At 72.8% G+C, this 40736-nt stretch carries 37 protein-coding genes; 21 read left to right on the top strand and 16 right to left on the bottom strand.

Translation table 11 applies throughout. The features are described from left to right. On the bottom strand, window positions 1-1836 hold a 1836-nt coding region (locus tag DJ70_RS02910), incomplete at its 3' end, for a bifunctional folylpolyglutamate synthase/dihydrofolate synthase (protein WP_094529961.1). Window positions 1837-1942: 106 nt separating this feature from the next. On the opposite strand from DJ70_RS02910, the gene DJ70_RS02905 reads away from it, so the two are divergent. Together DJ70_RS02905 and glmS are read left to right on the top strand one after the other, a co-directional pair. After that, the gene (locus DJ70_RS02905) at window positions 1943-3121 is read left to right on the top strand and encodes a sugar phosphate nucleotidyltransferase (protein WP_094529959.1); all 1179 of its coding nucleotides are present in this window, start codon (window positions 1943-1945) and stop codon (window positions 3119-3121) included. 1 nt (window position 3122) lies between these two features. Then, window positions 3123-4946, top strand: a complete 1824-nt coding sequence (gene glmS, locus DJ70_RS02900) for a glutamine--fructose-6-phosphate transaminase (isomerizing) (protein WP_094529957.1) — start codon at window positions 3123-3125, stop codon at window positions 4944-4946. Window positions 4947-4978: 32 nt separating this feature from the next. On the opposite strand, the gene DJ70_RS02895 is transcribed toward glmS, so the two are convergent. Continuing rightward, window positions 4979-7348, bottom strand: coding sequence for a hypothetical protein (locus DJ70_RS02895; protein ID WP_094529955.1), 2370 nt, complete (start codon window positions 7346-7348; stop codon window positions 4979-4981). Window positions 7349-7464: 116 nt separating this feature from the next. On the opposite strand from DJ70_RS02895, the gene DJ70_RS02890 reads away from it, so the two are divergent. After that, window positions 7465-8670 (top strand): GAF domain-containing sensor histidine kinase, encoded by a 1206-nt coding sequence (locus tag DJ70_RS02890; RefSeq protein ID WP_394338445.1) that lies wholly within the window; start codon window positions 7465-7467, stop codon window positions 8668-8670. A gap of 383 nt (window positions 8671-9053) precedes the next feature. On the opposite strand, the gene DJ70_RS02885 is transcribed toward DJ70_RS02890, so the two are convergent. From DJ70_RS02885 to DJ70_RS02875, 3 genes are read right to left on the bottom strand one after another with little or no spacing between them, the layout of a single operon-like run. Beyond that, a complete protein-coding gene (locus DJ70_RS02885; protein WP_094529969.1) occupies window positions 9054-11222 on the bottom strand; it encodes a glycosyltransferase family 2 protein in 2169 nt (722 codons plus the stop codon). Next, window positions 11222-12433 carry a HEAT repeat domain-containing protein gene (locus tag DJ70_RS02880; protein WP_179233934.1) on the bottom strand — a complete coding sequence of 404 codons (1212 nt, stop codon included), beginning with the start codon at window positions 12431-12433 and terminating at the stop codon, window positions 11222-11224. The genes DJ70_RS02885 and DJ70_RS02880 overlap by 1 nt, the downstream gene beginning before the upstream one ends. Before the next feature lies 1 nt (window position 12434). Then, window positions 12435-12815, bottom strand: coding sequence for a response regulator transcription factor (locus tag DJ70_RS02875; protein WP_094529954.1), 381 nt, complete (start codon window positions 12813-12815; stop codon window positions 12435-12437). Between the two features lie 95 nt (window positions 12816-12910). Between DJ70_RS02875 and DJ70_RS02870 the strand changes: the two genes are divergently transcribed. Beyond that, on the top strand, window positions 12911-13546 hold the full coding sequence (locus tag DJ70_RS02870; protein WP_094529952.1) for a riboflavin synthase: 636 nt from the start codon (window positions 12911-12913) through the stop codon (window positions 13544-13546). Between the two features lie 27 nt (window positions 13547-13573). Here the strand turns inward: DJ70_RS02870 and DJ70_RS02865 are convergent, their stop codons facing one another. Both DJ70_RS02865 and DJ70_RS02860 read right to left on the bottom strand, forming a co-directional pair. Beyond that, entirely contained in the window at window positions 13574-14272 is a 699-nt protein-coding gene (locus tag DJ70_RS02865) for a phosphoglycerol geranylgeranyltransferase (protein WP_094529950.1), read from the bottom strand. Window positions 14273-14372: 100 nt separating this feature from the next. Continuing rightward, a complete protein-coding gene (locus DJ70_RS02860; RefSeq protein ID WP_094529948.1) occupies window positions 14373-15452 on the bottom strand; it encodes a tubulin/FtsZ family protein in 1080 nt (359 codons plus the stop codon). A 75-nt stretch (window positions 15453-15527) separates the two neighbouring features. Between DJ70_RS02860 and DJ70_RS17155 the strand changes: the two genes are divergently transcribed. From DJ70_RS17155 to DJ70_RS17915, 12 genes are all read left to right on the top strand, one after another. Beyond that, on the top strand, window positions 15528-16049 hold the full coding sequence (locus tag DJ70_RS17155; RefSeq protein WP_179233933.1) for a DUF7310 family coiled-coil domain-containing protein: 522 nt from the start codon (window positions 15528-15530) through the stop codon (window positions 16047-16049). Window positions 16050-16100: 51 nt separating this feature from the next. Continuing rightward, entirely contained in the window at window positions 16101-16589 is a 489-nt protein-coding gene (locus DJ70_RS02850) for a DUF7311 family protein (RefSeq protein WP_094529946.1), read from the top strand. Between the two features lie 89 nt (window positions 16590-16678). Continuing rightward, the gene (locus tag DJ70_RS02845; protein ID WP_094529944.1) at window positions 16679-18547 is read left to right on the top strand and encodes an ATPase, T2SS/T4P/T4SS family; all 1869 of its coding nucleotides are present in this window, start codon (window positions 16679-16681) and stop codon (window positions 18545-18547) included. 209 nt (window positions 18548-18756) lie between these two features. After that, on the top strand, window positions 18757-20532 hold the full coding sequence (locus tag DJ70_RS02840) for a type II secretion system F family protein (protein ID WP_394338446.1): 1776 nt from the start codon (window positions 18757-18759) through the stop codon (window positions 20530-20532). A 65-nt stretch (window positions 20533-20597) separates the two neighbouring features. Next, window positions 20598-21080 carry a DUF7283 family protein gene (locus tag DJ70_RS02835; RefSeq protein ID WP_094529942.1) on the top strand — a complete coding sequence of 161 codons (483 nt, stop codon included), beginning with the start codon at window positions 20598-20600 and terminating at the stop codon, window positions 21078-21080. Beyond that, window positions 21061-21492: a DUF7285 family protein gene (locus DJ70_RS02830; protein ID WP_094529940.1), complete on the top strand. Its 432-nt coding sequence runs from the start codon at window positions 21061-21063 to the stop codon at window positions 21490-21492. The genes DJ70_RS02835 and DJ70_RS02830 overlap by 20 nt, the downstream gene beginning before the upstream one ends. Further along, on the top strand, window positions 21489-22034 hold the full coding sequence (locus tag DJ70_RS02825) for a DUF7284 family protein (RefSeq protein ID WP_179233932.1): 546 nt from the start codon (window positions 21489-21491) through the stop codon (window positions 22032-22034). The genes DJ70_RS02830 and DJ70_RS02825 overlap by 4 nt, the downstream gene beginning before the upstream one ends. Next, on the top strand, window positions 22035-25247 hold the full coding sequence (locus DJ70_RS02820; protein WP_094529938.1) for a DUF7286 family protein: 3213 nt from the start codon (window positions 22035-22037) through the stop codon (window positions 25245-25247). Window positions 25248-25313: 66 nt separating this feature from the next. Next, window positions 25314-25802, top strand: coding sequence for a DUF5791 family protein (locus DJ70_RS02815; RefSeq protein WP_094529936.1), 489 nt, complete (start codon window positions 25314-25316; stop codon window positions 25800-25802). After that, entirely contained in the window at window positions 25799-26701 is a 903-nt protein-coding gene (locus DJ70_RS02810; protein ID WP_094529934.1) for an SDR family oxidoreductase, read from the top strand. Before DJ70_RS02815 ends, DJ70_RS02810 begins: the two co-directional genes overlap by 4 nt. 117 nt (window positions 26702-26818) lie before the next feature. Then, a complete protein-coding gene (locus DJ70_RS02805) occupies window positions 26819-27994 on the top strand; it encodes a DHH family phosphoesterase (protein WP_094529932.1) in 1176 nt (391 codons plus the stop codon). A gap of 79 nt (window positions 27995-28073) precedes the next feature. Then, window positions 28074-28202 carry a hypothetical protein gene (locus DJ70_RS17915; protein WP_275542344.1) on the top strand — a complete coding sequence of 43 codons (129 nt, stop codon included), beginning with the start codon at window positions 28074-28076 and terminating at the stop codon, window positions 28200-28202. Window positions 28203-28229: 27 nt separating this feature from the next. On the opposite strand, the gene DJ70_RS02800 is transcribed toward DJ70_RS17915, so the two are convergent. Beyond that, window positions 28230-28985: an ABC transporter permease gene (locus DJ70_RS02800; RefSeq protein WP_094529930.1), complete on the bottom strand. Its 756-nt coding sequence runs from the start codon at window positions 28983-28985 to the stop codon at window positions 28230-28232. Further along, complete coding sequence (locus DJ70_RS02795) at window positions 28982-30064, bottom strand: ABC transporter ATP-binding protein (protein ID WP_094529928.1); 1083 nt, start codon at window positions 30062-30064, stop codon at window positions 28982-28984. The genes DJ70_RS02800 and DJ70_RS02795 overlap by 4 nt, the downstream gene beginning before the upstream one ends. A 355-nt stretch (window positions 30065-30419) precedes the next feature. Here DJ70_RS02795 and DJ70_RS02790 point away from each other — a divergent pair, with 355 nt between their 5' ends. Then, entirely contained in the window at window positions 30420-30698 is a 279-nt protein-coding gene (locus DJ70_RS02790; RefSeq protein ID WP_094529926.1) for a hypothetical protein, read from the top strand. Window positions 30699-30851: 153 nt separating this feature from the next. Here the strand turns inward: DJ70_RS02790 and DJ70_RS02785 are convergent, their stop codons facing one another. The 5 genes from DJ70_RS02785 to DJ70_RS02765 form a co-directional block, all read right to left on the bottom strand. Then, a complete protein-coding gene (locus DJ70_RS02785) occupies window positions 30852-31109 on the bottom strand; it encodes a DUF7561 family protein (protein WP_094529924.1) in 258 nt (85 codons plus the stop codon). 197 nt (window positions 31110-31306) lie between these two features. Continuing rightward, window positions 31307-31789 (bottom strand): aminoacyl-tRNA deacylase, encoded by a 483-nt coding sequence (locus DJ70_RS02780; protein WP_179233931.1) that lies wholly within the window; start codon window positions 31787-31789, stop codon window positions 31307-31309. A 171-nt stretch (window positions 31790-31960) separates the two neighbouring features. Next, window positions 31961-33121 carry an ABC transporter ATP-binding protein gene (locus DJ70_RS02775; protein ID WP_094529920.1) on the bottom strand — a complete coding sequence of 387 codons (1161 nt, stop codon included), beginning with the start codon at window positions 33119-33121 and terminating at the stop codon, window positions 31961-31963. Next, the gene (locus tag DJ70_RS02770) at window positions 33111-34946 is read right to left on the bottom strand and encodes an ABC transporter permease (RefSeq protein WP_094529918.1); all 1836 of its coding nucleotides are present in this window, start codon (window positions 34944-34946) and stop codon (window positions 33111-33113) included. The genes DJ70_RS02775 and DJ70_RS02770 overlap by 11 nt, the downstream gene beginning before the upstream one ends. A 10-nt stretch (window positions 34947-34956) precedes the next feature. Further along, entirely contained in the window at window positions 34957-36216 is a 1260-nt protein-coding gene (locus DJ70_RS02765) for a thiamine ABC transporter substrate-binding protein (protein ID WP_094529916.1), read from the bottom strand. Window positions 36217-36342: 126 nt separating this feature from the next. Here DJ70_RS02765 and hisA point away from each other — a divergent pair, with 126 nt between their 5' ends. After that, window positions 36343-37083 carry a 1-(5-phosphoribosyl)-5-[(5-phosphoribosylamino)methylideneamino]imidazole-4-carboxamide isomerase gene (gene hisA, locus DJ70_RS02760; RefSeq protein ID WP_094529914.1) on the top strand — a complete coding sequence of 247 codons (741 nt, stop codon included), beginning with the start codon at window positions 36343-36345 and terminating at the stop codon, window positions 37081-37083. Window positions 37084-37114: 31 nt separating this feature from the next. Here hisA and DJ70_RS02755 read toward each other — a convergent pair whose 3' ends face one another. Beyond that, a complete protein-coding gene (locus tag DJ70_RS02755; protein WP_094529912.1) occupies window positions 37115-37876 on the bottom strand; it encodes a universal stress protein in 762 nt (253 codons plus the stop codon). Between the two features lies 1 nt (window position 37877). Beyond that, entirely contained in the window at window positions 37878-39311 is a 1434-nt protein-coding gene (locus tag DJ70_RS02750) for an APC family permease (RefSeq protein ID WP_094529910.1), read from the bottom strand. An 83-nt stretch (window positions 39312-39394) separates the two neighbouring features. On the opposite strand from DJ70_RS02750, the gene hisB reads away from it, so the two are divergent. The 3 genes from hisB to DJ70_RS02735 form a co-directional block, all read left to right on the top strand. Then, window positions 39395-39991, top strand: a complete 597-nt coding sequence (hisB, locus tag DJ70_RS02745; RefSeq protein ID WP_094529908.1) for an imidazoleglycerol-phosphate dehydratase HisB — start codon at window positions 39395-39397, stop codon at window positions 39989-39991. Between the two features lie 119 nt (window positions 39992-40110). Next, on the top strand, window positions 40111-40470 hold the full coding sequence (locus tag DJ70_RS02740) for a hypothetical protein (RefSeq protein ID WP_094529963.1): 360 nt from the start codon (window positions 40111-40113) through the stop codon (window positions 40468-40470). Between the two features lie 84 nt (window positions 40471-40554). Continuing rightward, window positions 40555-40736, top strand: a 182-nt coding sequence (locus DJ70_RS02735) for a YkgJ family cysteine cluster protein (RefSeq protein ID WP_449272188.1), incomplete at its 3' end; no start/stop codon positions are given.

Raw genomic sequence — 40736 nt, 5'->3', positions numbered from 1 at the left:
CCCGGCAGCCCCCGCGGCGGGATCCCCGGCCGATCCCCGGCCGATCCCGAGCCGCTCCCGGAGGTCGGCAGCGACGCCCGCGAGGCCGCCGCCCGCGACCTCGAGCCGGTCGCACAGCTCCCGGAACTCGGCGAGAGAGCCGGCGAGCGTGACCGGCGAGAGCTCGCCGCCCGCGGAGCCGCCGCCGTCGACGTCGCCGCCGTCGCCCGTCGAGCCGACCCCGCCGACGGCCGCCTCCCCGCCGACCGTCCGGAGCGTCGCCGCGACCCGGTTCGCGCGGTCGCCGCGGAGCCGGAGCGAGCAGGTGCGGTGGTCGACCCCGTCTCGCGCGCGAGCCGCGTCCGCCGGGCCGTCGATCGATTTCGGGGTCACGGTTCGGTACAGCGCCGCGCGCGCCTCCGCGACCGCGAACAGCGAGCCGACGACGAGGACGCAGTCGTCCGCGTCGGCGCGCTCGGTCGCCGCCGCGACCGCGTCGGCGACGTCGTCGCCCTCCGTCACGTCGCCGACGCCCGCCGACCGGAGCGCCGCCGCGAGCACCGCCGGGTCCTCGGCGCGGTCGAGCGCGGGCCGGCAGGCGATCGCGGTCGCCGCGGCCGGGAGCGCGCCGACCGCGCCGGCGTGGTCCTTGTCGTGCATCGCGGCGTACACGAGGTGGAGGTCCGCGTAGTCGTACTCCGCGAGCGTCTCCGCGAGCGTCGCGCAGGCCGCGGGGTTGTGCGCGCCGTCGAGGACGGTCAGCGGCCCCGTGTCGACGACCTCGAACCGGCCGGGCCACGTCGCCCGCGCCAGCCCGTCCGCGAGCGCCCGGTCGAAGGACCCGACGGCCTCCCCGTCTCCTGCGTCGCCCTCGTCGAGCGCGTCGAGCGTTCTGCGCGCCAGCGCCGCCGCGACCGCGGCGTTGGTCGCCTGATGTCTCCCGACGAGCGGGATCCGGTAGGTCCCGGCCGACTCGCCGGCGAAGGTCACCTCGGCGTCCGTCGCGCTCACGCGCCCCCCGTAGCTCGCGTCGATCGCGGGGTCGAGGTCGCCGTCCGGGGGGTTCGCGTCGTCGACCTCGTCGCCAGCGTCGTCGACCTCGGCGGCGTCACCGTCCGCGTCGTCCTCACCGCCCTCGGCGGCGTCACCGTCCGCGTCCTCACCGCCCGCGTCGCCGCCGCCCGCGCCGCCGGGACCCGTGACCCGCGTCACGGGCGCGCCCGCCTCCCCGGCGACCTCGCGGACGACCCGCAGGGCCTCGCCCGAGCAGGCCGTGACCATCGGGGCGTCGGGGCGGGCGATCCGCGACTTGGTGCGGGCGATCTCCCCGATCGTGTCGCCGAGGACCGCGGTGTGCTCGAGCGAGACGTTCGTCACCGCGGTCGCGACGGGGTCGACGGCGCTGGTCGCGTCGTACTCGCCGCCGAGGCCGACCTCGAGGACGACGACGTCGACGTCGCGGCGCGCGAAGTCGTGGAGCGCCATCGCCGTGATCACCTCGAAGAACGTGAGCGGCTCGCCGCCCGCGGCCCGCTCGACGAGCCACGGCTTCGCCTCCTCGACGAAGTCGACGACCGCCGCGTCGGTCATGGGCCGGCCGTCGACGCGGACCCGCTCCGTGAGCGCGGCGAGGTGCGGCGAGGTGTAGAGCCCGACGGAGAGCCCGGACTCCCGCAGGACCGACTCGACCATCCGCGCCGTGCTCCCCTTGCCGTTCGAGCCCGCGATCTGGACGCACGGGAGGTCGGCCTCGGGGTTTCCCAGCCGGTCGAGCAGCGCCGCGACGCGCTCGGTGCCGGGCTTGACCGAGAAGCGACGGAGGTCGAACAGGAAGTTCGCCGCCTCGTGGTAGTACATACGCCGTGGGTCGTCTCCGGGTCGTTTAGGCGTACCGGACCCGACTGAGTCCGCGAGCGCGCGGCGACCACCACCCTTCAAGTCCGTTGGACGGTTCGAATCCGACATGTCCGACCGACCGACGACGGCCGTCGTCCTCGCCGCCGGGGCGGGACGGCGGCTGAGTCCGCTGACGAACCGGCGGCCGAAGCCGATGGTCCCGGTCGCCAACAAGCCGCTCCTCGAGTACGTGATCGAGGCCGCGAGCGCGGCCGGCGTCGAGGAGTTCGTCCTCGTCGTGGGGTACGAGCGCGAGCGGATCCAGACCCACTTCGGCGACGGCGACGACTGGGACGTCTCGATCCGGTACGTCGTCCAGGAGAAACGGCTCGGCACCGCGCACGCGGTCTCGCAGGCCGAACCCCACGTCGACGGGTCGTTCCTCGTGTTGAACGGGGACCGGATCGTCGAGCCCGCCGCGGTCGCGGACGTCCGCGACGCCCTCGCCGACGGCGACGAGGCGGCCGCGATGGCGGTGACCCGAAGCGATCGACCGCGGGCGTACGGGGTCGTGACGGTGCGCGGCGGGCGCGTCGAGACGATCGTCGAGAAACCCCCGCGGAGAGCGGACTCCGAGGTTATCAACGCGGGCGTGTACGCGTTCACGCCGGCGGTGTTCGACGCAGTCCGCGACACCGAACCGTCCGAGAAGGGCGAGTACGAGCTGCCGGACACCGTCGCCCGGCTCGTCGACGACGGCGGCGTCCGCGCCGTCAGGTACGACGGCGGCTGGCACGACGTCTCGTACCTCTGGGACCTGCTCGCGGTCACCGACGACGTGCTCGACCGCGACGGCGGGGCCGTCGACGGGACGCTCGCACCCGGCGCGGGCGTCGACGACCGGTGCGTCGTCGCGCCGACCGCCTCCGTCGGTCGCGGCGCGGTCGTCGCCGCGGGGACGACGGTGGGCGCGAACGCCCGGATCGACCCCAACGCGACCGTCGAGCGCTCCGTCGTCCTCCCGGACGCGACCGTCGAGGCCGGCGCGGTGCTCCGCGACTGCGTCGTCGGCGCGGGCGCGGACGTCGGCGCGAACGCCACGGTCCGGGGCGGGACCGCGACCGTCGCCGTCGCCGGCGAGCTACACGAGGACGTGCGGCTCGGCGCGGTCGTCGGCGACGACGCGAGCGTCGGCGGCGCGGCGGCGCTCGCGCCGGGGACCGTCCTCGGCACCGACGCCGTCGTCGGCGACGGCGCGTCGGTGAGCGGACGGGTAGAGGACGGCGTGACGGTACGGAGGGGGTAACATGTGTGGGATCATCGGCTACGTCGGCGACCGGCCCGCACTGCCGATCCTCTCTTCGGGCCTCTCGAACCTGGAGTACCGCGGGTACGACTCCGCGGGGGTCGCGCTCACCGACGACGCGCTCTCGGTGTACAAGACGTCCGGCGAGGTGAGCGAGCTCCAGGGGATCCTCCCCGAGTCGACCGACCACACGCGGGGGATCGGCCACACTCGGTGGTCGACGCACGGCCCGCCGACGGACGAGAACGCGCACCCGCACACGGACTGCACCGGCCGGGTCGCCGTCGTCCACAACGGGATCATCGAGAACTACGACGCGCTCCGCGAGGAGCTGTCGGACCACGCGTTCACGAGCGACACCGACACGGAGGTCGTGCCGCACCTGATCGAGGCGGAACTCGACGCGGGCGCGGAGCCGCGGGCGGCCGTCGAGGCCGCGATCGAGCGCCTCGAGGGGACCTACGCGGTCGTCGTGACGATCGCCGGCGTCGACGAGGTGTACGCGACCCGCCGCGACAGCCCGCTCGTCGTCGGCCACGCGGCGGACGGGACCTTCCTCGCCAGTGACGTGACCGCCTTCCTCGAGCACACCCGCGAGGTGACCTACGTCGAGGACGGCGACTTCGCGGTCCTCGGCGAGGACGGGCTGTCGCTGTACCGCGACGGGGAGGCGATCGAGCCGCCGGTCGAGACGCTCGAGTACGAGGCGGACGCCGCCGAGAAGAGCGGCTACGACCACTACATGTTAAAGGAGATCCACGAGCAGCCGCGGGCGCTCCGCCAGACGATCTCCGGGCGGATCGACGCCGACGACGGGACCGTCGACGTCGACGTCGACCTCCCGAGCGAGTACGTCGACTCGATCGAGGAGATCCAGATCGTCGCCTGCGGCACCTCCAACTACGCGGGGCGGTACGCCGCCGAACTGCTCGAGTCGGTCGTCGACGTCCGGACGACGGTGGAGGTCGCGAGCGAGTACGAGTTCGACGGCGGCCGCGACCCCTGGCGCACGCTCGTGGTCGCGGTGACACAGAGCGGCGAGACCGCCGACACGCTCTCCGCGATCCGGCGGGCGAAACGCGCCGGCGCGCGGACGCTCGCGGTCACCAACACGCTCGGCAGCACGATCGTCCGCGAGACCGACGACAGCGTGTTCATCCGCGCCGGCCCGGAGATCGGCGTGGCGGCGACGAAGACGTTCGCCTCCCAGGTGGCGACGCTCACGCTGCTCGCGGTCCGCATCGGTCGCGCCCGCGGGTCGCTGTCGTACGCGCGGGCTCGCGAGCTGCTCGAGTCCGTCCGGAGGCTCCCGAACGCGGTCCAGGGCGTCCTCGACCGCGAGGACCGGATCCGCGAGGTCGCCCGCGAGTACGCCGACAGCGACGCGTTCTTCTTCGTCGGCCGCCGGTTCGGCCACCCGGTGGCGCTCGAGGGCGCGTTGAAGCTGAAGGAGATCTCCTACGACCACGCGGAGGGGTTCCCCGCCGGCGAGCTCAAACACGGGCCGCTCGCGCTCGTCACCGACGAGACGCCGGTGTTGGCGCTGCTGACCGACGGCTCCCGCCCGGACGAGACGCTCAACAACGTCAAGGAGGTCCAGGCACGGGGGGCGCCGGTGATCGGCGCGACGACCGCCGACGGCGACGGCGAGGTCGCGGCCGACCCGACGCACCTCGACGTCGACCTGCCCGTCCCCGCGGCCGGCGTGCTCGAGCCGCTCGTCGCGAACGTCTACTGGCAGCTGTTCGCCTACCACGTCGCCGACGAGAAGGGCAGGCCGATCGACCGACCGCGCAACCTCGCGAAGAGCGTCACGGTCGAGTAGCGCGGACGTGACACTCGCCCGCGCTCCCCGCCTCAGCCGTACCGGCCGAAGGTCTCTCGGAGGTACTCCGCCGACTCCTTGAGCCGCTCCGTGTACGCCGGCTCGTCCCACGTCGGCGGGACGTATTCGACCGTGCGGAGCCGGTCGCCCTCGACTCCGGGGACCGCGTGTGCGAGGTTCGTCGGCCGCGAGTCGATCGGCTCGGCGGCGGCTTCGGTCCCTCCGCCGTCGTCCCCGGATCCGGCGTCGCCGTCCCCGGCCGGCACGTAGGAGGCGGCGGCGACGTCGATCGCCTCGAACGGCTCGTACTCGTCGACCCCGTCGCTCCAGAGGTCGCCGAGCCGGCGGCGTCGGCTCGGGTCGGCGACGTTGAGGAGCAGCCACGGGAGCCGGACCTCGATCGCGTCCGTCGACGGCGAGACGTGGACGTCCGCGAGCGAGTCGTACTCGGGCGAGTCGGGGTTGCCGTTGCCGTATCGCAGTGCTCCCGTCTCGACCGACTGGAACGGGACCCGCTCGCCGGTCGGCGGGACCGTGTACCCGCGACCGATCGTCATCCGGATCGGCGCGAACGCGCCGGGGTCGGGGTTTCGGTAGGAGTCGAGATCGAGGCCGGCCTCCGCGCCGTACAGGTAGGCGAACGCGTCGTATCGCGGGTGGACCGTCACCCGCGAGTCGTCCGGGCCGCCGAGCCGGACGACGAAGTCCGTGGACGCCGAGGTCGCGTCGACGCCGTGGGGGAGTTGTACCCCGCCCCGACCGGTCAGCCCGAGCGTGAGGAGGTAGTTGACGCGGTCCCAGTCGGGGGCGTCGTCGACGCCCGCACCGTCGCCGAGATCGGCGAACTCGAGGCGGATCGAGAGGTACGCGGCGTCGCTCGTGACCCGGAGCGCGGTCAGTTCGCGGGCGTCGTCCGCGGCGCTCCCGTCGCCCCCGTCGTCGAACCGGACGGGCGGGTCCGCCGGCGTCGCCGCGGTCGCGTCGGCCCACGCGTCGGCGGAGCCGTCGAGCGGGACCGCGTCGGCCGGGTCGAACGTGAGCAGGCCGAACCCCTGTTCGGGCGTCTGGACGTTCGACCACTCCGGCCGGCGGTTCGGGTCCGAGAGCGCGGCGAGGTTCCACGTCCGCTTGAACCACTCGTCGTGCCAGCTGAAGACGAGGCCGCCGGCCGCGCCGACCTCGCGGACGTCCTCGTACATCGCCGCGACGATCTCCCCCTGCTCGGTCTCGGTGTAGCGGCCCTGGTCGCGCCCGTGGACGTGTCGCTGGGCGATCCCCCGCGAGGAGGGGACGCCGAACTCGGCGACGACGAGCGGGTGGTCGGTCGCGCCGACCAGGTCGTTCAGGTAGCCGGCGTAGCTGTTGGGCTCGCCGCGATGGTCGACGTAGCTCGCGTACTCCGGCGTCTCGTTGAGCAGCGGCGGGTAGTACGGGTAGACGTGGTACGCCGCGAACGTGCCCGCGTCGTTGGCGTCGGTCGCGACGATCGCGTCGGGATCGACGGCGACCGCGTCCTCCATCTCGAACGGCTCGTAGGGGTGCGAGAGCGGGTCGGTCGTCACCCAGTTCGTGAACGCCGCCGGGCGTTGGGTCCCGTACGCGTCGACCTCGTGGGCCACCGCCCGGTCGAGCCGCTCGGCGAGCCAGCGTTCGAAGGGTCGGTCGACCGTCGAGGCGAGGTACTCGCCGTCGTACGGGCCGGGATCGTTCGCCCGGTTCGTCTCGGCGACGACGGTCGGCGGCCACTCGATCCCGGCGATATAGCCGAGGACGGCGTCGCTCACGTCGGCGTCGTAGGTCCCGCTGGCGTGGCCGGGTTCGGGGTCGATCGTCGTCTCGCCGTGGACGACGTCGACGACCTGCCGGAGCGACCGGTCGAACTCCGCGGAGAGCGCGAACGCGTCGCCGGCGTGGGCCAGGAGCTCCTCGCCGATCCAGTTGCCGTGGAGGAGGTAGATCGGGTCCGCGTGCTCCCGGTTGTACGCGGCGAGCGCGCGGTAGAACGCCGGCGGGTGGACCGTGTACACCCGGACGACGTTGACGTTCAGCTCCCCCATCCATGCGAGCCAGCGGTCGTACTCGGCGCGGGTGATCGCCGCCTCGCCGGGGAAGCGACCGGGCTTCGCCATCCCGAGGTTCACCCCGCGGGGGACGAGCGCTTCGAAGGAGCCACCGTCGACGGAGACCGCGAAGCCGTCGTCGACGACCCGGAAGCGGCGGTCGGGGCCGTCGGGCGGGTCGTCGGCCGTCCCGTCGTCGCCGGCCTCGGCGTCGTCGGGGGCGCTCCCGTCCCCCTCGTCGGGTCCGTCCCCGTCGCCGTCCGTCCCGGCACGGAACCCGCAGCCGGCCGTCCCGACCGCGCCGGCGGCACCCACCCTGCCGAGGAACGCGCGTCTGTTCACGGGGAACCCACTCGCTCGGGAGGGAAAACCCTGCTCCCGGCGTGAGGCGTCGCCGAGCGGCCCGGTTTTATCTGCCGGCGACGACAACGTCGACCACGACCCGTCCGACACCGATCATGACCACCGATCCCGCACGCGACGACCCCGACCGTGCCCGTCCCGACCCCGACGAACCCGGTCGCGCCAACCCCTTCAGGACCCTCCTCGAGCTGGCCGACGCCGACCTCACGACCGAGGGGCGGATCCGGGAGGCGATCGAGGTCGGCCGCGAGTACCTCGGCGTCGACAACGGCGTCCTCTCGTACACCGCCGAGGGACGCTACGAGGTGATCGCCACGAACATCGAGTCCGGGCCGTACGCCGCCGGCGGGACCGTCGACCTGGACGAGACGTGGTGTCGCCACGTCGTCGACGGCGGCGAACCGGTGGGGTTCGCGAACGTCGAGGACAGCCCGTACCGCGACGACCGCGCCCGCGAGACGACCGGACTGCGCTGTTACGTGGGCGCGCCCGTCTGGATCGACGGGGAGACGTACGGGACGCTGTGTTTCTCCGACCCGGACCCGCGCGTGGAGCCGTTGACCGACGAGGAGCGCGACTTCGTCTCGGTGCTGGCCGACTGGGTGAGCCACGAGCTCGAACGCGAGAAACACTACGCCGAGCTGCGCGAACAGAACGACCGCCTCGACGAGTTCACCGGGATCGTCGCCCACGACCTCCGGAACCCGCTCGCGGCCGCGATCGGGTTCACGGAGCTGGCACGTGAGGAGGCGACCGGCGAGACCGCGGCGTTCCTCTCGCGGGTTCAGAGCTCGCTCGGCCGCATGGAGACGATGATCGCGGAGTGTCTGATGCTGGCGAAGGAGGGCGCGGACGTGGGCGAACGCGAGCGCGTCGACCTCGAGGCGCTCGTCCGGGACGCCTGGGAGACGGTGCGGACCCGGAACGCGGCGCTGTCGGTCGACGTCGACCCCGGAACGACCGTCCTCGCCGACGCGGGGCGGCTCCAGCGACTCCTCGAGAACCTGTTCCGCAACGCGGTCGAGCACGGCGGCCCGGACGTCTCGGTGACCGTCTCGGGCGACGACCACGGGTTCGTCGTCGCCGACGACGGCCCCGGACTGCCCCCGGCGGTCGAGGCCGCGCTCGCCGACGCCGACGCGGAGAACGTCAAGTCGTTCGGACTCGGGCTGTTGGTCGTCCTCCGGGTCGTCTCCGGACACGGGTGGGACCTCGCGGTCGACACCTCGGCCGAGGGGACCGCCTTCCGCGTGACCGACCTCAACGCCGCGGAGCCGGTCCACGAGGAGCTGGACGGCTAGGTCGTCCGGACGCTTGAGATCACGTCGAGAGACCGAGTACTGGGTACGTGAGAGGCATCGTTGCGGTGGCGCGCCTCCGAGCGCCCGACGGGCGCGAGGAGCCCGCGAGGGACGTCGCGAGCGCTCGGAGAGCGCGAGCGACGAGGCTGGGGAGGCGTGAGGTGCGATCGCGGGACGGTTGGGCGGAACTCAACGGGGCAGTCGCCGGCGGCGGAACCGCGGCTTCCAGAGGCGCGTAGCGCCTCGCGACTGGGGGCTTTGGCGGCGGTCTCCGTAGTCGTACTCTCTACATCGTAGAGCCGAGTGGCTGGGAATTTGGCGGCGTTCACCGCGCCGACAACGATCCCGTACCGATCGAGCCGATCGATCGCGAAGACGTCGTATCATCTGCTGTCTCCGTCATCGATCCCGGCGCCCAACGGGCCGATCCCGCCATCGACCGATCCCGTCCCGTCGACCACCCAGACGTAGCCGTCTGAACCCGCCCCGTCGGCGAACTCGCGCGTCCAGACGAACCCGCCGTCGCCCACCCCGTCGCTCGGATCCGTGGTCCAGACGAACCCGCCGTCCCCCACGCCGAGCGAGAAGTCCGTCGTCGCGACGAGGCGGCCGGCGGCGGGATCGCCGTCGGCTCCGAGCACCCAGACGAAGCCGCCGTCACCCACGCCCTCGGAGGGGTCCGTGGTCCAGACGAACCCGCCGTCCCCCACGCCGAGCGAGAAGTCGGCAGCCCAGACGAACCCGCCGTCGCCCATCCCGTCTCTCGGGTCCGGCGTCCGAAGGAAGCCGCCGACTGCTCCCCCGACGATCCGCGCGGGCGATCCCGTCTCGCCGGTCGCGGGCGTCCCAGCCTCCGCGGACGACCCAGCCTCCGCGGACGACCCAGCCTCCGCGGAGACGTCCGCGCCCGCGATCCGCGCGATCCAGCGGAGTCCGTCCGTGTCGGGCGCCTCGACCAGCTCGTCGATCCACACGAACCCGGAGTCGGCCGGATCGGGGAGGTCGTCGGCGAAGCGGTCGATCCACACGAACCCGGAGCCGGTCGGGTCGACGTCCGCGTCGGCCGACATTGCCGGAGGATCCGCGGCGGCCGCGGCGGTGCCGGCGGTCGCCCCGTCGGCCGGGTCGTCCGCCGTCCCGCCGAACCCGCGCCGCTCCATCACGCCCCAGGAGCGCTCGCCGCGGAGGAACTCGACGAGCCCGTGCCAGGCGACCGCGGTCTTCCACTGGCGGTAGCCGAAGTTCTCGAGGACGCCGTACCACAGCAGCCGGAGCACGTCGCGAGGGTCCTCGTAGCGGTTGAAGCTCCACACCTCGCTGAACACGCCGAACCACGAGAGGAAGACGCCGACCCCGACGGTCAACAGCAGGAACAGCAGGAAGAACTCGACGTTCAGGATCCCGAAGTACCACGCCAACGGGAGGAGGACGTAGCCGAACCCCTCGATGAGCGGGCCGAGCGCCTCCGCGGCGGTGAAGAAGGGCAGGATCGCGGTGCCGACGCGGCCGTACCGCCGCCTGAAGAACACGCCCCGGTTGGCGACGACCGTCTCCAGCATCCCGCGGTACCACCGGCGTCGCTGCCGACCGAGGACGCGCAGGTCGGACGGCACCTCGGTCCACGCGACCGGCTCCGGGAGAAACTCCACCGTGTACTCCACCTCCGCGTCGGAGAGGTAGCGGTGGAGCCGGACGACCACGTCGAAGTCCTCGGTGACCGTGTCGTGGCGGTAGCCGCCGATCTCGCGGACCCGGTCGGTGCGGAAGACGCCGAACGCCCCGGAGATGAGCACCAGCCCCTTGAGCCGGCTCAACCCGAGCCGCCCCGAGTAGAACGCCCGGAGGTACTCCATCACCTGGATCCCCGGCAGCCCGGTTCGCGGGAGGTTGATCTCCTGGATCTCGCCGTCCTCGACGACGCAGTCGTTCGCGACCCGGATCGTCCCGCCGCTCGCGACCGCCTTCTCCGGCTCCTCGAGGAACGGGCGAACGATCTGTAACAGGGCGTTCCGGTCGAGGACCGTGTCCGAGTCGACCGCACAGAACAGCTGCTGGTCGGTGAGCCACAGTCCCGCGTTGAGGGCGTCGCTCTTCCCGCCGTTCTCCTTGTCGACGACGAGCAGGTCCTCGTGTCGCGTCGAGCGGTACACTCCGCGGATCGGCTCGGCGGGCACGTCGTAGGGTATCGCCGCCTCGACCCGCTCCAACTCGAACGCCTCGCGGAGCCGGTCCATCGTGGCGTCCGTCGAGCCGTCGTTGACCACGACGACCTCCTGGTCCGGGTAGTTCAGCGTCAGCATCGACCGGACGCTCTCGACGATGGTCGCCGCCTCGTTGTACGCCGGGACGACCATCGCGACGCCGGGATAGAAGGGGCTGTCGAACGGGCGGAACGGCGGGTCCCACTCGGACTCGCGCACGCTGTCGCGCAGCTCGAACAGCGCGAGGACGTGGATCAGGAGGTATCCGGCGTTGATGAGGAGATAGTAGCCGACGATGAACACGCCCGAGCCGACGACCAGCGCGACCGCGAGGTCCTCGACGGCCGTCATCACGGCGACCCCTCCCGCCCGCGCCGGGAGCTTCCGGTCGCGACGCCGCCCCGTCGCGGGATCTCGCGGACGCGGTCGTCGAACCGCGCGTGTTCGACGGCCCACGCCCACGCGTCATCGAGGGTCGCCGGGGGCTCGAGCGACCGACCGTTCCCGCGACCGCGGTGTGACAACACGGCCTCGGCCGCCGCGACGCGGGTCCGTCCGTCGGGCTCCGCGGCCGCGACCGTCCGGAGCGCGGACAGCGCCTCCGGATCCCCCCAGGCGCCGAGCAGCCGGTAGGCGCTCGCCCGGACGACCGGCGAGGGGTCCTCGGTCACCGCGGTCGGGTCGATCCCGGAGCGAAGCGGGACGTTCCAGCCGTAGGCGGCGAGCGCGCGCCACGCGGCGACCCTGACCCGCTCCTCGGGGCTCGAGACCGCCTCGAGAAGCCACGAGAGGTCGGCGTCGCCGACGACCGTGTGAAGGTGGCCCGTCACGGACAACACCTGCTGTTGGAGCGCGGGGTCCCACTCGTCGAACTCGGCCGCGGCCCGGTCGAAGAGCGGTCCGGGATCGGTCTCGCCGACCCGGTACAGCGTGTCGATCCCGAACACCGAGAAGGCGTCGGGGTCGTCGCCGAGGAGGAGGTCGACGCCGGTCGTCGCGAGGTCGGCCGCGTCGCTCGCGTACAGGACGCGCACCGCCGCCGCCCGCTCGCGCGGCGTGTCGGTACAGCGTGCCTCGAGCAGGTCGCGGTCCGGCGGGTCCCGGAGGAGGGCGAGCCAGGTCAGCGCGTCGAGGCGCTCCCAGTAGCCCCCCTCGCGAATCGTCCGGCGGGACCGCTCCGGGATCCCGAGCGCGCCGCCGAGCTCCGCCAACCGCTCCGCGTCGCGCCCCTCGAGCCGGCGGAGGTACACGTCGAGGACGGACTCGAGCTCGTCGCGGTGGACCGCCGACAGCGACGCGACCCACGGCTCCCAGTCGGGGTCCTCGCGGCCGTACAGCCGCTCGAGGAGTTCGGAGCGGAGGTCCGCCCGGACCGGCTCGCGACGTCGCCGGCGCCGCGCCGCGAGAAGCGAGTAGCCGACCGTGACGAGGACGGCCGAGACGAGCAGCGCTCCGAGGACGACGGCCCCGACCGAGACGACGAGCCGCGGGAGACCGACCGTTCCGACCGGCGCCCACGGGTCCGGCGAGAGGCCGACGGTTCGCGACGCGGAGGCGTACACGTCACTCCTCCAGGATCCTCTCGATGCGCGCGAGCAGTTCGTTCGGGCTGAACGGCTTGGTGAGGTACTCGTCCGCGCCGGCTTCGAGCCCGGTCAACACGTCCTCCTCGCGGCCGCGCGAGGTGAGCATGACCACGGGAACGGCGGGGTCGACGGCGAGTTCGCCCCGGCGGATCGCACGAAGGAGGTCGGTCCCCTTCAGCCGCGGCATCATCACGTCGAGGACGACCACGTCGGGGTCGACGCCCGGCGCGTCGAGCGTCTCGCGTGCCTCCCGACCGTCGCGACAGACGTCGAGGTCGAACCCGGCCATCGACAGTTTGTACTGGAGGATCGACCGGATCGACTCGTCGTCGTCGGCTATCACCGCCGATCTGGACACGTCGCACACGAGCACCGTCGACGACTTGAGAGTACCGGGTGACCGTCGACGCGCGAACCCAGAACGGCTATCAGTCGGCCGTCCCCAGGGTGCGTATGTTCACCGGCATCGTCGAGGGAACCGGAACCGTCCGGGCGCGAACCGAGACGGCCGACGGCCTCCGGCTGCGGATCGCCGCCGACGGGGTCGACGGCTTCGACGGCCTCGCACACGGCCAGTCGATAAGCGTGAGCGGCGTCTGTCTGACCGTCGAGGAGTTCGGGACGGGCGGAGACGCGACTCCCGGCGGGGACGGGGAGGACGCCTGGTTCGAGGTCTTTCTCGCGGCGGAGACGGTCGCGAAGACGTACCTCGGCGACCTCCGCGCCGGCGACGCGGTCAACCTCGAGCGCGCGATGCCCGCGGACGGCCGGTTCGACGGCCACGTCGTCCAGGGCCACGTCGACACGGTGGCGGCGATTCGAGGGATCGAGCGGGTCGGCGAGGACTGGCGGTTCACCTTCGCGATCCCGGAGGGTCACGGCCGCTACCTCGTCGACAAGGGGTCGGTGACGCTCGACGGGATATCGCTCACCGTCGCCGAGAAGCGCGACGACGAGTTCGACGTGGCGATCATCCCGACGACCTACGAGTTGACGACGCTCTCGGAGAAGGCCGCGGGAGATCCGGTCCACCTGGAGGTCGACGTGATCGCGAAGTACGTCGAGAACATGCTCGACGGGTACGCCTAGGTCGGCGTCCCGGCCGCGTGGGACGCGTCAGGCGTCCTTCGCGCCCCGGACCGTCTCGCGAACCGCGTCGACGCCCTCGTCGTGGAGGAGGTCGCCGACGACGATCACGTCGCTGTGTGCCGCCATCTCGTTCGCCGACTCGTAGTCCGAGATCCCGCCGCCGTAGAACAGCGTGGCGTCGTCGAGCGCGTCGCCGGCGGCGGCGACTTTCCCCGTGTCGCCGAAGGTCCCCGAGTACTCCAGGTAGACGATCTCCTGGCCGAACATGCGTTCCGCGACCTTGGCGTACGCCGCCACGTCGTCGGCCGTGAGGTCGCAGTTCGCGTCCGTCAGCTCCGCGACGGAGGCGTCGGGGTTCATCACGATGTACGCCTCGGTGTGGGTCCGGTCCCAGTCGAGGTCGTCGATGCGGACCCACTCCTTGTGTGCGCCCGTGATCCAGAACGGGCCGCCGGCGTTGAACACCGTCGGAATGAGGTAGCCGTCGAGCGCCGGCGAGTCGATGACGACGCCGGGGTTCGACGGCTCCTGATAGAGCGGGACGTCGTACTCGGCCGCGGCGTCGATGACCCGCGTCATCTTCTCGGCGGTGACGTCGAGGGTTCCCCCGATCTCGATCGCGTCGGTCCCGGTCCGGCACACGTCCTCGAAGGTCTCCCCGTCACAGAGGTCCTTGTCGGGGTCGACCTTCAGCACGTGGTCCCAGTCGTCCCACGGGTGGCTCATCGGACGACTCTCCTCCGGGCGGAACCAAAAAGGTGCGGAAGCGTCCCGACGCGCGGCGATCCGTGTCGGAGGGTGCCCGCGACGGTCGCCCCCGACCGCCTCACAGCAGGTCGTCGAGCTCGTCGGTGTGGAACGCCGCCGCGGGGTCCGGCTTCGCCTCCGGCTCGTCGCGAACGGCCTGCCGCGCGCGCTCGAGGAACTCCTCGACCCGTTTCGAACGCTCGACGCCCGCGAGCAGCACCACGGCCGCGAGCCGGTCGGAGTTCAGCGGGAAGTCGCCGCCGCGGACCTGCATCGACCCCGTCTCCTCTTGGAGCCACTTGCGGGCCTTCTCGGCACCCTTCCGGGAGATCCGGTCCGGGTCGCCCGCGACCGCGACGAGGCCGGCGTCGGCGTCGGTGGCGTTCGGCAGCGAGAGCCCGGTCATCACCGCGCTCCGGACCGCGCTCGTCACCGTGTTGACGTTCTCGCCCGGATCCTCGGCGGCGGGCGAGGAGGCGTACCCGACCGCCGCCATCCCGCCGGCCCGGAGGGTGTTTATCACCTCGCTGGTGTCGACGACGGACTCGCCGACCCCCTGCGTGGCCTCGCCGGCCGCGAGCAGGAGCCCGACGCGTTTCGCCATCGACTCGTTGATCGCGGCGTAGCCGCCCTCGACGCTCTCGCCGGCCGACCGCCAGGCGTCGTTGTCGAGGAGCATCGTCGCGTCGGCCTCCCGCACGAGCGTCTTCAGCGACCGCCCGGCGTTCACCTGATACAGCGCCCCCTCGTCGCGACCGGGCAGCACGCCGAGCGCGTACACCGGCACGTCGTACACCCGCGAGAGCTCGCGGACGAGCACCGGCGCGCCGCCGGATCCGGTGCCGCCGCCGAGGCCGGCGACGACGACGACCGCCTCGATCTCCGCGGTCATCCGGGGGGCGAGCGCGTCCAGCACCTCGACCGCGTCCTCGTCCATCACCTCCGCGCCGAGTTCGTTGTCGCCGCCGACGCCGTGACCGTTCACGCGGGACCGTCCGACGAGCACCGTATCGAGCGGGAGGGGGTCGAGGTCGGCCGCGGCGGTGTTGACGGCGAGCGCGCCGCGGACCGCGCCGAACCCCATCCCCGCGTCGAACTCGGAGAGGGCGGTCGCGAGCTTGCCGCCCGCCTGTCCGACGCCGACGAGGAGGGCCTTCATGGAGTCACGATGGAGGGCTGACAGTAATACTCTTTCCCCCGACGAGTTAAGTACGAGACCGCGGCCAGGCGGGGCATGGCAAGCGAGACGAACGCGAACGGGTCGCCGTCCGCCCGAGCCGACCTCGAGGAGCGACTCGCCGCGGTCGAACGGGCGCTCACCGGAACCGATCGGTCGGTCGCGGGGGTCGAAGCGGGCGCGGCCGCCGACGCGGAGCGCGAGGAGATGGCGGAGCGGATCGACGCGCTCGAGACGCGGATCGAGGAGCTCGAGGCCGCGACGCAGGCCGTTCGGGGGTACGCGGGCGCGATCCGCGCGGTCAACCGGGAGGTCGAACGGCGCGCCGACCTGGCGCTCGCGCGGGCCACCGCCGCGCGAGACGGGAGGGACGCGCGCCCGGAGACCGCCGCCGACGACGGCGCCTCCGGGGACGGGGACGCCGAGAACCGGGAGATCCACGACGACGACGCGCTCGACGCGGCGGTGCCTGACGACACCGGGGAGTTCCGGTCGGACGGGCACGCTGGAGAGTCCCGATCTGACGGGGACGCCGATGAGACGTCGAACCCGCTCGAACGGCTCCGTGAGGCCCTGTAGAGGCCGTCCGGAGGTCGGCCGCGTGCGCGTCGCCGAGGGGATCGAGCGGCCGTGATCCGCGTCGTCCTGACGGTGCTCCTCGCGGTCGCGCTCCTGGGCGTCGCGATGCCGGCGCTCGAGGACGCCAGGCGGGACGCGACCGTCGAGCGACTCGACGCGGAGACGACCCGCCTCGAGCGCGCCGCGGGCGGCCTGGCGGCCAGCTCGGTCGCGGTCGGGGATCCGGACCTCGCCGCGCGGACCTCGCTCGTCGTGGTCGCGCCGACCGGCTTCGCCGCGGCCCCGGTCGACCGGCTCACGCTCGTGGAGCCGGGACGAACCGGCGCGGCGAGGGAGCGACGCGTCCCGGACGGGATCGTCCTCGCGTATCGGATCCGACACGGATCGGTCCGGCGGCTCCCGATCGCGCCGCCGACGGACGCGATCGGGATCGCCCTCCGCGACGGACCGATCGAACTCGACCCGGACGGCGGGTCGACGCTCGAACTGCGGCTGGTCGACGACGACGGACCGACGGTCCGGATCGGTCGAGTCGGGTGACCGGGACGAGTCGAGTGATCGGGGCGGGCCGGAGGAACCGGCCGGGAGCCGGACGACCGCTTATGTACGATGTCGCGGCCACGGCCGGCATGAACCTGGCTCTCGCCTCGCTCCGACGGTTCGGGACCGACGACGAGTGCGGCTGTGACGCGTCGTTCGAGCGGCCGGTCGGAACGGGCGTCGACGACCGCGTCGTCCTCGCGGTCGACGCGAACGGCTGTCCGGGGCGTGGCGACCTCGCCCGGAGCCCGGCCTGTCGACGCGCCGTGATCGGGGCGCTCGCCGACCGCGACGCGGACGTCGTCCGGACCGAACACGCGGGGCGTGAACGCGCGTACGCCGGACGGGCGGCGGCGTGTCTGCTCGCCGCGGGGCGGTTCCGCGAGCGCGTCGAGTTCCACGAGACCCGGCTCGCGGACCGCGTGGCCCGAGAGCCGGTCGAGGCCGCCGGAGAGGCGGCCGGACGTGCGGGCCCGGTCGCTCGGATCGTCGCCGAGACGGGGCTCGAGTCGGCCGTCGACGGGATCGACCGGACGGCCGACGTGCTCCGTGCGCACGTCGGCCCGACGGTGGCGTCGACGCGGGTCGCCGCCGACCCGCCGCCCGGAGCGACGCTCCTCGACCGGTGGGAGCTCGAGACGGGCGCGACCGTCAGGCTCTACGAGGGAACCGGCGCGCTCCGGACGTACCACCTCACGCCGCCGACGGCGGCGTTCGACGCGGACGCGTTCGAGACGCTCGACGCCGCGAAGGAGCGGCTGCTCGCGGACCCGAGGGGCGGGGATCGGGCACCCGGTCGGGCGGTCAGAGCGGTCGCGAACCCCGGCGAGCCGGTCGACGCGATCGCGGACGCGCTCCGTCGACACACCCACGGGTACGGCGCGTTCGAACACGTCTTCGCCGACGACCGCGTCAGCGACGCGACCCTCTCCGCGCCGGTCGCGGAGAACCCGCTCCGGGTCGTCCTCGACGGCGAGCGCTGTCACACGAACGTCCGGCTGCCGCCGGAGGGTGCCGCCACGCTCGCCTCCCGGCTCCGTCGAACGAGCGGGCGGGCGTTCTCCCGAGCGGCACCGACGCTCGACGCGACCGTCGAGGCCGAGTCGGGCACGGTCCGGGTGGCGGCGACGACCGCGCCCGCGAGCGACGGGCTCTCGTTCACCTTCCGCCGCGGCGACCCGGAGGCGTGGACGCTCGCCCGTCTCGTCGACGCCGGGACGCTTCCGCCCGCGGCGGCCGGACTCCTCTCCGTCGCCGTCGAGCGCGGCGTCACGGGGCTCGTGGCCGGCGGCCGCGGGGCGGGCAAGACGACCGCGCTCGGATCGCTGCTGTGGGAGCTCCCGCCCGACGCGCGAGCGATCCTGATCGAGGACACGCCGGAACTCCCCGCCGAGGCGCTCGCCGACGCTGACCGGGACGTTCAGCGGCTCCGCGTCGGCGACGGCGCGGAGCCGACGCCGACGGAGGGGGTTCGGACCGCGCTCCGGCTCGGCGGCGGGGCCCTGGTCGTCGGCGAGGTGCGCGGCGGGGAGGCGACGGCGCTGTACGAGGCGATGCGCGTCGGGGCCGCCGGCGAGACCGTCCTCGGAACGATCCACGGCGAGGACCCGGCGGCGGTCCGCGAGCGGGTCGTCACGGACCTCGGCGTGACCCGATCGTCGTTCGCGTCCACCGACCTCCTCGTGATGTTGGACGATCGCCGGGTCGAGACGCTCGTCGAGGTGACCGACCACGGCGACGAGGTGGGGTTCGACGCGCTGTTCGATCGGACGGCGGACGGGCTCGCGTCCACCGGCCGGATCGACAGAGGGGAGAGCCGTCTCGTCGACGGCCTCGCCGAAACCGGCGAGTCGTACGCGGACGTTCGCGAGGCGATCGGCCGACGCGAGGAGCGGATCCGCACGGCTGCGATGACCGGACGGACGACGCCCGACCGCTACGCGGGGTGGGGACGGTGACCGAACCGCGCTCGAGTCGACCCGTGGGGACCGTTCCTTCCGGACGACGGGACGGACCGGAACGGAGCGCGGACGCGTCCGTTCCGGGGGTCGGAACCTCCACCGCTCGGGATGACGGGGAGGAGGCCGGCGAGGGATCGATCGCCGCGGGCGCCGACGACGGCGAGACCGCCACGGACGCCGGCGACGGGTCCGCTGCCGAGGTCGTGCTGGCTGCCGTCGCCGCGGTCGCGGGCGACGGGAACGGCGCGGCCCGGTCGGGATCCGACGAGCTTCGGCGAGCGGTCGCGTTCCTCGAGTGGGAGTGGACGGCCGGACGAGTGATCGCGACGGGACATCGCGTCGGCGTCGGCACGGGACTCTGTCTCGCCGTCGTCGGCACGTTCCTCGTCGGAAGCGTCTCGGGGTCGCTCGCGGGCGTCGCGGGCGGGCTCGCGGCGACCCACGCGGTCCACCGGGGACCGGTGTGGCTCGCGACGCTCCGACGAACCCGCGCGCTCGGAGCGACCCCCGGACTCGTCGGACGCCTCGTCCTCCGGATGCGTCTCGACCCGTCGACGGAGCGCGCGGTGCGGTTCGCCGCCCGAACCGGCCGCGGACCGCTCGCGGAGAACCTGCTCCGACACGAACGCCGCTGCGTCAACGGGCCGACGAGCGGGCTCCGGGAGTTCGCCCGCGAGTGGGGAGCGTGGTTTCCGGCGATCGAACGGGCGTCGACGCTCGTCCGGACGGCGGCGGCCGCGCCGGCGGAGCGTCGCGGCCGCTGTCTCGACCGGGCGCTCGAGACGACGCTGTCGGGTACGACGGAGCGACTGGCCGAGTTCGTCGGGGACGTCCAGGGACCGGTGTCGGCGCTGTACGCCTTCGGCGTGCTCCTCCCCCTGGCGCTCGTGGCGTTGCTTCCGGCCGCGGCCGCCTCGGGCGTGCCCGTCCCTCCGTCGGCCGTCGCCGGCATCTACCTGATGGCACTGCCCGTCGGCCTCCTCGCGGCCGCCGCGTGGCTCCTCTCGAAGCGTCCCGTCGCGTTCCCGCCGCCGACGATCGGGAGCGACCACCCCGACGTCCCGGAGAGACGGCCCCACGCGGTCGCCGTCGGCGTCGGATCCGGCGCCGTCGCCGGCGTCATCTCGGGGTCGCTCGTCGCGTCGTGGGCGGTCCCGATCGCTGCGGTCGGCGTCGGGATCGGGACGGCGCTGGTCGTCCTCGTGCGACCGCGACGGGCGGTGCTCTCGAGGGTCACGGCGATCGAGGGCGCGCTCCCCGACGCGATGACGATCGTCGGCGGGGACGTCGCCGAGGGCGTCTCGGTCGAGCGCGCGGTCTCGAACGCCGGCGACAGGCTCGACGGGGCGACCGGCGACGTCTTCGGACTCGCCGCGCGACGCAGCGACACTCTCCGCGTCGACGTCCGCGAGGCGTTTCTGGGCGACGGCGGACCGGCGGCGACGGTTCCCTCTCCGAGGGTTCAGGGGACCGTCGCCCTGCTGGCGGTCGCCGCGCGGGAGGGACGGCCGGCCGGGGACGTGCTGTTGGAACTCGCGGACCAGCTCGAGCGGCTTCGTGAGCTGGAACGCGACGCGCGGAGACAGCTCGCGACCGTGACGGGCACGCTGACGAACACCGCCGCGGTGTTCGCCCCGCTGGTCGGCGGCGCGACCGTCGCGCTCGCGACCGGAGTCGAGGCGATCGGTACCGGCGGACTGGAGACCACGGCCGCGATGGCGAGCGATCCCCTCGCGATCGACCCCGCCGGATCGGCCCCGTCGGGCGGGAGCGAGGCGGCGGGAACGGGACTGTCGGTGCCGGTCCTCGGCCGGATCGTCGGCGTCTACGTGATCCTTCTCGCCGGGATACTCACCGGGCTGGGGACCGGACTCGAACGGGGCTTCGACCGGACGTTGGTCGCGTACCGGATTGGGATCGCGCTGCCGACCGCGACGACGACGTACCTCCTCGCGTTCGCCGGGGCGGGAGCGTTGTTGTAGCCGGTCGCGACGGGAAGCGATCCGCCGGACGACGGTTTATACGTCATACCGGGGCCAGCCGGCCCATGTTCGAGATCCACATCGACGCCACGTACGCGTGGCTCGGGCTCGCGCTGGTGAGCGTCGCGACCGTCGGCGTGGTCGCCGCGCTCCCCGCGGCCCCGCCGCCGGACGCGGACGGAGTCGCGCACACGATCGGGTCGGTCGCCGACGGCGAATACGTCGCGACCGCCGAACACGGGCTGGCGGCCGACCGGATGCGGGTCACTCCGCACGCGGTCGAGCTCGAGAACGGCGGCGGATCGGCTCGTTCGACCGTCCGTGGACCGCCGATAACGCCCGTAGCCCCGGCCGGGTCCGGCGGTGACGCCCGACTTCGTCGGGTGTTGACCGGCGTTCCACCGGGAACCGCGTTCGAGGACCCCGAGGCGTTCGCCGACGCGACGGCACGGGCACGGGCGGGAGAGCACCGCTGGCGGCCCGCTCCGCGGCGACTGACCGTTCGGCAGGTCCGATACGGAGGGACCCGTGTCACGCTCGTCGGGTGAACGGCTCGGCGAGGCCGACCGCGCCGCGGTCGAGCCGCTCGTCGCGTTGGTCGCCGTGCTCGCGATCGGCGCGGGCCTCGGGCTGTACGTCACCGCGCTCGACGGCGCGACGCCGGAGCCGGAGGATCCCGTCGACGGTGCCGACGCCGTCCTCGACCGGATCGAACGCGACGCGACGGTCGGAGGGATCGTCCGGCCGGACCGCCTGCGTCACCTCGAGGACGAAACGCCGGCGGTCGTCGAACTGGAGACGGAGCGACGGCGGTGGCGGGTCGGCGTCGGCACGGCCTCTCCGTTCGCCGGCGGGCGGATCGATCCTCGATCGTCCGCGGTCGCAGGGCGATCCGTGACGGTTGCCGTCGCGCCCGGCGAGAACGTTCGCGGCAGACTCCGCGTGGCGATTCGTCGATGACGAGCACCGTCCTCGACGTGACGGTCATGCTGCTCTGCGTCTCCGCGAGCGTCGTCACGCTCGGAGCGGCCGGAGGCGGCGCCGAAACGGGAGAGTACGCGGCCGTCGACGCCGCCGACCGGATCGCGACCGAGACCGCGACGGTGACCTACGAGGTCGACGGGGAGGATCACGGCTCCCGAACTGTTCACGCGACCCTCGCGGAACTGCTCGCGATGTCCGCTCGGGGGGCGCCGGGAGTCGACGGCGACGGCGGAGATCGGTTCCGATCTCGAGCCCTCGAACGGGTGGCCGACGCACTCGGCCACCGGATCCGCGTCGACGTGCGGTACGAGGCGGCCGCCCCGTCGTCCGGGACGCCGACTCGAGACGACGGCGTCCCCGCACGTCCCGACGGGGAGGCGGACGCGTGGACGGTCGAGGTCGGGAGCGAGCCGCCCGCGGGCGCCGACGTGAGCGCGACCGTCCTCACGCACCCCGGCTCGCGGCGGCACGAGGGGACCGGAACGGGACGGTTCCGGATCGTCGTGAGGGCGTGGTGAATGGCGCGATCGCGACGCGCTCGGTCGCTGTCGCTCGCCGACGACGAGCGGGCCCGCGTTCCGTTCGCGCTCGTCGGCGTGTTGCTCCTCGTGACCAGTTCGGCGTACGCCGCCGGCGTCGTCGATCAGGGGCTCGTGAGCGAGGACCGTAGCGTCGAGCGCGCCGTCGAGCGCGTCGACGCGGACGCGACGGCGGCACTGAGACACGCCGCTCGCGAGGCCGCTCACGACGCCGCCGCGCGGCCGGTCACCCGGGCGACGACGATCGGTGGCGGTGCGGACCCCGCGTGGCGGACCGCCGCCGGGGCGTCGACGGACGCGGTACGGCCCGGATCCGCCTTCGAGGACGCGTTTCGGATCCGACTGGCGCTCGCCGGCGTGGAGGCGCTGGACGCGGTGAGCGCCGAGGTCGGCGACGTCTCCGCTACGGTCGGGCTCGAGCGGATCGACGATCCGCTCACGCCGGACGACCTGGAGACGCTCCGCGAGACGGTTCGCGTGAGCGGTGCCGCGAACGGGACGGCGACCCGCGTCGTCTTCGAGGACGTGACGGTGACCGCGACGCGAGGCGGGCGCACCGCCGCCGAGTGGACGGAGAACCGAACCGTCGTCGTCGCCGTGCCGACGCTGGCTGCCCACGAGCGGACCGAACGGTTCGAGAGACGGTTGAACCGCGGTCCCGTCGAGGGACCGGGCCTCGGCCGGCAGCTGACCGCCAGCCTCTATCCGATCGCGTGGGCGCGGGGCTACGGCCAGTACGCGCGTGCCCCGATCCGGAACGTGATCGCGAACCGACACGTCGAACTGTCAACGAACGCCGGCATCGTCAGGACCCAGCGGGACGTGTTCGGCACGAGCGACCCGGACGCCCGCGGCGGCGTCGCCGCGGCGACGGCGCGAACGGGACTGACCGACCTCCTCGCGCCGACCGACCTGGACGAGTCGGCGTGGAGCGATCGGGTCCTCGACGCGTCGACGCCGGCTCCCGAGGGCGAGGCGGACGGCTTCGGACCGGCGAGAAGTCACACCGACGAGACGACCTCGGTCTCCGTCGGCCACGCGGCCGACGTGGCCGCCGTGTCAATTCACGACGACCTCGAGGCCGAGATCCGGGGCAGCTACCGCGTGGAGGCGTCGCTCGACGTCTCGGCGGATCGGGTCGTCTACGGCGGGCGGCCGCGGCCGCCGCGGCCGAGCAGCGGCGCGGGCAGGTGGCAGCGCGTCGGCATGAGCGTCGACGAGACGACTCGTGTCGTCTCCGACGACGAGGTTCCGGCGGGCGTTCCGTCCGGCGTCGTCGAGTCGGGTGAGAGCGTCGAGTTCGGTTCGACGAGCCGCGAGGTCCGGGTCGAACGGGTCGCGACTGGGCGATGGAAGCGAGTCGTGAGACGAACGGTCGTCGTCGAATCGGCGGTGGTGGACGAGAACGGAACCGTCCTGGAGCCGGCGAGGTACGGGACGCGTGACGTGGTGGTCGACCGGGAGACGACGTGGGCGACCGCGACCGATAGGTACCGCGTCTCGGTCGACGTAACGGGGAGGTACGAGCCGCGGGACCGCGCCCCCGACCGGCCCACCGCGACGTTCGGTTCGGGGCGCGGAGTCGCCGGAGTCGATCTCGCCGGAACGCCCGACGCCGCTCGATCGGATCTCGGCGTCGACGACGTTCGCGACGTCGACGAACTGGCTCGCGACGCGGTCGATCACGGCGACATCGAGCGGTCGACCGTCGTGTTCGGGGAGCGGTCGGATCGGGCCGTCGATCGGATCAGATCCGACCTCGATGCCCTCCGCGAGGAGGTTCACGGGATCGAAACCGACCTGTCCATGGAGGCGATGGCGGTCGGCGAGGCGGACCCGTACGGCGGGCTCGCCGACGAGCTTCGTGACCGCCGCCGCGACCTCGTGGACGCGCCGGAAACCTACGAGGGGGCGGTCGATCGGGCCCGAATCGCCGTACGGGTCGCCTATCTCGAGGCGGTCGTCGACGAGCTGGAATCGGCGAGCGGGGACGAGGAGGTAGCCACCGACGCGTTCCTCGAACGAGTGGAGGACGCGTTCGGTGGGCCCTCGATCGGGGAGATCATCGCCAGCCGCGAGGCCGCCCGCGACACGGAGGCGTATCGAGTCGGCGAGGACGGCCCCGGCGGCGCCGTCGAGTTGACGCCGAACGCCTCCCCCGGATACCTCCCGCGGACCGCCGTCAACGGGGCGACCGTCGAGGCGGTCGACGGGACGACGACCCGGCCGCTCGCCGTTCGGAACCTCAACTACGTGACAGTTCCGTACGGCGACGTGGCCGGCGGCGTCGTCGAGCGCGTCCTCGGAGACGGCGACAGCGTGCGGATCGGCGACGCCGGACGCGTCCTCCTCGCGACCGACCGGTCGCTCGTCGGTCGCGACGACCCGGACCTCCGTGCCGACCGTGACGAACTGGCCGAACGAGTCGGATCCGCGAGGGCGACCGTCGACCGCGAACTGGTCGACGCGCTCGGGGAGCGGACCGCGCTGACGCGCGCCGAGCGGCGGTCGGTCGTCGAGTCGGTGGCCGCCGGGTACGGTTCCGAGGGGTCGCGGGCGGTCGCCATCGCCGACGGTGAGTACGCGGACCGCGTCGCCGCCGAGGCCGCGAGGGTCGAGTCGCTCGCGGACGGGAGGGAGGGAGCGCTCGCCGCGCGGCTCCGCGTCGCACTCCTGGACGCGACCGGCCGGGACGCCGTTCGAGTCCCGGCGAGGTTCGTCGACGGTCCCGCCCAGGCGGTGCGTGGACACGTCCGGAGCGAGCTCGAGGGCGCGGTCGAGGACGAACTGCGACGCGGCGGCGAGGCGGCCGTCGAACAGTGGGCGTCGGACTCCGATCGGGCCGTCGCGCGCTGGGTGAGAGAGCCGAACCGCAGCGTCGGCGCGGGACTCCCCGTCGCTCCCGTTCCGGGATACTGGGTGGCGACGGTCAACGCGTGGCGCGTGGAGGCACGCGGCGAGTACCCCCGGTTCACGCTGTCCGGCGACGTGGGAACGCCGGGGCGGCCCTTCGAGTACGTCCGCGAGGAGTCGACGGTGACCGTCGACGTCGGCGGCGAGCGGGTCCAACTGGGCCGAACGGAGCCGGTTCGGTTCGAGACCGAGACGATCGTCGTCGTCGCGGTTCCCGCGGGGCCGCCGGGCGTCGGCGACGTGAACGGGGTTCGGGACGAGACCTCCCCCGGCTGGTGAGCGAGGATCGGGACGGAGCGTGCCCCCGATCGGAGGCGTTTTGGGACGCGACCGCCGATCGCGGGTATGTTCCACGAGGTCGTCGACGGGCGGGGCGGATCCGCTCCGATCGACGGCGGGGCCGAAGGACGCGAAGGAGAGGACGGCGAGGAGGTCGAGGCGGCCGCGCTGCTGGCGGCCTTCGAGACGATGTTGGCCGACGCGATCGACGAGATGGAGACGGCCGATCGCGACGGCGTCGGCGACGGCGCATCCCTCGATCCGGCGACGGTCGAGGCGGTCGGCGACGGCGACGCCGCGAACCTGACCGTCGAGGAGGCCGCCGCAGTCCTCGCGGTCGCCGCCGACCGCGACGCCGACGTGCTGGTCGCTGAGCTCCGAGATCACCTCCTGATGGGGATGGCGACGGCGGTGCTCGACGTCGACACGATCGCGGCGTCGATCGACGCCGATCTCACCGGCCAGGAGGTTCAACAGGTCCTCGAAGGGCGCGCGGCGATGACGCTCGACCAGCTCGCGGAGGTCATGGCCGTCATCGAGACACGCAAACCATGAGGGTCGTCATCGTCGGCTGCGGCTACGTCGGTACCGAGCTCGCACGGCGGCTCGCCGCTCGCGATCACGACGTGGCGGGGGTCCGCCGGTCGGACGCCGGACTCGAGACGGTCGGGGCGATCGGCGAGGGCGTCGAGGCGGTTCGCGCGGACGCGACCGATCCCGGCTCGCTCGCCGCGCTCCCCGACGCGGACGCGGTCGTGTTCGCGGCCAGCTCGGGCGGGCGGGGCGCGGAGGCGGCCCGCGAGGTCTACGTCGACGGACTCCGGAACGTCATCGAGGAGTACGGCGGCCGGAGCCGAACGCCGGACCGGCTGGTGTACACGTCCTCGACCGGCGTCTACGGCGACCACGGCGGCGCGTGGGTCGACGAGTCTACGCCGATCGAGCCGACCACGGCGAAGACGCGGGTGCTCGCCGAGGCCGAACGCGTCGCGATCGAGGGGGCGGCCGCGGCCGGAATCGACGGCACCGTCGCGCGGTTCGCGGGCCTGTACGGGCCGGACCGCTATCGGCTCGAGCGGTACCTCGACGGCCCGGTGACCGCCGGCTACCTCAACATGGTCCACCGCGACGACGCCGCGGGCGCGGTGCGGTTCCTCCTCGAGCGCGGGGCCGCCCGCGGCGAGCCGATCGTCGTCGTCGACGACGAGCCGGTCGGGAAACACGCGTTCGCCGACTGGCTCGCCGACGAGTGCGGCGTCGATCGGCCCGAGAAACGGTCGAAGGAGGCACGGATCGCCGCGGGCGACCTCTCCGCCGCGGCCGAACGCCGGATCCGGACGAGCAAGCGCTGCTCGAACGACCGCCTTCGGGAGCTCGGCTACGAGCTCGCGTACCCGACGTTCCGCGAGGGGTACCGGGACGCAGTCGACGAGTTTCGGCGGACGCGGGAGTGAGACGGCCGGCGATCGCGCGGCGTCCGCAGGGGTCGTCGATCGGCGGGATCCGGTCGACCTCACGAGGTCGGAACCCCCACGAACCTTCTTGTGGGACCGGCGACTCCGGGGGGACGTATGTGGGCTCCAGCAACGGTCAGCGGGCGACTCTCGGAGGCGGAGGCGTTCGTCCGGGAGAATCCCGAGCTGGCCGTCACCGCCGTCCTCGGCGCGGCCGTCGTGCTCGTCAGCGCGTACGTGTTCGTCCGGGGCCGCCGGGCGGCCGGCGACGAGTTTCGGCGGCTGCTGGCGGAGGAGTCGGAGATAGCGGTGCTGATGCACCCCAATCCGGACCCGGACGCGATGGCAGCCGCGATCGGCGTCTCGTCGCTGGCTGACCAACTGGACGTCGAGGCGACGATCCAGTATCCGGGACAAATACGTCACCAGGAGAACCGGGCGTTCCGGACGGTGCTGGACCTCGAACTCGACCGGATCGATCACGTCAGCGACCTCGCGGCGGAGACGGTGGTCCTCGTCGACCACAACGAGGCGCGGGGGTTCGCCGGAGCCGACGGGGTGTTGCCGACCGCCGTCGTCGACCACCATCCTGGGGACGGCCGCGGCGACGAGTTCACCGACGTTCGGACCGACTACGGGGCGACCGCCTCCGTCGTCGCCGAGTACTTCAACGACGTGGGCGCGATCCCGGTGCCGCCGGACAAGCACGCGAGCGAGACGGAGGGGGACCTGGTGTTGTCCACGCGGGCGGCGACCGGCCTCCTCTACGGGATCCTCACCGACACCAAACACCTCACCGTCGGCGCGAGCGAGCCGGACTTCGCCTCGGCCGCGTACGTCTACCCCGGCGTCGACCAGGACCAGCTCGACCGGATCGCCAACCCGGCCGTCGACGCGGAGGTCCTGGAGGTCAAGGCCCGCGCGATCGCCGGACGACAGGTCGAGGGGTCGTTCGCGGTCGCCGACGTCGGCGGCGTCAACAACGTCGACGCGATCCCGCAGGCGGCCGACGAGCTGATCCAGCTCGAGGGCGTCAGCGCGGTGGTCGTCATCGGCGAGCGGGACGGCACGGTTCACCTGTCGGGACGCTCGCGTGACGACCGGGTCCACATGGGCAACGCGATCGAGTCGGTGCTCTCGGAGGTCACGAACGGGAACGGCGGCGGCCACTCGCGGATGGGGGGCGGCACGATCACGCCGGAGGTGGACCCGACGGGAGAGTCGGAGCCGGAGACGGTCGACCGCGACGGGCTGGCCGACGCGTTGTTCCGGGCCATGGCCGGCGACGTGTGACGCGCCGGCCGCGTCGGCGGCGCGTGACCGCGGCGAGAGCGACGACAACCGTTAAGCCGTGACCGCCGCATCGGGACGTATGGAGATCGAGGGAGTCGACGGCAGGTGGCTGACGCTCGCGGGCGTCGGTGTCGGCTACGCGCTCGCCACGGGGCTGATCTTTCTCGCGTTCTTCCTGCTTCCGTACCTGGCCGTGAGCGCGCTGTGAGGCGGTCGAGGGTCGAGCCGGTCGGCCTCAGTCCGTTCGCGGCACCGCGTACGCGCCGAGCGCGAGGACCCCGGCCGCGAGCACGACGAGCACGGCCAGGTCGTCGGTCCAGACCCCCGGCTCGTGGACGATCGCTCGCGTCCCGCGAGCGAAGTAGGTGAGCGGCGAGGCGGCGACGGCCGGCAGGAACCAGTCGGGCAACAGCGCGGGGGGGACGAACGTCTCGGAGAGGAACAGGAGCGGGAGCGCGACGGTGTTGCTCGCGGCGATCACGCCGTCCTGTGAGTCGGCCAGCGCGCCGAGGACCGCGCCGAGCCCGCAGAAGAGCGCGACCGCGACGGCGATGAAGACGGGCAGGGCGACGAGCGCCGGCGAGACGACGAGCGCCGCGTCCGTCACCGCGAGCACGAGCCCAAGGATGAGGAGGCTCGCGGCGCCGATGATCGCGACGTTGACGAGCGTGTGCGCGAGCAGCCACTCCGCACGGGAGAGCGGCGTGGTCGCGAGCTTCTCGAAGCGGCCGCCGTCGCGGTGGCGGGCGATCTCCGAGCCGACCCGCGAGAGCGGCGTGAAGAGCACGACGACGGCGAGATAGCCGGGAATGTAGTAGCCGGCCGGCTCGGCGAAGAGGCCGCCGCCGGTCGGCTGGGTCCGGACCAGCGCGCCGAAGATGACGACGAGGATCACGGGGAAGAAGAACGTGAAGAAGACCGCGGTGCGCCGCCGGAGGAACGACCGGGCGGCCGCGGTCGCCTCCGTGAGAACCCGCGAGAGCCGGCTCATCGGTCGCCCCCGCGCCGAACGGCGTCTCCCGCCGCGTCCCCGCCGGCCCGCGGCGAGAACTCCTCGCCGGTCAGTCGGAGGTACACGTCCTCCAGGGACGGCTCCGCCCACGTCAGCGACTCGAACTCGACGCCCGCGGCCGCGAGCGCGTCGACGACCGCGCCGATCCCCTCGGGCCGCACGCCGAGCACCCGGAGACCGTCCGTCGTCGCTTCGATCGTCGGTCCGTCGGCGTCCGACCCGGCCGCCGGGCCGTCGACGGCGGCCGCCGTCTCCCCCGTGTGGAGCGCGGTCCGGACGGCCTCGAGGTCGGCGGCGACGGGGTTCGATCCGTCCATCGCGACCTCCAGCCGGGGATCCCCGCCGTGTTCGGCGATCAGGTCGGCGGGCGCGCCGACGGCGACGACCTCGCCGTCGCGCAGGAGCGCCACCCGGTCGGCGAGCCGTTCGACCTCGTCCATCGCGTGGCTCGTGAGGAACACCGTCGTCCCGCCGGCGGCGAGCCGCTCGATCAGCCGATGGATCGACCGTCGGCCGGCAGGGTCGATCCCGGTCGTGGGTTCGTCCAAGAAGAGCAGGTCGGGATCGTTGACGATGGCGGTCGCGACGCAGGTGCGACGCTTCTGTCCGCCCGAGAGCGTCTCGTACCAGGCGTCGGCGTCGTCGCCCATGCCCACGTCGTTCAGTACGGCCTCTGGGTCGCGGGCGTCGTCGTAGAGCCCGCCGTAGTAGTCGACGAGCTCGCGCGCGGTGAGCCGCTCCGGGGGACCGAACGACTGCGGAAGCAGGCCGATACGCCGCGAGTCGACCGCGTCGGGCGGCGATCCGAGGACGCGGATCGTCCCCTCGGCGTCGGTCGTCCCGGTGAGCGCGCGCACGAGCGTCGTCTTCCCCGCACCGTTGGGGCCGATCAGCCCGAACACCTCGCCCGCCTCGACGGACACGTCGACGCCGTCGAGGGCGACGACGTCGCCGTACGACCGCCGGATCCCCTCGCCGACGACGGAGGGGGTCCCCTCCCCCGTCGCGTCGTCCGCGGATGCCGAGGTCGACGCCGACGGGGCTGCCGTCTCGTTCATGCGTTCGCCTCCGGGAGCCGAGCGCGTAAGGGTTGCTCTTCGATCCCGATCGGGGCGGGAGCTCGCCGCCGATCCGGACCCGATCCGGACCGGGCCCCGATCCGGCGCGATCCCGTCGACGAGACGACGGGTGCGGACACGACGGACGCGAGGTCGGAGCCGTCGACCGGCGTCCGCCGAACATGATCGATCGATATAGTTCTGATATCTTATGAATATAGAGCCGGTACCAAGGTACGAAATAAATGGCATTAACGACCGTTTCAGACTCTCTATCTCCGTGTTACGTGCTACCGTTTATCAGAACATATTTAATATATGAAAGTTTATGCCCGTCGGGGACCAACGGAGAGATATGTCACCGACAGACCGATCATCGACTCGACATCCCGGACTCCTGATCGACCCGCCGTCGATCGCCAGCTCGCTCGGCGCGATCCTCGCGCTCCTCCTGTTCGTCACCGGAGCGCTCGTCGCCGCGGAGTACCCCGCCGTCATGCTCGCCATGATCGCGAGCGCGATCGGCGTCCTCACCGTCGTCCGCCTCCTCTCGGACTTCACCGCGCCCGAGAGCGTGTCGCGCCCGTTCGGCCGGATCATTCGGTTCGGCCCGCGCCGCCGCTACCGGCTGTAGACGGCCTCGACCCCTTTTCGACCGTGTTCGGCACCGTGCCGCCGTTCGTATCCGACGTGGCCGCAGCTCCGTCACGTTCCGCGGTTGCGACCCGCTCCGCGGTCGGCGGCCGCCGTGGCGATGGCATCCGGACCCGCGGCGTTCGCGTCGCGGCTACCCCCAGTGCCAGAAGGAGTGGGCGTCCTCCTCGACCGGCTCGGTCCGTTCGCGGAGGTCCGCGACGTCCTCGGCGGTCGGCTCGACGTCCTCGGGCAGCGACTCCATACAGTCGAAACAGAGGAAGAACTCGGAACCGTCGGCGAGCTCCAGGGTCATCCCCTGGGTCGACTCGAACGCGAAGTTCCAGAGGTCGCCGATCCCGCCGGCGATCCTGACCGACCGTTCACAGACGTCGCACGGCTCCGAGGCCATACCCCGGTTTGGGGGCCGGGGCGTTAAGACGTATCGGCCGCGGGAGCGGAGCCGCGGACCCGGACGCGAACACCGCCACCGCTCCGCTCACTCGGCGCTACACGGACGTCACGGCCGAGATCGGGGCGTCGTGGGATCGTCCACGGGAATCGGGAGTCCCGTTCCACGCCGAGAACGGCCTCTCTCGCCGTGTGTTCTCAGTCGGGAGTGGTTCCGATCGCTCCTCTCTCGGCGTCGAACTCATCCATTACCTTCCGGAACGCACGGATCTCCACCTCGATACCCGCATCCGGACGACCGCTGCTGAAGTTGACCTCGTCGTTCCGGAGGACATCGGAGTCCATGTAGATCGGACAGTCCCTGCCGGGGAAGAAGGGCGGAATCGCGCCGATCGTGTATCCGAGATCGCTCTCGATGACCTCCTCGTCGGCGAACTTCAGGCTGTCGATGTCGGCGATCGCTCTGAGCGATCCCAGATCGACGTTCCGTTCGGCGGGAACGACCGCGACGACGACCTCTCGGTCGTCGTCGAGGAACACCATCGATTTCAGCATCTCGGCGAGCGGAACGTCACGTAGTTCGGCCGCCTTTTCGGAGGTCAACGCATCATCGCCGTGCTCCAACAGCTCGTATTCGATCCCGCGATCGCGAAGGTAGTCCGTGATCTCCGTCCGTACCATACGTTTCTCGACCGCGACTCGTCCCCGTGCCGGATTAATCCTATCCATGGCTCAAACGAGCGTTGAACCTGGGTCGAGCGAACGGGAGTCGTCGACTCGCCGTCCCCGGACGGGACCGGACTCGCCGTCAACGCGGCTCCACGCCTCCCCGGTCACGGGGGAGGCGGTCCCTCAGTCGCCGACATCGATCACGTGTGCGTCCGCGGGGTCGAACCCCACGACGACCGTTCCCTCGAGGGGGTCCTCGGCCCGCACGGCGAGGTCGCGGCCGTCACAGTCGAGGTGGACCCGCGTCGTCTCCCCGAGGAACTCCGCGCTCTCCACGTCGGCCCGAAGCCCGTTCTCGGCCCGTCCCACCCGGAGGTGTTGCGGGCGGACGCAGAACGTCAGGCGGTCGCCGGGGCTCGGGCTCGCGGCCGCGGCGGCTTCGGACTCGGACTCGTCGATCCGGACGCGGAGCGTCTCGCCGCCGATGTCGACGGGGACGGTCCCGTCGGACGAGCCCGTCCCGGCAGCCGCGCCAGGACGCGCGTCGTCCGGTCCCGCGACGACGCCCTCGAACACGTTGTTGTCGCCGACGAACTCGGCGACGAACCGCGAGGCGGGCCGGCGGTACACGGATCGGGGAGGCGCGACCTGCTCGGGGGTCCCCCCGCGCATCACCGCGACGCGGTCGGAGATCGAGAGCGCCTCCTCCTGGTCGTGCGTGACGTAGACGGTGGTGATCCCCAGCTCGCGCTGGATCGCGCGCACCTGGAGCCGGAGTCGCTCGCGTAAGCGCGCGTCGAGCGCGCTCATCGGCTCGTCCAAGAGCAGGAGGTCGGGGCCGGGCGCGAGCGCCCGCGCCATCGCGACCCGCTGTCGTTGCCCGCCGGAGAGGCTCTCCGGGTCGCGGTCGGCGGTCCCCGGCAGGTCGACGAGCTCGAGCAGCTCGCGGACGCGCTCGGCGCGGCTCGCGTCTCCCGGCGGCTCCGAGAAGCGCAGCCCGTAGCCCACGTTCTCGCCGACGGTCATGTGCGGGAACAGCGCGTAGTTCTGGAACACCACGCCCACGTTCCGCTCCTCCGGCGGGACGCCCGAGACGTCGCGGCCGCCGAACCGGATCCGGCCCGCGGTCGGCTCCTCGAACCCCGCGATCAGCCGCAGCGTCGTCGTCTTCCCGCAGCCGGAGGGCCCCACGAGCGTGAAGAACTCCCCCTCCCGGATCCGGAGGTCCACGCCCTCGACGGCGACCGTCCCGTCGTAGCGCTTGCTCACGCCCGCGAGCTCGACCGCCGGGGCGTCCGCGTCGGCGTCGCGGGGCGCGGCCGGCGGGTCACCCTCAGATCCCATCGTACTCGCCTCCGAGCCGCTCGATCACCACGAAGCTGACGCCGGTCACCACGAGGAGAACGACGCCCATCGCGGTCGCGGGTCCGAGCCGCCGGCCGATGAACCGTTCGATCGCGATCGGCATCGTGTACGCGTCCGCGCCGGTCGCGAGGACGACCGTCGCCGTGAACTCGCCCATCGAGATGGCGACCGCGAACGCCGCGCCCGCGACGACGCCCGGCCAGACCAGCGGGAGCTCGACGTCACGGAGCACCCGCGCCCGCGACGCGCCGAGCGCGCGGGCCGACTCCACGAGCGAGCGGTCGAGCGACTCCAGGCCGGGCGCGACCGTCCGGACGACGAACGGGTAGCCCGCCACGGCGTGGGCGGCCACGATGGCCGCCGAGCCGGCCACCGCGATCCGCCACCCGGCGACCTCGACGCCGAACACCAGCCCGCGGAGCAGCCCGAGCCCGACGAGGATCCCCGAGACGGCGAACGGCGCCATCGCGACCGCGTCGACGAGCTTCCGGCCGCGGTACTCGCGGGTCGTGATCACCGCGACGACGACGCCCATCGGCAGCGCGACGAGCGCCGACGCCGCGGCGAAGACGAGGGAGTTGCGGACGGCGGGCCACGGCCGGACCTGGAACGCCGCGCCCGTGCGCTGGCGCTCCGCCAGGAACCGGTAGTGCTCGAGGGTGAGCCCCCCGTCCCCGCCGGTGACGCTCGCGAGGACCATGGAGGCGATCGGCGCGAGGAAGACGAGCGCCGCGACGACCGCGTAGACGCCGAGCCCGAGCCGCGAGAGGAGCTCTCGGGCCGTCGGCGCGGACGGGAGGACGGGTCGCCGGGGGAGCGGCCTGACGCCCCGCGAGGTCACCGTGTGTCGCGCCTCGTACCGGAGGTACGCGCCGAGCACCGACAGCGAGATGGCGAGCTCGACGACCGCGAGCGCGGCCGCCTCCGCGTAGTTCAGGTCGCGCGCGAGCCGGTAGACGAACACCTCGACGGTCGCCAGCTCGAACCCGCCGAGCGCCAACACGATCGGGAACGTCCCGAAGGTGAACACGAACGTGAGCGCCGCGCCCATCAGGACGGCGGGGTACACCTGCGGCGCGACGACGTGGAGGAACGCCCGGACCGGCCCCGCCCCGAGGCTCCGGGCGGTCTCGACCGCGCCGGCGTCGACTGACTCCCAGGCGGCGGTCGTCACCCGCGCGACGAGCGGCGCGTTGTAGAAGGCGTGGGCGATCACGATCGCCTCCAGCGTGAACATGAGCTCCACGGGCCCGAGTCCGACGGCTCCGAGGAGGGCGTTGAGCGTCCCGTTCCGGCCGAAGGTGGCGACGTAGCCCACCGCGACCATGATCGACGGCAACACGAACGGGACGATGGTGAGCGAGCGCAGCGTCCGCCGACCGGGGAACTCGAACCGCGCGAGCAGGTAGGCGGCCGGGAGCCCGAGCGCGACGCTCGCGAGCGTCGACAGGACCGCCTGGTAGGCCGTGAAGCCGACGATCCCGAGCCGCCGATCCGGCGAGAGCAGCGCCCGCGCGACCGCGATCGGGTGCTCGCCCGCGAACAGCCGCGCGAGTTCGCCGAAGTAGAAGGGGTCACGCAGGACCGCCGCGAAGACGCCGAGCGTGGCCGCGCCGTCGACGACGACCGACTCGACGAGGACGGTCCCGACCGGGTAGTAGAAGACGACGACGAGGATCGCGACCGTGGCCGCCGCGAGTCCGGTCAGCGCGCGTCGCTCGAGCAGCTCGCGGAGCCGAGCCGGGCGGTCCCGTCGGTGGTCGGGGGCGTCCGACCCGTCGCGGAGCCGCGGTCCGTCGCTCACGGGTTCGGGCTCAGTTGCCCGCGTACTGGCGTTCCCACGCGGTGATCCATCCGTCGAGCGACCCTTGGAGCTGGTCGTACGTGAACGTGACCGGGTCGGCGGGCTCCTGGGCGAGGTCGGCGTAGTCGGCGGGCAGCTCCGCGGTGTCGGTCGCGGGGAACGCCACGTTGCGCTGGGCGATCTGCCCCTGGACGTCGGGCTCCAGCATGAACGACATGAACTCGCGTGCGAGGTCGGGCTCGTCGGCGTCGGCGAACACCGCCATGCCCTCCGGGGTCGCGTACGCCTGGTCGTTCAGGAAGCGGATCTGATGTTCCTGGAGGTCCGCGCCCTCCATGTCCGCGAACACCTGGTCGGTGGAGTACGACACCACGATCGGCGCTTCCCCCTCAGACCACGAGGTGTACGCGTCGTCCCAGGAGCCGAGCACGCGGACGTCGTTGTCCTGGAGGTCCGCCCAGAAGTCGAGGTAGTCGTAGTCGGGGTCGCCGTCGCCGCCCTCGACGGCCTCCTCGTCCCCGTCGGCGGCGACGCCGCCGTCGCCGAACCGCGAGATCGTGTGTAACAGGAACGCGCGGCCGGTCGAGGAGCCGCCGGGGTTCTGCGCGATGAGGTCGCCGCGGTGCTCCTCCGCGAGCAGTCCCTCGAACGTCGCCGGCGCCTCGGTCTCGGTGCCGTCGTACACGAGGCTGACGTAGCCGGTGTCGAAGGGGACGGCTCGCTCGAAGGGGTCGAACCGCAGCCCGTCGCGGACCGCGCCGGCCCCGTCGACGTCGCCGGCGGCGGCGAAGAGGTCGTCGTCGAGCTCCTCGTCCACCCGGACGAGGTCCTCGGTGGTGAGCCCGACGTAGAGGTCCGCGTCGATCGACGCGCCCGAGGCCGCGCGCTCGACGTAGTGGTTCACCTCGTTGTCCGGGGTCGCCCACTCCAGCTCGGCGTCGACGCGCGACTCGAACTCCTCTTTGAGCCACTCGCCGGGACTCACGGAGGGCGCGTCGATGAACGCGCCGTAGGTCGCGACCGTCAGCGTCGGCGTCTCGCTCTCGCCGTCGTCGCCCCCCTCGCTTCCCGCGCCGTCGCCCGCGTCGCCGTCCCCTCCGTCGCCGGCGGTTCCCTCGCCGTCCCCGTCGGACCCCCCCGACCCGTCGGAGCCGTCGCCCGTTCGCTCCGCGCTACAGCCGGCGAGTCCCGCCACGCCCGCCGCGCCGCCGAGCGCGAGGAACCGTCGCCGCGTGTGTCGTCCGTCGGTCGCGTCCGTGTCGTCCGTCATTACCTGGTTGTTGTACCGGGTGATTACATAAGGGATCCGTGTCGGCGGCCGCGTCGGGGACGTCGACCCGCGTCGGTGTCGGCCGAGACCGACCCGTTTAATCGGCGCCCGCGACTCTCGATACCCATGAGCGGCTTCCCCGAGTTCGAGGTGATCCCCGCTGTCGACGTCCAGGACGGCTCCGTCGTCCAGCTGGTCGGCGGCGAGCGCGGCACGGGCAAACGCTACGGCGACCCGGTCGAGGCGGCGTCGCGCTGGATCGACGAGGGGGCCGAGACTCTCCACCTCGTCGACCTCGACGGGGCGTTCGAGGGCGAGCGCGAGAACGCCGCCGCGATCGAGGCGGTGGTCGACGCCACGGACGACGCGATCGGGCTCCAGCTCGGCGGCGGGATCCGGACCGTGGCGGACGCCCGCGGGCTGCTGGACGCCGGCATCGACCGCGTCATCGTGGGCACCGCGGCGGTCGAGACGCCGGAGATCGTCGGCGAGATCGACGAGACGCATCCGGGAAGCGTCGTCGTCAGCCTCGACGCGAAGGGGGGCGAGGTCGTCGTCTCCGGGTGGACGGAGGGGACCGGCCTCGATCCCGCCGAGGCCGCGGCGCGCTACGAGGAGCTCGGCGCGGGCGCGATCCTCTTCACGAACGTCGACGTCGAGGGGCGGCTGGAGGGGATCGACCGCGAGGCGGTCGAGAGCGTGGTCGACGCCGTCGACGTCCCCGTCATCGCCTCCGGCGGCGTCGCGACCGTCGACGACGTGGTCGCGCTGAAGGAGGCCGGCGCGGCCGCCGTCGTCGTCGGCACCGCCCTCTACGAGGGCCGGTTCACGCTGCGGGAGGCACGGGCCGCGGCCGACGAGGCCTGAGTTCGGCGGTCGACCGGGGCGGACCCGCCGGCTACTCCGCCGGGCGCTCCCGTTGAACGACCAACACCGGCCCGAGGAAGCGCTCCGCCACCTGCTCGGCGGGCATCCCGAAGACGAACGTGGTGACCGACGGGTCCGTCTCGCCCATGATCACCGCGTCGTGGCTCTCGGCGCGGCCGGCGATCGCGTCGACCGCGGCCTCCGCCTCCTCGACGACGACCTCGAGGTCGTCGGGGTCCATGCCGCGCTCGACGAGGTCGGACCTCACGCCGGTCAGAAACGCCTCCCCGTCCGCGATCGTCTCGCCGTCGTTGAGGGCGTGATACAGCGTCACCGCCACGTCCGACTCGGCGAACAGCCCGGCGACGAGCCGCGTGTTCCGGCCGACGCCGACCGTCCCGCGGAGCGCGACGAGGACGGAGTCGACGCGCTCGGTGCCGTTCGGAACGAGCACGGCGAGACAGTCGTGCTCGTAGATGAGCCGGTCGATCGTCGTCTCCCGGTCGTGCGTGAACACGAGCCGCGTCTCGACGGTCGCGCCGGCGTCCCGCAGCGCGCCGGCGACCGCCTCGAGTTTCGCCATCGCGGTCTCGCCGAACTGCGCGCGCGCCTGTTCCGCGGCCGTCTGCTCGGGGATCACGTGGTAGCCGGACAGCACGACGTGGGCGTTCGCGAGCAGGTCCGGCGTGCCCGTCGGCAGCGGCTCGCCCTCCAGCACCGCCAGCGGGACGAGCACCGCGGGTCGGTCGGGATCGGTTCGCGTCGGGTCGTCCGGTGGTGCCGTGTCGGTCATCTCAGAATCTCCCCTCCAGTTCGACGTCGGTCGCGTAGTGTCGGTACCAGCCGTAGGCCGCGACCATGACGGCGACCCCGATCCCGATCGACGCCGGCCGCATGAACGCGATGAGCGCGACGCTCGCGAGCGCGCCGCACCCCGCGACCGCGAACCCGGCCGGACAGCGGAACGACGGCGCGTACCAGTCGGGTCGTGCGCGCCGGAGCCGGATCAGCGCGACGCAGATCAGCCCGTACATCACGAGGTGGAGGAAGGAGGCGACCTCCGCGAGCAGCTCCACCCGTCCGGTCGCGGCGAGGACGACGATCGGCCCGCCGGCGAGTCCCAGCGCGACGTGGGGCGTCCCGTAGCGGAGGTTGATCCGGCTCGCGGCCTCGGGAACGAGGTCGTCGCGGCTCACCGCGTACACCGCCCGCGAGGCGCTGAGGATCGACGCGTTCGCGCTCGAGAACGTCGCCAACAGCCCCGCGACGACGATGGCGATCGCCCCCGGACGGCCGACGAACGCGCGGGCGACCTCGACCATGGCGGTCTCGCCGAACTCGCCGAGCCGGGCGCTCCCGAACGCGCTCGTCGCCACGAGGACGGTGACGACGTAGAACACGCCGACGACGAGAACGGACGCGACCATCGCCAGCGGGAGGTTCCGCGAGGGCTCCGTGATGTCGCCCGCGACGGTCGCCACCTGCGCGAACCCGAGGTACGAGGTGAACACGAGCGCCGCCGTCCGGAGCACCGGCAGCATGCCGCCGGGCGGGAGGAAGCGCTCGGGAGTGCGCTCCGCCCCGAACACGCCGAGCGCGTCGAGGCCCCCGTAACTCAGAAACAGCGTGAGGATCACGAGCAGGACCGCCACGATCGCGTTCTGGAGCGACGCGGTGTTCTCGGTCCCGAGGAGGCTGAGCGCCGTGAGTCCGACCCCGAACGCGACCCCGAGGGGCACCGCCGGATCCACGGGCAGGGCGATCCCCGCCTCGAGGAACACCTGGCCGGCGTAGCTGCCGAGCCCGACGAGGTAGAACGCGGAGGCGAAGACGAGCCCGAGCCAGAGGCCGATCCCGACGACCGCGCCGGGCGCGGTGCCGAGCCCCCGTGAGATGAAGAAGTAGCCGCCGCCGCTTCGCGGCATCGCCGTCGCGAGCTCCGAGGTCGGCAGCGCCACGAGCAGCGCGACGACCCCGCCGATCGCGAACGACAGCGACGCCGCCGGGCCGGCGTTCTCGGCCGCGAGTCCGGGGAACACGAAGATCCCCGCGCCGATCATCGTCCCGATCCCGATCGCGAGGCCGCCGGAGAGGCCGATGGTCCGTTCGAGCTCGCCCTCGCCGGTGTCGACGTCGACGGCGTCGGCGAGGCCGTCCGGGGCGTCGAGGTCGGCGGCGTCGCTCGGACCGTCCGATCCCGGCCCGCGCGGACCGTCCGGTGGCGCCATCCCACGAGGGACGACTCCCGCGCGGGTCAAATAGTCACCGCCGTACCCGCAACCTCCTTACGAGCCCCCGCCGACCGTGGCGTATGGGCGATCACGACCGGACCGCGGCCGTCTCGCGGGAGACCGCCGAGACGACGATCGATCTCACCCTCGCGATCGACGGCGACGGTGAGAGCGAGGTGGACACCGGGATCGGCTTCTACGACCACATGCTCGAGTCGTTCGCGAAACACGGCCTCTTCGATCTCACCGTCCGCTGTGACGGCGACACCCACATCGACGACCACCACACCGTCGAGGACGTGGCGATCTGCCTCGGCGAGGCGTTCGACGAGGCGCTCGGCGACAAGCGTGGAATTCGGCGGTACGCCGACCGCCGCGTCCCGCTCGACGAGGCGGTCGCGAGCGTCGTCGTCGACGTGGCGGGGCGGCCGTACTACGACTTCGCGGGCGAGTTCTCCCAGGAGCGGGTCGGGGAGTTCACGAGCGTCATGGCCGACCACTTCGCGCTCTCTCTGGCACAGAACGCCGGGCTCACCCTCCACGCCGCCGTCGAGACGGGCGAGAACGCCCACCACGAGGTCGAGGCGCTGTTCAAGGCGCTGGCGCGCGCGCTCGACGACGCCACGCGGATCGACGGCCGCCGGAGCGACACGCCGAGCACCAAGGGCGAACTGTAGCGTCTCGTCACCCCGACCGCCTCCCGCGTTCGCGACGCGCCGGTCGCGGACGATCGATCGCTCAAAGGCACGTTTCAGCCATCGGGACCCTCATGGTCCCGTCGACCGAACCGACGCGTATGGCCCCACCGTCTCCGTCGAACTTCCTCCACGCAGCGTCGACGACCGACGCCAACACCCGCTGGCGGCTCGAGAGCGAGGACCTCCACGTCCGCAACCACGACCGCCGGACCGAACACGACGTCCGGATCGCGATCCGCCGCGACGGCGAGGTGTGTCACCGCGCGGAGTATCACCTGCTCTCCGACCAGTCGGGGAGTTCGGTGAACCTGCTCGCGGCCGGCGAGTACGCCGTCACGGCCGCCGTCGACGACGGCGAGCCGGAGACCGCCACGGTTCGGGTCTCCGACGACCCGAACGAGACGATCGTCGTCGAGATCATCAACGGCGGGGTGCGGATCTCCGAGGGCGTCAACTGAGGCACGTTCCGGTCACGGCGGCTTCGACGCCGCCGCGATCCCGCCCGATCCGTTTTAGGTGTGCGAGCCGTTCACACGAGCGGGATGGACCTCCGCTGTGAGGGGTGTGCCGGCTGCTGTGTCGACTGGCGGCCGCTCGCGCCCGAGGCCGCCGGCTCCGACCGCGCGGGTCGCCGCCCGCCGCTCGACGACGTCTACGACCTCGCGCCGCTCACCCGCGACGAGGTCGTGAGGTTCCTCGACCGCGGGCTCGGCGACGTGATGGC

Source organism: Halorubrum halodurans, assembly GCF_002252985.1.
Classification (GTDB): Archaea; Halobacteriota; Halobacteria; order Halobacteriales; family Haloferacaceae; genus Halorubrum; species Halorubrum halodurans.
Note: the sequence above shows the minus strand (reverse complement) of the source record. Positions and strands in the feature narration are given on the sequence as shown.

Bases quoted from the DNA above. Each gene is read 5' to 3' on its own strand.
- DJ70_RS02810 (WP_094529934.1), top strand. From the start codon at position 25,799: ATGAGGGTCGTCATCGTCGGCTGCGGCTACGTCGGTACCGAGCTCGCA.
- DJ70_RS02845 (WP_094529944.1), top strand. From the start codon at position 16,679: ATGAACCTGGCTCTCGCCTCGCTCCGACGGTTCGGGACCGACGACGAG.
- DJ70_RS02795 (WP_094529928.1), bottom strand. From the start codon at position 30,064: ATGAACGAGACGGCAGCCCCGTCGGCGTCGACCTCGGCATCCGCGGAC.
- DJ70_RS02790 (WP_094529926.1), top strand. From the start codon at position 30,420: ATGTCACCGACAGACCGATCATCGACTCGACATCCCGGACTCCTGATC.
- DJ70_RS02870 (WP_094529952.1), top strand. From the start codon at position 12,911: ATGTTCACCGGCATCGTCGAGGGAACCGGAACCGTCCGGGCGCGAACC.
- DJ70_RS02860 (WP_094529948.1), bottom strand. From the start codon at position 15,452: ATGAAGGCCCTCCTCGTCGGCGTCGGACAGGCGGGCGGCAAGCTCGCG.
- hisA (WP_094529914.1), top strand. From the start codon at position 36,343: ATGAGCGGCTTCCCCGAGTTCGAGGTGATCCCCGCTGTCGACGTCCAG.
- DJ70_RS02835 (WP_094529942.1), top strand. From the start codon at position 20,598: ATGTTCGAGATCCACATCGACGCCACGTACGCGTGGCTCGGGCTCGCG.
- DJ70_RS02805 (WP_094529932.1), top strand. From the start codon at position 26,819: ATGTGGGCTCCAGCAACGGTCAGCGGGCGACTCTCGGAGGCGGAGGCG.
- hisB (WP_094529908.1), top strand. From the start codon at position 39,395: ATGGGCGATCACGACCGGACCGCGGCCGTCTCGCGGGAGACCGCCGAG.
- DJ70_RS02765 (WP_094529916.1), bottom strand. From the start codon at position 36,216: ATGACGGACGACACGGACGCGACCGACGGACGACACACGCGGCGACGG.
- DJ70_RS02905 (WP_094529959.1), top strand. From the start codon at position 1,943: ATGTCCGACCGACCGACGACGGCCGTCGTCCTCGCCGCCGGGGCGGGA.
- DJ70_RS02865 (WP_094529950.1), bottom strand. From the start codon at position 14,272: ATGAGCCACCCGTGGGACGACTGGGACCACGTGCTGAAGGTCGACCCC.
- DJ70_RS02800 (WP_094529930.1), bottom strand. From the start codon at position 28,985: ATGAGCCGGCTCTCGCGGGTTCTCACGGAGGCGACCGCGGCCGCCCGG.
- DJ70_RS02820 (WP_094529938.1), top strand. From the start codon at position 22,035: ATGGCGCGATCGCGACGCGCTCGGTCGCTGTCGCTCGCCGACGACGAG.
- DJ70_RS17155 (WP_179233933.1), top strand. From the start codon at position 15,528: ATGGCAAGCGAGACGAACGCGAACGGGTCGCCGTCCGCCCGAGCCGAC.
- DJ70_RS02825 (WP_179233932.1), top strand. From the start codon at position 21,489: ATGACGAGCACCGTCCTCGACGTGACGGTCATGCTGCTCTGCGTCTCC.
- DJ70_RS02750 (WP_094529910.1), bottom strand. From the start codon at position 39,311: ATGGCGCCACCGGACGGTCCGCGCGGGCCGGGATCGGACGGTCCGAGC.
- DJ70_RS02785 (WP_094529924.1), bottom strand. From the start codon at position 31,109: ATGGCCTCGGAGCCGTGCGACGTCTGTGAACGGTCGGTCAGGATCGCC.
- DJ70_RS02815 (WP_094529936.1), top strand. From the start codon at position 25,314: ATGTTCCACGAGGTCGTCGACGGGCGGGGCGGATCCGCTCCGATCGAC.
- DJ70_RS02780 (WP_179233931.1), bottom strand. From the start codon at position 31,789: ATGGTACGGACGGAGATCACGGACTACCTTCGCGATCGCGGGATCGAA.
- DJ70_RS02775 (WP_094529920.1), bottom strand. From the start codon at position 33,121: ATGGGATCTGAGGGTGACCCGCCGGCCGCGCCCCGCGACGCCGACGCG.
- DJ70_RS02885 (WP_094529969.1), bottom strand. From the start codon at position 11,222: ATGACGGCCGTCGAGGACCTCGCGGTCGCGCTGGTCGTCGGCTCGGGC.
- glmS (WP_094529957.1), top strand. From the start codon at position 3,123: ATGTGTGGGATCATCGGCTACGTCGGCGACCGGCCCGCACTGCCGATC.
- DJ70_RS02755 (WP_094529912.1), bottom strand. From the start codon at position 37,876: ATGACCGACACGGCACCACCGGACGACCCGACGCGAACCGATCCCGAC.
- DJ70_RS17915 (WP_275542344.1), top strand. From the start codon at position 28,074: ATGGAGATCGAGGGAGTCGACGGCAGGTGGCTGACGCTCGCGGGCGTC.
- DJ70_RS02890 (WP_394338445.1), top strand. From the start codon at position 7,465: ATGACCACCGATCCCGCACGCGACGACCCCGACCGTGCCCGTCCCGAC.
- DJ70_RS02740 (WP_094529963.1), top strand. From the start codon at position 40,111: ATGGCCCCACCGTCTCCGTCGAACTTCCTCCACGCAGCGTCGACGACC.